Annotated in this window: 48 protein-coding genes and 3 pseudogenes (1 of these 51 cut by a window edge); 19 read left to right on the top strand and 32 right to left on the bottom strand. The window is 70.1% G+C overall.

Annotation, left to right across the window (positions count from 1 at the left end; genetic code table 11):
• Both ACZ4O3_RS34850 and ACZ4O3_RS34845 read right to left on the bottom strand, forming a co-directional pair.
• Positions 1-89, bottom strand: partial view of an extracellular solute-binding protein gene (locus ACZ4O3_RS34850; RefSeq protein WP_467726166.1) — the beginning only. Its footprint begins 1183 nt before the window's first position; only the first 89 of its 1272 coding nucleotides appear in the window; it begins with the start codon at positions 87-89; its stop codon lies off the left edge, out of view.
• Positions 90-201: 112 nt separating this feature from the next.
• Entirely contained in the window at positions 202-1221 is a 1020-nt protein-coding gene (locus tag ACZ4O3_RS34845) for a LacI family DNA-binding transcriptional regulator (RefSeq protein WP_467726164.1), read from the bottom strand.
• A gap of 420 nt (positions 1222-1641) precedes the next feature.
• Between ACZ4O3_RS34845 and ACZ4O3_RS34840 the strand changes: the two genes are divergently transcribed.
• Entirely contained in the window at positions 1642-2571 is a 930-nt protein-coding gene (locus ACZ4O3_RS34840; protein WP_467726163.1) for an RsbRD N-terminal domain-containing protein, read from the top strand.
• A gap of 14 nt (positions 2572-2585) precedes the next feature.
• On the opposite strand, the gene ACZ4O3_RS34835 is transcribed toward ACZ4O3_RS34840, so the two are convergent.
• The 4 genes from ACZ4O3_RS34835 to ACZ4O3_RS34820 are packed head-to-tail and all read right to left on the bottom strand — an operon-like array spanning position 2586 to position 8043.
• Positions 2586-4955: a beta-xylosidase/alpha-l-arabinosidase gene (locus ACZ4O3_RS34835; RefSeq protein ID WP_467726162.1), complete on the bottom strand. Its 2370-nt coding sequence runs from the start codon at positions 4953-4955 to the stop codon at positions 2586-2588.
• 7 nt (positions 4956-4962) lie between these two features.
• The gene (locus ACZ4O3_RS34830) at positions 4963-5781 is read right to left on the bottom strand and encodes a carbohydrate ABC transporter permease (RefSeq protein ID WP_467726161.1); all 819 of its coding nucleotides are present in this window, start codon (positions 5779-5781) and stop codon (positions 4963-4965) included.
• Complete coding sequence (locus ACZ4O3_RS34825; RefSeq protein ID WP_362718780.1) at positions 5778-6734, bottom strand: carbohydrate ABC transporter permease; 957 nt, start codon at positions 6732-6734, stop codon at positions 5778-5780. The genes ACZ4O3_RS34830 and ACZ4O3_RS34825 overlap by 4 nt, the downstream gene beginning before the upstream one ends.
• 7 nt (positions 6735-6741) lie before the next feature.
• Positions 6742-8043, bottom strand: coding sequence for an ABC transporter substrate-binding protein (locus ACZ4O3_RS34820; protein ID WP_467726159.1), 1302 nt, complete (start codon positions 8041-8043; stop codon positions 6742-6744).
• Positions 8044-8186: 143 nt separating this feature from the next.
• Here ACZ4O3_RS34820 and ACZ4O3_RS34815 point away from each other — a divergent pair, with 143 nt between their 5' ends.
• Complete coding sequence (locus tag ACZ4O3_RS34815) at positions 8187-9209, top strand: LacI family DNA-binding transcriptional regulator (RefSeq protein ID WP_467726157.1); 1023 nt, start codon at positions 8187-8189, stop codon at positions 9207-9209.
• 205 nt (positions 9210-9414) lie between these two features.
• Here the strand turns inward: ACZ4O3_RS34815 and melA are convergent, their stop codons facing one another.
• From melA to ACZ4O3_RS34790, 5 genes are all read right to left on the bottom strand, one after another.
• On the bottom strand, positions 9415-10725 hold the full coding sequence (melA, locus tag ACZ4O3_RS34810) for an alpha-glucosidase/alpha-galactosidase (protein ID WP_362718770.1): 1311 nt from the start codon (positions 10723-10725) through the stop codon (positions 9415-9417).
• Between the two features lie 160 nt (positions 10726-10885).
• On the bottom strand, positions 10886-11776 hold the full coding sequence (locus tag ACZ4O3_RS34805; RefSeq protein WP_362718767.1) for a carbohydrate ABC transporter permease: 891 nt from the start codon (positions 11774-11776) through the stop codon (positions 10886-10888).
• Positions 11773-12711 (bottom strand): carbohydrate ABC transporter permease, encoded by a 939-nt coding sequence (locus ACZ4O3_RS34800; protein WP_362718763.1) that lies wholly within the window; start codon positions 12709-12711, stop codon positions 11773-11775. The genes ACZ4O3_RS34805 and ACZ4O3_RS34800 overlap by 4 nt, the downstream gene beginning before the upstream one ends.
• Positions 12712-12722: 11 nt before the next feature.
• Positions 12723-14051: an ABC transporter substrate-binding protein gene (locus ACZ4O3_RS34795; RefSeq protein WP_467726155.1), complete on the bottom strand. Its 1329-nt coding sequence runs from the start codon at positions 14049-14051 to the stop codon at positions 12723-12725.
• Between the two features lie 545 nt (positions 14052-14596).
• Positions 14597-15412: an endo alpha-1,4 polygalactosaminidase gene (locus ACZ4O3_RS34790; protein WP_362716966.1), complete on the bottom strand. Its 816-nt coding sequence runs from the start codon at positions 15410-15412 to the stop codon at positions 14597-14599.
• A 481-nt stretch (positions 15413-15893) separates the two neighbouring features.
• Here ACZ4O3_RS34790 and ACZ4O3_RS34785 point away from each other — a divergent pair, with 481 nt between their 5' ends.
• On the top strand, positions 15894-17129 hold the full coding sequence (locus tag ACZ4O3_RS34785) for a Gfo/Idh/MocA family protein (protein ID WP_467726154.1): 1236 nt from the start codon (positions 15894-15896) through the stop codon (positions 17127-17129).
• Between the two features lie 47 nt (positions 17130-17176).
• On the opposite strand, the gene ACZ4O3_RS34780 is transcribed toward ACZ4O3_RS34785, so the two are convergent.
• The 7 genes from ACZ4O3_RS34780 to ACZ4O3_RS34750 form a co-directional block, all read right to left on the bottom strand.
• The gene (locus ACZ4O3_RS34780) at positions 17177-17374 is read right to left on the bottom strand and encodes a hypothetical protein (RefSeq protein WP_467726153.1); all 198 of its coding nucleotides are present in this window, start codon (positions 17372-17374) and stop codon (positions 17177-17179) included.
• 320 nt (positions 17375-17694) lie between these two features.
• Complete coding sequence (locus ACZ4O3_RS34775; RefSeq protein WP_362716959.1) at positions 17695-19203, bottom strand: CoA-acylating methylmalonate-semialdehyde dehydrogenase; 1509 nt, start codon at positions 19201-19203, stop codon at positions 17695-17697.
• A gap of 314 nt (positions 19204-19517) precedes the next feature.
• Positions 19518-20366 (bottom strand): class II fructose-bisphosphate aldolase, encoded by an 849-nt coding sequence (locus ACZ4O3_RS34770; protein ID WP_362716957.1) that lies wholly within the window; start codon positions 20364-20366, stop codon positions 19518-19520.
• 66 nt (positions 20367-20432) lie between these two features.
• A complete protein-coding gene (locus ACZ4O3_RS34765; protein WP_467726151.1) occupies positions 20433-21356 on the bottom strand; it encodes a DMT family transporter in 924 nt (307 codons plus the stop codon).
• A complete protein-coding gene (locus ACZ4O3_RS34760) occupies positions 21349-22353 on the bottom strand; it encodes an N-acetylglucosamine kinase (protein WP_467726149.1) in 1005 nt (334 codons plus the stop codon). Before ACZ4O3_RS34760 ends, ACZ4O3_RS34765 begins: the two co-directional genes overlap by 8 nt.
• Positions 22354-22387: 34 nt before the next feature.
• Positions 22388-23560 (bottom strand): SIS domain-containing protein, encoded by a 1173-nt coding sequence (locus ACZ4O3_RS34755; protein WP_467726147.1) that lies wholly within the window; start codon positions 23558-23560, stop codon positions 22388-22390.
• Positions 23557-24849: a D-tagatose-bisphosphate aldolase, class II, non-catalytic subunit gene (locus ACZ4O3_RS34750; RefSeq protein WP_467726145.1), complete on the bottom strand. Its 1293-nt coding sequence runs from the start codon at positions 24847-24849 to the stop codon at positions 23557-23559. Before ACZ4O3_RS34750 ends, ACZ4O3_RS34755 begins: the two co-directional genes overlap by 4 nt.
• 149 nt (positions 24850-24998) lie before the next feature.
• On the opposite strand from ACZ4O3_RS34750, the gene ACZ4O3_RS34745 reads away from it, so the two are divergent.
• The gene (locus ACZ4O3_RS34745; protein WP_362716943.1) at positions 24999-25793 is read left to right on the top strand and encodes a GntR family transcriptional regulator; all 795 of its coding nucleotides are present in this window, start codon (positions 24999-25001) and stop codon (positions 25791-25793) included.
• Positions 25794-25917: 124 nt separating this feature from the next.
• Here the strand turns inward: ACZ4O3_RS34745 and ACZ4O3_RS34740 are convergent, their stop codons facing one another.
• Positions 25918-27426, bottom strand: coding sequence for a GMC family oxidoreductase (locus ACZ4O3_RS34740; protein ID WP_467726143.1), 1509 nt, complete (start codon positions 27424-27426; stop codon positions 25918-25920).
• A gap of 88 nt (positions 27427-27514) precedes the next feature.
• On the opposite strand from ACZ4O3_RS34740, the gene ACZ4O3_RS34735 reads away from it, so the two are divergent.
• Entirely contained in the window at positions 27515-28261 is a 747-nt protein-coding gene (locus ACZ4O3_RS34735; protein WP_467726141.1) for a TetR/AcrR family transcriptional regulator, read from the top strand.
• A 352-nt stretch (positions 28262-28613) separates the two neighbouring features.
• On the opposite strand, the gene ACZ4O3_RS34730 is transcribed toward ACZ4O3_RS34735, so the two are convergent.
• Entirely contained in the window at positions 28614-29582 is a 969-nt protein-coding gene (locus ACZ4O3_RS34730; protein WP_467726139.1) for a serine hydrolase, read from the bottom strand.
• A gap of 467 nt (positions 29583-30049) precedes the next feature.
• Complete coding sequence (locus ACZ4O3_RS34725; RefSeq protein ID WP_467726137.1) at positions 30050-32014, bottom strand: multicopper oxidase family protein; 1965 nt, start codon at positions 32012-32014, stop codon at positions 30050-30052.
• 487 nt (positions 32015-32501) lie between these two features.
• Here ACZ4O3_RS34725 and ACZ4O3_RS34720 point away from each other — a divergent pair, with 487 nt between their 5' ends.
• The 3 genes from ACZ4O3_RS34720 (at position 32502) to ACZ4O3_RS34710 (ending at position 36160) form a co-directional block, all read left to right on the top strand.
• On the top strand, positions 32502-33404 hold the full coding sequence (locus ACZ4O3_RS34720) for an alpha/beta fold hydrolase (RefSeq protein WP_467726136.1): 903 nt from the start codon (positions 32502-32504) through the stop codon (positions 33402-33404).
• Between the two features lie 225 nt (positions 33405-33629).
• Positions 33630-34406, top strand: coding sequence for an alpha/beta fold hydrolase (locus ACZ4O3_RS34715; protein WP_467726135.1), 777 nt, complete (start codon positions 33630-33632; stop codon positions 34404-34406).
• 545 nt (positions 34407-34951) lie between these two features.
• Positions 34952-36160 (top strand): glycosyltransferase, encoded by a 1209-nt coding sequence (locus ACZ4O3_RS34710; RefSeq protein WP_467726134.1) that lies wholly within the window; start codon positions 34952-34954, stop codon positions 36158-36160.
• Between the two features lie 173 nt (positions 36161-36333).
• On the opposite strand, the gene ACZ4O3_RS34705 is transcribed toward ACZ4O3_RS34710, so the two are convergent.
• Together ACZ4O3_RS34705 and ACZ4O3_RS34700 are read right to left on the bottom strand one after the other, a co-directional pair.
• Positions 36334-36792 carry a MarR family winged helix-turn-helix transcriptional regulator gene (locus ACZ4O3_RS34705; protein ID WP_362718585.1) on the bottom strand — a complete coding sequence of 153 codons (459 nt, stop codon included), beginning with the start codon at positions 36790-36792 and terminating at the stop codon, positions 36334-36336.
• Positions 36793-36937: 145 nt separating this feature from the next.
• On the bottom strand, positions 36938-37483 hold the full coding sequence (locus ACZ4O3_RS34700) for a hypothetical protein (RefSeq protein WP_362718582.1): 546 nt from the start codon (positions 37481-37483) through the stop codon (positions 36938-36940).
• Positions 37484-37912: 429 nt separating this feature from the next.
• Here ACZ4O3_RS34700 and ACZ4O3_RS34695 point away from each other — a divergent pair, with 429 nt between their 5' ends.
• From ACZ4O3_RS34695 to ACZ4O3_RS34685, 3 genes and pseudogenes are all read left to right on the top strand, one after another.
• Positions 37913-38311, top strand: a complete 399-nt coding sequence (locus ACZ4O3_RS34695) for a 6-pyruvoyl trahydropterin synthase family protein (protein ID WP_362718579.1) — start codon at positions 37913-37915, stop codon at positions 38309-38311.
• Positions 38312-38481: 170 nt separating this feature from the next.
• Positions 38482-39003 (top strand): sigma-70 family RNA polymerase sigma factor, encoded by a 522-nt coding sequence (locus tag ACZ4O3_RS34690; protein ID WP_362718576.1) that lies wholly within the window; start codon positions 38482-38484, stop codon positions 39001-39003.
• Positions 39004-39043: 40 nt separating this feature from the next.
• Positions 39044-39757 (top strand): annotated as a pseudogene (locus tag ACZ4O3_RS34685) (transposase family protein).
• 57 nt (positions 39758-39814) lie between these two features.
• Here the strand turns inward: ACZ4O3_RS34685 and ACZ4O3_RS34680 are convergent.
• The 3 genes from ACZ4O3_RS34680 to ACZ4O3_RS34670 all read right to left on the bottom strand — a co-directional run bounded on the left by ACZ4O3_RS34680 (position 39815) and on the right by ACZ4O3_RS34670 (position 44086).
• The gene (locus ACZ4O3_RS34680; RefSeq protein WP_467726133.1) at positions 39815-41932 is read right to left on the bottom strand and encodes an AfsR/SARP family transcriptional regulator; all 2118 of its coding nucleotides are present in this window, start codon (positions 41930-41932) and stop codon (positions 39815-39817) included.
• A gap of 363 nt (positions 41933-42295) precedes the next feature.
• Positions 42296-43099 (bottom strand): MBL fold metallo-hydrolase, encoded by an 804-nt coding sequence (locus tag ACZ4O3_RS34675; RefSeq protein ID WP_362722130.1) that lies wholly within the window; start codon positions 43097-43099, stop codon positions 42296-42298.
• Between the two features lie 114 nt (positions 43100-43213).
• A complete protein-coding gene (locus ACZ4O3_RS34670) occupies positions 43214-44086 on the bottom strand; it encodes a LysR family transcriptional regulator (RefSeq protein ID WP_467726131.1) in 873 nt (290 codons plus the stop codon).
• A gap of 173 nt (positions 44087-44259) precedes the next feature.
• On the opposite strand from ACZ4O3_RS34670, the pseudogene ACZ4O3_RS34665 reads away from it, so the two are divergent.
• Together ACZ4O3_RS34665 and ACZ4O3_RS34660 are read left to right on the top strand one after the other, a co-directional pair.
• Positions 44260-44961, top strand: a pseudogene (locus tag ACZ4O3_RS34665) (nitronate monooxygenase).
• 58 nt (positions 44962-45019) lie between these two features.
• Positions 45020-45289, top strand: a complete 270-nt coding sequence (locus ACZ4O3_RS34660; protein ID WP_362722127.1) for a nitronate monooxygenase — start codon at positions 45020-45022, stop codon at positions 45287-45289.
• A gap of 20 nt (positions 45290-45309) precedes the next feature.
• On the opposite strand, the gene ACZ4O3_RS34655 is transcribed toward ACZ4O3_RS34660, so the two are convergent.
• Both ACZ4O3_RS34655 and ACZ4O3_RS34650 read right to left on the bottom strand, forming a co-directional pair.
• The gene (locus ACZ4O3_RS34655; protein ID WP_467726129.1) at positions 45310-46023 is read right to left on the bottom strand and encodes an SDR family NAD(P)-dependent oxidoreductase; all 714 of its coding nucleotides are present in this window, start codon (positions 46021-46023) and stop codon (positions 45310-45312) included.
• A gap of 134 nt (positions 46024-46157) precedes the next feature.
• Positions 46158-47069: a 2-hydroxyacid dehydrogenase gene (locus tag ACZ4O3_RS34650; RefSeq protein WP_467726127.1), complete on the bottom strand. Its 912-nt coding sequence runs from the start codon at positions 47067-47069 to the stop codon at positions 46158-46160.
• Positions 47070-47520: 451 nt separating this feature from the next.
• On the opposite strand from ACZ4O3_RS34650, the gene wrbA reads away from it, so the two are divergent.
• The 3 genes from wrbA to ACZ4O3_RS34635 all read left to right on the top strand — a co-directional run bounded on the left by wrbA (position 47521) and on the right by ACZ4O3_RS34635 (position 49709).
• Entirely contained in the window at positions 47521-48132 is a 612-nt protein-coding gene (gene wrbA / locus ACZ4O3_RS34645; RefSeq protein WP_467726125.1) for an NAD(P)H:quinone oxidoreductase, read from the top strand.
• An 88-nt stretch (positions 48133-48220) separates the two neighbouring features.
• The gene (locus tag ACZ4O3_RS34640; protein ID WP_467726123.1) at positions 48221-48514 is read left to right on the top strand and encodes a muconolactone Delta-isomerase family protein; all 294 of its coding nucleotides are present in this window, start codon (positions 48221-48223) and stop codon (positions 48512-48514) included.
• A 349-nt stretch (positions 48515-48863) separates the two neighbouring features.
• A complete protein-coding gene (locus tag ACZ4O3_RS34635) occupies positions 48864-49709 on the top strand; it encodes a prephenate dehydratase (RefSeq protein ID WP_467726122.1) in 846 nt (281 codons plus the stop codon).
• A 44-nt stretch (positions 49710-49753) separates the two neighbouring features.
• Here ACZ4O3_RS34635 and ACZ4O3_RS34630 read toward each other — a convergent pair whose 3' ends face one another.
• Positions 49754-50371: a TetR/AcrR family transcriptional regulator gene (locus ACZ4O3_RS34630; RefSeq protein WP_362715064.1), complete on the bottom strand. Its 618-nt coding sequence runs from the start codon at positions 50369-50371 to the stop codon at positions 49754-49756.
• A gap of 343 nt (positions 50372-50714) precedes the next feature.
• On the opposite strand from ACZ4O3_RS34630, the gene ACZ4O3_RS34625 reads away from it, so the two are divergent.
• Both ACZ4O3_RS34625 and ACZ4O3_RS34620 read left to right on the top strand, forming a co-directional pair.
• Positions 50715-51545, top strand: coding sequence for a Bax inhibitor-1/YccA family membrane protein (locus tag ACZ4O3_RS34625; protein ID WP_467726252.1), 831 nt, complete (start codon positions 50715-50717; stop codon positions 51543-51545).
• A 75-nt stretch (positions 51546-51620) separates the two neighbouring features.
• Positions 51621-52265 carry a DsbA family oxidoreductase gene (locus ACZ4O3_RS34620; protein WP_362715058.1) on the top strand — a complete coding sequence of 215 codons (645 nt, stop codon included), beginning with the start codon at positions 51621-51623 and terminating at the stop codon, positions 52263-52265.
• Positions 52266-52283: 18 nt separating this feature from the next.
• Here the strand turns inward: ACZ4O3_RS34620 and ACZ4O3_RS34615 are convergent, their stop codons facing one another.
• The 3 genes from ACZ4O3_RS34615 to ACZ4O3_RS34605 form a co-directional block, all read right to left on the bottom strand.
• Complete coding sequence (locus ACZ4O3_RS34615; protein WP_467726120.1) at positions 52284-52544, bottom strand: hypothetical protein; 261 nt, start codon at positions 52542-52544, stop codon at positions 52284-52286.
• Entirely contained in the window at positions 52510-53460 is a 951-nt protein-coding gene (locus tag ACZ4O3_RS34610; RefSeq protein WP_467726118.1) for a flavin monoamine oxidase family protein, read from the bottom strand. Before ACZ4O3_RS34610 ends, ACZ4O3_RS34615 begins: the two co-directional genes overlap by 35 nt.
• 204 nt (positions 53461-53664) lie before the next feature.
• Complete coding sequence (locus tag ACZ4O3_RS34605; RefSeq protein ID WP_467726117.1) at positions 53665-54672, bottom strand: AMP-binding protein; 1008 nt, start codon at positions 54670-54672, stop codon at positions 53665-53667.
• A 346-nt stretch (positions 54673-55018) separates the two neighbouring features.
• Between ACZ4O3_RS34605 and ACZ4O3_RS34600 the strand changes: the two are divergent.
• Positions 55019-56267, top strand: a pseudogene (locus ACZ4O3_RS34600) (IS256 family transposase).
• Positions 56268-56284: the final 17 nt, after the last annotated feature.

The following is a 56284-nucleotide window of genomic DNA, read 5'->3' as shown; positions in this document are numbered from 1 at the left end:
TTGGAGGTGCCCGAGTCGGAGCCGCCGCTGCCGCACGCGGAGAGCGTCAGCGCGGCCACCGGCAGCATGACGAGGAGGGCCTTCTTCATTGGAGGTTCCGTTTCTTGCTGGATGAATGTTTTGCGGTACGGCCCGGCCGGTGTGGGTCGCCCGCCCCGTCCCGGGGGCTTCGGCGCATCGGCGTGCCGCGGGTCATGTGTCTCAGCGCACCGGCGCGGGGCCGGTGGAGCCGCGCACCACGAGAGTGGCCGGCTCGAGTTCCTGGTCGCTGGTGCTGCCGGTCTCGATCAGCTCCACCAGGGCCTGGGCGGACGCCCTGCCCCAGGAGACCGGATTGGAGCGGCAGGTGGTCAGCGACGGGTTGGTGTACGACGCGAGGGGTACGTCGTCGAAGCCGACCACGGACAGGTCCTCGGGCAGTCGCAGTCCGGCATCCTGGGCGACCGCCATGCCGGCCGTGGCCGAGAGGTCGTTGCCGTAGACGATCGCTGTCGGCGGGCTCGGCTGCCGCAGCAGCCTGCGGGTGGCCACTGCTCCGCCCTCGGCCGTGAAGCCTCCCGGCAGTAACGTTCCCTTGGGCAGGCCCGCGTCGGCGAGGGCGTCGCGCCAGGCCTGGCTGCGGCGCCGGGCGTGGACGAACTCCTCGGGCCCGGCCACGTAGGCGATGTCGCGATGTCCCAGTTCGATGAGGTGGCGCACGGCCTCCCGCACGGCCGGACGGTCGTCCAGACCGACCGACGGCAGGCCGGTTCCGGAGTCCGGCGTCCCCACCGCGACGGCCGGCAGGCCGAGCTCGGCGACCAGCGCGGGACGGATGTCGTCGTGGCGCAGGTCGGTGAGGAACACACCGTCCACACGGCGGTCCGCGGCGAGTCTGCGGTAGGTGTCCACCTCGTCCTCGGGGCGGCTCATCTGCAGCATCAGTCCGTCACCGGTCTCCGAGATCACCGTCTCGATCCCCGCCATGAACGCGGGGAAGAACGGGTCGGTGCCGAGGAGCTCCGGCTCGCGCGCCAGCACCAGTCCGACGGCGCGGGCACGGCCCGTGGACAGCGCCCGGGCGCTGGAACTCGGCGTCCATCCGAGTTCCTCGGCCGCGGCACGTACCCGGCGCTGTGTGTCCGCCGCCACGCCAGGTCGGTTGTTGAGCACGAAGGAAACGGTCGCGCGGGAGACTCCGGCCAGGCTGGCCACGTCACCGATGGTGGGTCGACGGGACATACGCACCGCTTTCGTTCGACGGCAGGGCGTTCACGGCAGCTCGGGGCTGCCGTGTCGGCTCGGCGGCGCGGGGGCACCGCCTCGGCTTTTAAACCGGTTTGAATGACAGGTCCGTAGCCTCCGCGTAAAGAACGCGACAAGTCAAGGGGGGAAGAGAAAGTCGTACAATTTTTTACATATAAACCGTAATGTCCGAGGGGTGTGAAAGGTGAGGGTCGGCCCTGGTGGGGTTCGCCACACCCCGTACCGCGACGTCCGTGACGTTTGCTGGTGTGAAGAACTTTCTCCGGAAGGCGGCGAGGCGGGCGGATGTGGCAGGATCCTGCCTGTGAATGGGGTTCTCCCGCCTGACTCGGGTACGGCAGGCATCGGACTGCGGTCTGTCCTGGAGCGCTCGACGTCGGAGTCGTGGTACGTCGCATGGCCGCCGGGTTCGACCAGCTGACGGCCTATACGAGCTTCGAGTGGCCGGTGGACCGGACGGCCGTGGTGCGATGGAACGTCGAGTTGCTGTTGCGCTGGATGATCAACGGATCTCCGCCCGACGACTATTTCCGGGCCGAACTGCACGAGTTCCTTCGCGATCGCGCCATCGCCGGCCAACCGATCGAGGACAGCATCCTGGTCTACCACCGTGGTGTCCGGAAGTTCTGGGAGGCGCTGCTCGACTTGGCCGGCGACGAGGACCGTGCGGTGCTCCTCGCGGAGTGGGACACGGTCTGGAGTTGTCTGGAGGACTGCCTCGACCTGGTCGTGGACGTGTTCGCACAGGCCTACGCCGACCAGCAGGACGCGCCCTCGACGGCCGGCGAGCGGCGTGCCCGTGCCCTGTTCGACAGGCTGTGCGCGCGGCTTCCGGTCACGATCGAGGACCGGGAGCGGGCCGCTCGGCTCGGGTTCGACCTGATGGATCCGTACTGCCGGCCGTTCACCTCCCGGCTGTCCGGGGCTGCGGCCGGCAGCCACGCCGGCCTTGCCGCACGGCTGCGCGCGCAGGGGCACTTCGCCCTTCATGCCCAGAGGTACGTCAGCGAGGGACTGACGCCGATCGAGGACGGGGCGGTCGAGCGGAAGGAAGACGACTCGCCTTGGCACCACGTCGCCACCTTGACGATTCCCGCCCAGGACCTCTTCGACCAGAGGGGCCGGGCCACCCGCGACCGCGTCGACGCACTCGCGTTCGACCCCTGGCGCGCCCCCGCGGACTTGCCCGCTCGGCAACCTCAACCGCGCCCTCCGTACGGTCTACACGGCCAGCGCGAGAGAGTGGCACGCCCGGTAGCGCATACGGACCGGGGCACCGGAACGCTCGGCCGGGATTCTCCGGCCGAGCGTTCCGCAAGAGCATGACACTCAGTTCCGGCTCATTCGTCGTGAACGGGCTGCTGGACGAAGGTGGCGTGGAACCGGCGGGTTTCGTCCACGACACGGACGGGCCCGGTCAGGGTGACCGTCGCCGTCAGGTGAGCGGCCGTGCTCGACGACGCCAGGCGGAACTCCAGGTCGCCCGGTTCAACGATGCGGTGGCCGTCATGACCGGTGAAGGAAGCGACGTCGGCGGGGACGGTCAGGTGCAGACGACGGGCTTCGCCCGGCGTGAGGGACACCCTGCTGTAGCCGACGAGGCGCTGTACCGGCTGGACGACGGAGGCTGTCGGGTCGTGGAGATAGAGCTGCACGATTTCGGTGCCGGCCCGGTCGCCCGTGTTGCGGATGGTGAAGGCGATGGTGAACTCGTCCTCGGTCGAGGCCTGCCGGGACGCCACCGTGAGGTGGCTCCAGGCGAAGGTCGTATAGCTGAGTCCGTGGCCGAAGCCGAACGCCGGGGTCGGGTCGATGTTGGAGACATCGCTGGCCTGGGCCAGGCGGGCGCCGAGATATGTGGTCGGCTGGGCGCCGGGACTCCGGGGCACGCTGACGGGCAGGCGCCCGGAGGGATTGGTCCGGCCGCTGAGCACGCCGGCGATCGCCCGGGTGCCTTCGGCTCCGGGGAAGAAGGACTGGACGAGCGCCGCGGATTCGTCCGCCGCGCGACCGAGGGCATAGGGCCGGCCCGCGAGGAGGACGGTGACGACCGGACGCCCGGAGTCGAGCAGCGCGTCGAGGAGTTGCTGCTGGGCGCCGGGGAGAACGAGGGATTCGGTGTCGCAGCCTTCGCCACTGGTGCCACGCCCGAACAGGCCCGCGCGGTCGCCCAGGACAGCGATGACGAGGTCCGCGTCGCGGGCCGCGTCCACCGCCGCGTCGATCCCGGAGAGGTCGCCGTCGTCGATGCCCGTACCGTGGGCAAGGGTGATGTCCGCGTCGGGGAACTCGGCCGCAAGGGCGGCGTGGAAGGTGGGCAGGTCGATACCGATGGGAACGTCCGGGTGCTGGACGCCGACGTGCATGGGGAACGAATAGCAGCCCAGTACGGCGGTGGCTTCCGCCGCGTTGGGGCCGACCAGGGCGATGCGGCGCGGCGCCGCCAGGGGCAGCACACCGTCGTTGCTGAGGAGGACCACGGCCTTCTCGGCCATCTCCCGGGCCAGTTCGCGGTTCGAGGGAGGATCCAGGTCGACCTTGCCGCGCAGGGCGTCCGGGTCGTCGAGATCGGTGCCGCGCAATGCGGCCGGCACCGGATCCCAGTCGGGGTCCAACATGCCGAGCTGGGCCTTTTGGTGGAGAACTCGACTGAGGGCACCGTCGATGAGGGACTCCGGGATCCGGCCGTCCTTGACGGCCTGGACGAGTGGTTCACCGAAGGTCTTGACGCTGGGCAGTTCGACGTCGACGCCGGCCGTGAGGGCGGTGCTCGCGGCGCCGGCCCAGTCTGCCGCGACACCGTGGAGGGTCTTCAGGAAGGCGATGCCGAAGTAGTCGGCCACGACCGTTCCGTCGAATCCCCAGGTGTCACGGAGCAGGCCGGTCAGCAACTGCCTGTCAGCGGCGGCGGGTACACCGTCGTTGTCGTTGTAGGCGTGCATGACGGAGCGGGCGCCGCCCTCCCGTACGGCCATTTCGAAGGGAGGCAGCAGGACGTCGGCCCGCTCGCGTGGCCCGATCGCGGCGGGAGCGAGGTTGCGTCCCGCGCGGGACGCGGAGTAGCCCACGAAATGCTTGAGGGTGGCGATGATTCCCGCCGACTCCAGACCCTGTACGTACGCGGTGCCGATGGTGGCCACGAGGTAGGGGTCCTCGCCGATCGTCTCTTCCACACGACCCCAGCGAGCGTCGCGCACTACGTCGAGGACCGGCGCGAGTCCCTGGTGGATGCCGACGGAGCGCATGTCACGACCGATGGCCGCAGCCATGCGGCGCACGGTCTCGGGGTCGAACGTGGCGCCCCAGGAGAGCGGGACGGGGTAGGCGGTGGCCCCCCAGGCCGCGAAGCCGGCCAGGCACTCCTCGTGCGCGAGAGCGGGGATTCCGAAGCGGTTCGCCGCGACGATGCGACTCTGGGTGCGATGCAGGGAGAGCGCCCCGAGTGCGGGGTCGACGGGCGCGGTTCCGAAGGGCCGGGTCAGCTGCCCCAGCCCGGTGGGCATCAGCGCCGTGAGATCGACGGCTTCCTCCATGTCGTGCTGATGGGGAGCCACCTCGTCGCCCTGGGCGGAGGCGCCGACCCACACGCCGTACAGCTGGGCCGTCTTCTCCTCCAGGGTCATGGCCTCGATCAGGGACGCCACTCTGGTGGCGAGGGGTCGGGCCGGATCGTTCCATGGAGGGGTCGGGGGGGAGGTCTCTACAGCCACGTGGCGGTCACTTTCCTCCGACGCCCATCAGGCCCTGGACCAGGGCGCGACGGGCGAACAGGTAGATGAGCAGGACGGGCACCATGGACAGCATCACGGCGCCGAGAAGGCCGGGGATGTCGATGCCGTGTTCGGTCTGGAAGTTGTAAAGACCCAGCGTGATCACCTTGGTCGACTCGGACTGGGTCAGCACGAGCGGGAAGAGGAACCCGTTCCATGCCTGGAGCGCCGAGAACACGGTGATCGTGGACAGGCCTCCGCGCGAGAGGGGAACGACCAACTGGAAGAACATGCGCCGTGGAGTCGCTCCGTCCACCGCCATGGCTTCGAACAGTTCGGGAGAGATGTCCCGCATGGTGCCGCTGAGGATCAGAGCGGACATCGGCAGGCAGAAGGCCGCTGTCGGCAGGATGACGCCCAGCAGGTTGTCGTACAGCCCTGCTTTGCTGATGAGGTAGAACATCGGCACGATCACGGCCTGGGCCGGAATGGCAAGGCCCAGCAGGAACAGGCGGAAGACCAGTGAGGTCACCTTGCTGCGGCTGCGGACGATGGCGTACGCGAGCGGCGGCACGAGTACCAGTACCAGTCCGGCCACGGCCGCCGTGACGGCGATCGTGTTGAGGAAGTACCGGCCGAAGCCGGTGTCGAACGCGTTGAGGTAGTTGTCGAAGGTGAAGCTGTCGGGCACCGACACGGGGCCGTTCGCGGCGTAGTCGCCGCGGGTGCGCAGGGTTGCGGCGAGCATCACGTAGAGCGGCAGTCCGACCAGGACCAGCCAGACGGCGGATCCGACGCCGGCCACGTAGTTGGGGCGGCGCCTCATGACACTCCCTCCATGGTGCTGCGCATCTTGTCGTAGCCCGACACCCGCACGACGATGAGCGAGATGACGGTGGAGGCCACGACCAGGGTGAGGGCAATGGCGGCACCGGCGCCGAAATCGAACCCCTTGAAGGCCTTCTCGTACATGTAGTACGCGCTGATGGTGGTGTCGGTGCCGGGTCCGCCCTGCGTGAGGATGAGGACGGTCTCGAACGTCGTCAGACCTCCGACGGTCATCAGAATCACCGAGGTGATCATCGAGTTGCGCAGTTGCGGCAGCGTGATGTGGAAGAACTGCCGGTAGCGCCCCGCTCCGTCGATCTCCGCGGCCTGGTAGAGCACCTGCGGGACGGCTCGGGCGGCACCCTGATAGATCAGGGTGTGGAAGGGGGTGAACTGCCAGGTGCTCACGAACGCCAGTACCCCGATGGCCGTGACCTGCTTGCCGAACAGGTTCCCGTCACCGAACAGCCAGGTGGCGTCCGCGGGGATGCCGAAATTGGGGTCGAGCAGAGCTCGCCAGAGCACGGAGACCGCGGTGCCCGACAGCAGCAGCGGGACGAAGTAGATGACGGACAGCACGGCGCGATTGCGCTGGTAGCCGGCGGCCCAGACGCCCAGGACGATGCTGAGTGGTGTCTGTACGAGGATGCCGAGGGCGGTCAGGACCAGGGTCACCCAGATGCTCTTGAGCATCACGGGGTCGTCCAGGAGACGTGACCAGTTGTCCATGCCCACGAACTGGGGCGACCCGAGCCCGTTCCAGGTCATGAACGACAGCACCGCGACCATGATCAGCGGAACGATCGCGAAGACGGCGAAGAACAGGGCGGCGGGCAGAGCCCAGCCGAAGCCGGGTCTCGCCACGTTTGCTGTTGACGAGCCGGTCGCCCGCCGCCGGGTCTCCTTGTGGGACCCGACGGCGGGCTGGGTGCTCGTGATCTGTGTAGTCATGAGCCGTTCATTCGCTCGGAAGTGCCTGCATGGCCTTGATGAAGCCGTCCGCGTCGAGCTGGCCGTCGAAGAACTGCTGCACGGCCTGCTGGATCGGAGTCCCCGCGGCCGGCGGGTACGCCTGGTCCCAGGACAGCTGGAACGCGGGAGCTTTGGCGACCAGGTTGTACTGGAAGCGCGAGTAGTCGGGGTTGGCCGAGGAGGCCAGGAAGGACTCGGTGTTCGTGGTCGTCGGCAGGTTGCCGATGGCCAGCTGCGCCTTCACGAACTCGTCCGAGTACATCAGCTTCAGGAACTTGGCCGCGGCATCGGGGTACTTGGTCTTCCGCAGCACCGAGTAGAAGTTGTTGGTGTTTCCGACGACGTCGGCGGCGTCTCCCTTGCCGCCCGGAATGGTCGGGAACGCCGTGTAGCCGAGGTCCTTCTCCGCGAAGCTCTTGGCGTCCGTCTGCTGCTGGGCGTAGTACCACGAACCCATGAGTTCGAAGCCGGCCTTGCCAGAGGCGAGGAGGGCCGGCGAGGCGCCGTTGGTGTACTTCACCGAGTCGTAGTTCTTCCCGAAGGCGCCGGCGTCCACGAGGTCCCTGAGCATGCTCAGCGCCTTCTTGCTGTCGGCACTCTCCCATGCCGACTTGTCACCCTCGATGGCCTTCTGGAACAGGCCCGGTCCGGCGATGCGGTCGTAGAGGTACTCGAACCACATGAGGGTCGGCCACCTGTCGCCGCCGCCCAGCGCGATCGGGGTGACACCTTGGGCCTTGAGCTTCTTGACCGCGGTGAGCAGTTCGTCCCAGGTCTGGGGCGGCGTGATCCCCGCGTTCTCGAGGACCTTCTTGTTGTGGAACAGCAGGACGGGCTGGGTGCCGCGCATCGGGACGCCATACGGCTTGCCGTCGACCACCGCGCTGTTGAAGACCGCGGGCAGGAACTTCGACTTCAGGTCAGGGTTCTTCGCGATGAAACCGTCCAGCGGCAGCAGCAGATCGGCCTTGACGAACGGCTGGATGCTGCCGCCGCCCCAGTTGAAGAAGATGTCCGGGGCCTGCGGGGTGTTGATGATCGTCTGCAGCTTCTGCTGGTAGTCGGCCCCAGGGATGGTGTCGAGGACGGCCTTGACGTCAGACGTCTTGTTGAACGTGCTGACTATTTGCTTCTCGACCCTGTTGCTGGCGTCCCCGTAGACCAGAACGTGAATCTTGCCGTCGCTCGACGACTGGTCGTTGCCGTTGCCGCAGGCGGCCAGGGGGAGCGCCAGGGCGAGCGTCGCACCGCAGGCGACCAGTCTGGGCAAGCGCGCGCGTGTCTTCATCGTGTGGAGCCCTTCGAAAGTTTCGGCCTCATTACCGAAAGTCAATGCGCTGGGGACACTAGGACAGGCCTGAGGCTCGGTCAACAGTCATGCACGCACTGGCTCAAACCGTTACGGGCGTTGCGCGCCTATATCCTGCGGACATGGGCAAGGAAGGCAAGACCAGCAGTAGAGTGACCCTGGACGAGGTGGCGAGAGTTACCGGCGTCTCGTTGCCGACAGTTTCGAAGGTGATCAACGGTCGTTCGGACGTCTCCCCGGTGACTCGGGCCAAGGTCGAGAGAGCTCTGGAGACCCACGGCTACCGTCGGCGGCCTCGGACGCCGTCCCGGCCCGCCCTTGTTGAACTGGTGTTCCACGAGCTGGAGAGCATCTGGGCGATGGAGCTGATCAAGGGGGTGGAGCAGGTCGCGCGGGACAACCACGCCACCGTGGTCCTCACCGTGAGCGGCACGCGGCATGCGATCGGACCGGAGTGGCTCGAAGGGGTGCTGCGAAGAAGACCCGTGGGCGTCGTCCTGGTCTTCTCCACGCTTCCCCAGGACGTCAGACAGCGGCTCAGGTCGGCGGCCATTCCCTTCGTTGTCGTCGACCCCGCGGGCGACCCCGACCCCGACGTGCCTTCGGTGGGCTCGGCGAACTGGGCCGGCGGTCTCGCGGCCACCCGGCATCTCACGGCACAGAACCACCGGCGGGTCGCGATCGTCACCGGACCCGGGGACATGTTGTGCTCACGGGCCCGCCTCGACGGTTATCGCTCGGCCATGGCGATGGCGTCCCTGGAGGTGGACCCGCGGCTGGTGCGCTTCGGCGACTTCCATGTGCAGGGCGGCTTCGAGCACGCGATGAGCCTGCTGGACGGGCCGGACCGGCCGACGGCGATCTTCGCGGGGAGCGACCTTCAGGCGCTGGGCGTGCTGGAGGCGGCCCGGGTCAAAGGACTGCGCGTACCAGAGGACCTGTCGGTGGTCGGCTACGACGACGTGCCGCTCGCGCAGTGGTCGAGCCCGCCGCTCACCACGGTGCACCAGCCTCTTCGGCGCATGGCCGAGGAGGCGTCCCGCATGCTGTTCGGCCCTGATGAGGCCGGCAAGGCCGCCCAGCGTATCGAGCTGGCCACGCACTTGGTGGAGCGGCAGAGCACGGCCCCGCCCGTCGGGTCGTGAGGAACGCGCCCGGTCCCACGGCGCCGGTGGGGTGACGGCGGCGAACCTCCCGGAGTTCCGGCGCGGGAAGAACTCCCCGGTCGGCCACGACGGAGACCGGCCGTGCCGGACGAGGACACGGCCGCCGGCGCGGATTCTCCACGGGCCGTCGGCACCTGGCACGGGCGGTGGTCCGGCATGCCGGTGGCCCACCGCCCGCGGTCGCTCACGAACCCAGACGGGCGCGCAGTCCAGGCTGGAGGAACTCGCCGTGAGCGGTGACCATGTCGTCGCACAGGCGCCAGATGTCCTCGACCGGCAGGGTCGCGGCCGTGGCGGGGTCGGTCATCGCCGCGTGCCTGATGTGCCGCGGGTCGTCCTCGATCGCCGCCCGCACCACCAGGTCGTTCGCGCTCAGGTAGGTGCGGTTGAGTGCCGCGAGCTGGGGCGGGAGGGAGCCGATGCGGGTGGGCTGGACGCCCAGCGAGTCCACCAGGCACGGCACCTCGACGGTCCCGTGTGCGGGCAGATTGTCGATCAGCGCCCGGTTGGGGACGTTGCCGTAGACCGTGCGCGGGGTGCCGGTCACCATACTGTGGATGATCTGGGGCGCGTACTCCATCGTCCCCTCGACGGCGACCGGTGTCCCGGCGGCCAGCGCGTCGCGGGTCCTCTCGTACGTGGCGACGTTCTCGTCGACGATCTTGAGGTACTCGCCGATCGGCAGCCGCAGCCGTTCGACCTCGCTGTCGTGGTGCAGGTACCAGGGAACGTACTCGGAGGAGTGCTCGCTGGTCTCCGTGGGGTAGTAGCCGAGCCGGCGGTACATGTCGACCCGGACCCTGCGCAGCAACTGGTCGTCGGAGGCGATCAGTTCGTCCAGCCTCGGGTACAGGCTCCGGCCCTGGTGCTCGAACCGCAGCACCCATGCCTGGTGGTTGACGCCAGCGGCGTGGTAACTGATCTCCTCGTAGGGGACCTTGACCAGGTCGGCGAGATCGCGCAGCGTCCAGTACACCGAGTGGCACAGACCCACCACTCGGGTCAGGCCGGTGGCCTGGGTCAGGTACTGGACGTTCATGGCCATGGGATTGGTGTAGTTCAGCAGCCAGGCCTGCGGGCAGACCTCGGAGATGTCCCGCCCCAGATCCCTGAGGAACGGGAACGTCCGCAGGGCGCGGAAGATACCCCCGATGCCGAGCGTGTCGCCGATGGTCTGGCGCACGCCGTGGCGGGCCGGTACCTCGAAGTCGGTCCGGGTGGCCTCGACCATGCCGATCTGCACGATGTTGATGACGAAGTCGGCGTCGGCCAGGGCTCTGCGGCGGTCGGTGTCCGCGGTGACGTCCGGCGTGGCGCCGAGGGTGTCGGCGATGCGTACGGCAGCGGCGTGCGCGGTGGCCAGCCGCTCGGTGTCGATGTCGTGCAGCGCGATGCGCGCGGACTTCAGTTCGGGGAACGCGAGGAGGTCGGCGAGCAGTCCCTGGGTGAAGACGACGCTGCCTGCGCCGATGAAGGCGATCTTGGGGATGGTCATACCGGGGTTTCCTCGGTCTCGGAAGGGCGGGCGAGGACGTCGTCCCGCGGGGGCTGTGCGGTCGTACCGGCGTGGGCACGGGGGGATGGGGGTTCGCGGATGTCGGTGGCGAGCGGCACTGAGTTGTCCTGCCTGAGTGGTGGGTCGCAGACGAGCGGGATCAGCCCTTGAGACCGGTGGAGGTGATGGACTGGATGAACGCCTTCTGCGCGCCGAGGAAGGCGAGCAGGACCGGCAGCACGGTGATGACGTTCCCGGCCATCACGGCCGCCCACTGGGTGTGGTGCTGTCCCTGGAAGGTCGTGAGGCCGAGCTGGAGCGTGTACTGGGTGTCGTGGTTGACGGCGATCAGGGGCCAGGTCAGGTCGTTCCAGGTGCTGAGAAACGTCAGGACGGCGACCGTGCTGAGGGCGGGCCGGGACAGCGGAAGCACGATCCGCCACAGCACGTGCAGCCGTGAGCAGCCGTCGATCCAGGCGGCTTCCTCCAGCTCGCGAGGCAGCGAGAGGAAGAACTGGCGCAGCAGGAACACCGAGAAGGGCGTGACGAGGGACGGTACGATCAGCGCGCCGAGGGTGTCGATGAGGCCGAGCTGCTTCATCACCAGGAAGGTGGGAATCATCGTCAGCTGGAACGGGATCGCCATCGTGGCCAGCATCAGACCCAGCAGCAGCCGGGAGCCGGCGAACCGCATCCGGGCGAACGCGTAGCCGCCCAGGGTGCCGAGCACGAGGTTCGCGGTGACCGTGACGAGGCTGACGACGAACGAGTTGGCGAACCAGTGGGGGAACATCGCGTTGCCGAGCACATAGCGGTAGCCGCCCAGGTCCAGATGGGAGGGCCACAGCGCCGGCGGGAAGCGGTTGATCTCCGCGTTGCTCATCACCGAACTGAGCGCCAGCCAGATCAGTGGCACCGCGAACAGCAGGGCCAGCGGCGCGAGCAGCAGGTGCCAGGGGCTGAAAGGCAGTCGTCGGCGCCGCCGGCCAACTGCGGACCGGGCGGCCAGTGCGGCCTGCGCGGCCTCGGGCGGGGCGGAGACGGCGGTCATGCGGTGGCTCCCCGGACTCGGCGGCGGGCGATCTGGAGGATCAGGCCGATCAGGCCCAGGGCCGCGGCCAGTACGTAGGCCGAGGCGGCGCCGTACCCTGCGGTGGCGTTCTTGAAGGCCTGCTCCCAGATGAAGTAGACGATCACGGTGGTGGATCCGAGGGGTCCGCCCTTGGTGGTGACGTACACGAGGTCGAACGTCTGCAGGGCCTCGATGGTCTGCCACAGCAGCAGGAACACCGTGACGGGCCTGAGCGTGGGCAGCATGACGTGCCGCAGGATCCGGAAGCGGCCGGCCCCGTCCAGCCGGGCCGCCTCGATCAGCGATGCCGGTACGTCCTGCAGCGCCGCGAGGTAGATGACCATGCAAAAGCCGGTGCCGCTCCACAGACTGATCGCGACCAGCACGGGCAGCGCCTGGGACGGGTCGTTGAGGAAACCCTGCGGCGGGATGCCGAGGTAGTGCAGTACCGCGTTGGCCGCGCCGAACTGCGCGTCCAGGATGAACGAGAACAGCACGCCCTGCGCAGCGGAGGAGATCACGAACGGGACGAAGAACAGGGTGCGGTAGAGCCCGACGAAGCGGATGCGCCGGTTCAGGGCGAGGGCGAGCAGCAGCCCCACCACCATGCTCGCCGGCACGTACAGCGCGGTGTAGAGCAGGGTGTTGCGTACCGCCTGGCTGAAGTGGGGGTCCTGGGCGAGGGCGCGGTAGTTGTCCAGGCCCACCCAGCGGCTCGGTGTGACGAGGTCGTCCGCCTGGAAGGACAGCAGCAGCGACCAGATGATGGGCACCACGCTGAGACCAAGGATGATCAGGACCGCGGGTGACACGAACGTCCAGGCCATCGCGGACTCGGCGGCCCGTCTGCGGCGCAGGGCGAGCCGGTTGTCCGGGGGCCGGGCCAGGGTGATCGGGGTGGGCACTCGGGACACGGCGGATCTCCTCAGCGGGGTATGAGCAGTGCGGCGTTGGCGTCGGCGGCGCAGGAGCGCAAGGCCTGGGCGGGACTGCTCCGGCCCAGCAGCACGGCGACGACGGCCTGCCCGAGGGCCTGCGAGATCTGCGGGTAGGCGGCGTGCACGGGGCGTACCCGGGCCGAGTCCAGTGCCTTGGTGAACACGTCCAGGCCCTCGGTGTCGTTCTCCTGGTGCTGCCAGGCGGGCAGGTCGCGGGTGCGGCGGCTGAGCGGGAGGCTGCCCGCGTCGATGTCCCAGTGCACGTCCTGTGCGGGCTGCATCAGCCAGCTCACGAAGGTTTTGGCGGCCTTCGTGCGGGCCGCGCCGTTGTCGAACACCGTCCAGGTGTCGGGTCCGCTGATGGTCACCGGACGGCCGGAGAAGGTGGGCAGCGGGACGACGTGGTAGTCGATCTCCGCCTGCCGGATGTCGGGGAGCTGCCAGGGACCGGTGACGGCCATGCCCATCCGGTTCGACAGGAAGACCTGGTACATCTGCTCGCTGCCCGGCTTCGGGTCGACGTAGACGCTTTTGTCCCGGGCGAGGGCGGCCACCACCTCCAGGGCACGGGTCCCGGTGTCGCCGAACCCGATGTGCTTGCCGTCGTCGGCGACGACGTCCCCGCCGAGGTCCCAGATCAGGGGCCACATGCGCCAGACGGTGTCCTCGTCGCCGACGCCGGGCCAGCCGGTGCCGAAGCGGCCGCGGTCGCTGTCGGTCAGCGCCTTGGCGGTGGCGACGAAGTCGTCCCAGCGCCAGCCCGGTTCGGGCAGCGGCAGGCCGGCCTGCCGGAAGAGCCTCCGGTTGCAGACCACCGCGAGCGAGTCCAGCAGCGCGGGCGCGGCGCGTACCTGGCCGTTGACGGTCACGGCCTGGCGGGCCGGCGCCCAGTAGTTCGTCCAGGGCGTGCCGGCATGACCGACCATGTCCGTGAGGTCGGCGACCTGAGGGCTGTGGGCGACACTCGCCAGGTCGGAGCCGAAGACGTAGGCGATGTCCGGGTAGGAGCCGGCGGCGAGGGCGGCCGTCACCTTCTGGAGCATCGCGTCGGCGAGCACTCCGCCGCCCAGCTCCACCCGGATACGGGGATGGCTCCGCATGAACGAGGCCACCAGGGATTCCAGGGCCTTCTTGCCGGTGTCGGTCTGCCCGTGCCACATCTCGATCGTCACGGTGCCGTCGGCACTCACGCCGTCGTCGCTGCCCACCGCGCAGCCGGAGGCCGACAGGCCCGCGGCCGCGGTGGTGGCCAGAGCTGCGCCGGCGCGCAGCACGTCACGGCGCGGCGGCTGTGCGCTGCGGGTGACCGCGTACATGGGTACCTCCCGTGTGGACCTGTGGGACACGCGCCGTGCGTGAGGGATGCGTCCGGTACCGGGCGGCCGGAACGCCGTGGGGCGGTGCTCAGCGTCGGGCGCGGAGCGAGAGGGACGGTCGGCGCACCGTTGACGCGCTGTGTGACCGGGTGGGGTGGCCCGCGACGGAACTGCGGATACGTATCATGTCCAAGCCCCAGAACATGGTGGGTACGTCCCCGCCTCGGACACCGACATGGTCCAGGTCCTGGCGACTCAGTCCGGACTCCTGGCGCGTGGTCAGCTACCGGCTGGGCGTACCTCTGCCGCCGAGTGCTGTGACTGCGGCGTTGGCCAGGAGTTAAACGATGGTGACGGGTAGCTGTCAAGAGGCAAGCGGTGATTGGATATGCGTGAAACACCGGTGAAACCTGCATGACTGAGCATCACGTCTGCATGAGCCGCCAGCCCCGCGAGCTGTCGTCCGGTGACGGCGGTACCCAGCCGTCACCGGACGACACGTGTTTGAGGATCCGTCCGGGGGTGTGATCAGCGCGGGATGCGCCTCAGCAGGTCTTGCGGACGTATCCGCTGCTGCCGGCCGGTGAGACGTCCACGTCGCGCTGGACGATGCTCAGCGTGCCGCCCCATCCCGTGCAGGCCTTCGTCCGGCCGGAGTTGGTGTACTCGATCACGATCACGTTGTTGCCGAAGGCGCTGGTGTAGTCGCCGCACTCGTCGTACTGGCCGCACTCCTCGGCCACGGCGAAGTCGAGGCCGTTGGCGGTGCGGTTGCCGGCCAGCTCGGGGGTGTTCTTCTGGGCGATGGCCAGTCCGTCCGCGTGGGCGCGGGCGGAGAGCAGCTTGATGAACGCCTGAGCGTTGTTCGCCGTCAGGCGGTTTCCGGAGCGGGTGTAGCTGTCGTAGTTGTCGGGCTCGACGGCCTGGAAGCCCTTGTCCCGGCAGCCGTCGATCTGGGACCCGATCTGGGCGGCGATCCGCTGGCGCTTGGCGTCCGTGCCGACGTCGAGGAGTGCCTCGCCCCAGTCCTTGTCGTAGACGACCTTGCCCGCGGAGTCGCGCAGCAGCAGGTCCGACGCCCACTCGCCCTCGGCACCCGGCTGCGCCTGGAAGGCGTTCACGTAGCAGATGTTGTACAGGCCGCCGGCCGGGGACGCGGTGTGGTCACGGGTGACGACCTTGACGCCGGAGGGGGGCGTGTAGGCGCCACCGATCTGGTAGTCGAAGCCCGCGTGCGTGGGCGGCGGGGACACGGTCGCCGCCTGCGTCGAGGGCGCCCCGACGAGCAGAGCGCCGGTCAGTGCGGCCGCGCCGATGACGGTGCCGGAGAGTTTGGCCGTGGTGGTGTTCAGGTGGCTCATGCGGTGAGCTCCAGGGGAAGCGGGCACGTCCCCGCCTCGGACGTGTGGGGTGTCCTGGCGACTTGGGCCGGGCTTGCGGCGCGGGGCCTGCATACCGGCTGGGCGTGCCTCTCGACGCGGAGCGTGGCTCCGGTGTAGTCCGGGAGTAAAGCGATCGCCTGTGACGATGTCAATGGGTTCCGAAGTCCCTTGTTTTCAGCACGAGTTGGATGGTCACGTCGGGCGGAGCGTGACAACCGGCGGCCGGGCACGGCGGAGAGCGGGCGGCGCGTCGACGACGCGTCCCAGTGGAGAAAGATGCTCGAAACTGCTTGATGTAAGCGTTGATTGAGCACCTTCGAGCATCTAAGGTCGTCGGTGTAACGGTCGACCGAGGGTGCGGTGTCCGCCCCGGCTGATTCGTGACGCGTTCGTACCGCGCACAGGCCCATGACGTCCAGGCGTCGGCCACGTCTCCCCGCTCGCGACGAAGGGATGCTCCATGACCAACCAGCCGGCCGCGCGGGAACTGCGCGTCGGTGTCGTCGGCACGGGCCAGCGAGCCGGGCTGGCCGTCCTGGCCCAGCGGCCCGGCTCGGCCCGCGTGGTCTCCTGCGCGGATCCGGCCGAACGCGGACGCACGGACGCACGGACGCTTTTCGGGGTCGACGCCCACGTCCACGAGCGCTACGAGGACATGCTCACGGACGACCTGGACGCCGTCTTCGTCCTCACCCCGGACGACCTCCACACCGCGCCGGCCCTGTACTTCCTCGAAGCGGGCGTCGCCGTGTTCGTCGAGAAGCCGCTGGCCGTCGACCTCGACGACTGCGACCGGGTCCTGGCCGCCGCGGCCCGCACCGGTACCCGGCTCTACGTCGGACACAACCTCCGTCATCTGCCGGTCCTGCGCACCATGCGCGAACTCGTCGACGAAGGGGCGATCGGAACCGTGCGGGCGGTGTGGTGCCGGCACTTCGTCGGCCACGGCGGCGACTACTACTTCAAGGACTGGCATGCCGAACGCGCCCGGACCACCGGCCTGTTGCTGCAGAAGGGCGCGCACGACCTGGATGCGATCCACTGGCTGGCGGGCGGCTACGCCCGTACGGTGACCGCGCTGGGCGACCTGTCCGTCTACGGAGCCGGCCCGCACCGCCGGACCCGGCCCCAGGGCTCGGAGCGGGTGCAGGACTGGTTCGACGAGGGCATCTGGCCGCCGTCAGCGCTCCGTGATCTCAACCCCGTCATCGACGTGGAGGACATCAGCATGGTGCTGGCCCGCCTCGACAACGGAGTGCTCACCAGCTACCAGCAATGCCACTTCACTCCCGACTACTGGCGCAACTACACCGTCATCGGCGACGAGGGCCGTATCGAGAACCTCGGGGACGGCGTCCAGGGCGATGCCCCGTTGATCAAGGTGTGGAACCGGCGCCGTTCCGGCTACCGGCCGGAGGCCGATCTGACCGTGCCCCCCACCGAGGCGGCCGGTGGCGCGCACGGAGGCGCGGACCAGGCCCTCGTCGACGAGTTCCTGCGTTTCGTCGCTGACGGCGGCGCGACCGAGACGTCGCCCGTCGCCGCCCGCGAGGCCGTCGCGACCGGCATCGCGGCCACCGCGTCCCTGCGTTCGGGTGGTACCCCGGTCGAGGTCCCCGCCCTCGCTCCGCACCTGGCCGACTACTTCGCACGCCACCAGCCCGGTTCCCGCGACCCGGTCTCCCGGACCACCTGAACCCTCCTGCGCGTGTGACATCCCGGACATGGTGCGGTGAAGGCGAGTCACTGAGACGGCCTCGACCGCCGGTCGGGGATGCTCTCGACGTGCACGTCGTAGCGGTCCTGTTCGGGGATCAGCGACGCGAACTCCGCCTCACCACGGCTGATGGCCGCCAACTGCTCGAAGCAGCCGAACCGTTCGATGCCGGGGCTGAGTACGACGACCATGTCGGCCACGGTGTCCTCGGCCGCGCCGAACACGTGGGGGAGGTGGGGGGCGGTATCACGACGAGACCGCCCTTCCCCACCGTGGTCAGCGTGTCGCCCAGGCGGAAGAGGACCGGCCCGTCGAGTACGTGGGAGAGCTTGTGGTGGTGCGGTGGTGCTCCGTCCGCGCCGGTCGCCGGTGTCAGCCGGCTGACGCTGACCGCGCCTCCGTCGGCGAGCAGTTCGAACCCGCCGTTCTTGAGCAGCGCCCCGGCCGTGTCGCCGCACCGCCGGGGCAGGGCTCGTGGAGTTCACGGTGGCTCCTTCGAACCGGAATCGGGGAGGGGCACGACAGGGCGTTCGTGTTCGGCGGGTCAGCGCGCGGCGGGAAAGCCCAGGTCCGGGCCGGCAGCGACTTCCGCGGGCTCGGGCCAGCGGCTCGTGATGACCTTGCCGCGGGTGTAGAAGTGCACCGCTTCGCTGCCGTACATGCGGTGGTCGCCGAAGGCCGAGTCCTTCCAGCCACCGAAGGAGTGGTAGCCCACCGGCACCGGCATCGGCACGTTCACGCCGACCATGCCGGTCTCGACCTCCAGCTGGAACCGTCGGGCGGCGCCTCCGTCCCGGGTGAAGACCGAGCTGGCGTTGCCGAACGGTGAGCCGTTGACGATGCGCATGGCCTCCTCGTAGGTCGCGGCGCGGACCACGCACAGCACGGGGCCGAAGATCTCGTTGCGGTAGGCGTCCGAGTCGGTGGCGACCCGGTCGAGCAGCGAGACGCCCATCCAGAACCCGTTCTCGAAGCCCTCGACGGTGAAGTCCCTTCCGTCGAGCACCACATCGGCTCCCTGCGCGGACGCGCTCGCGACGTAGTCCGCGACCTCGTCGCGGTGCGCCCTGGTGACCAGGGGACCCATCTCGGACGCCGGGTCATTGCCCGGGCCGATCGTGACCTTCCTGGCCCGGTCGGCGATCCGCGACACCAGTTCGTCGCCCGCCGACCCGACCGCGACCACCACGGAGACGGCCATGCAGCGCTGCCCCGCGGAGCCGTAGGCCGCGGTGACGGCCGCTTCCGCGGCGGCGTCGAGGTCGGCGTCGGGCAGTACCAGCATGTGGTTCTTGGCCCCGCCCAGCGCCTGAACCCGCTTGCCGGCCGCGGACGCCCTGGTGTAGACGTGACGGGCGACCGGCGTGGAACCCACGAACGACACTGCGGCCACGTCCGGGTGGTCGAGCAGCGCGTTCACGGCGGTCTCGTCGCCGTGCACGATGTTGAGCACGCCGTCGGGCAGACCGGCCTCGGCCGCGAGCTCGGCGAGCAGCATGGACGCGGACGGGGCCTTGCTGCTCGGCTTGTGGACGAACGTGTTCCCACAGGCGATCGCCATCGGGAACATCCACATGCTGATCATCGCGGGGAAGTTGAACGGAGAGACGCCGACGATCACCCCGAGCGGCTGGCGGATGGAGGCCACGTCGACACGGCTCGACGCCTCGGTCGACATGTCGCCCTTGAGTGCCGTGCCGAGTCCACAGGCCAGTTCGACGATCTCCAGCCCACGGGCCACCTCGCCCAGCGCGTCCGCGTGAACCTTGCCCTGCTCGGCGGTGATCAGCGCCGCGAGGTCGTCGCGGCGTGCGTGCAGCAACTCGCGGTAGCGGAAGAGGACGGCGGTCCGCTGAGCGAGCGAGGAGCGGCTCCAGGCCGTGTAGGCCTCCTTCGCCGCGGCGACCGCGGCGTCGACCTCGTCGGCACCGGCCAGCGCGACCTGGGCGGTCACCTCGCCGGTCGCGGGGTCGGTCACCGAGCCCCAGGTGCCGGAGACACGGGCGGCGGCGTCGAAGGGCCTGCCCCCGATCCAATGGGTGACGGTCTTCATCGGCGGAACTCCTCCAAGCTGACGGCGGCTGTTGGTGAGGCCCATGTGCTTCACCTCACGTGCCTCGGCCTCGGCCGGGCTGTCCGCGGTCCGGTCACGGACCCACTTCCCACGCCCGGCGGAGCGGGGCTGCTGACGTCGAAGCTACGTCGCGGACCGGCCAGATCCCGCGCTTCGGGGTCCCACGGCCCGAAGTGCCTGTGTCGGGTCCCGAACTGTCGTGGGGCAGGTCACTCGGAGGTCGTTCCAGGGGCGGCGGTGAAGGCCGCGGAGCGCCGGCACCGGCTCGGCGGACGGGACGGCGCCGGTGGCCGTCAGTGCGCCAGCATCGTGAGCGTGGTGTGTACCGTCGCCGCCACGGCGTCCCGGGCCGGACCCAGGTACTTGCGCGGGTCGGTCAGCGCCGGCATCGCGTCCAGCGTGTCACGCACGACCCGGGTCAGGGATATGTTGAGCGCCGTCCCTATGTTGATCTTCACGATGCCGGCGCGGACCGCGGAACGGAGTTCGCCGTCGGGAACCCCGGAGGAGCCGTGCAGCACCAGGGGGACCGGAACCGCTTCCCGGAGCCGTTCGATGAGCGCGTGATCCAGCGTCGCCGACCGCTCGGTCATGGCATGGCTGCTGCCCACCGCGACCGCCAGGGCGTCCACGCCCGTACGCGCCACGTACTCGGCGGCCTCCGCCGGGTCCGTGCGTACGCCGGCGGTGTGCGCGCTCGCGGGGGAGTCCGGCTTGCCGCCCACATATCCCAGTTCGGCTTCCAGCCAGAGTCCCGCGTCGTGAGCCCATCGTGCCGCCGAAGCGGTGGCGGAGACGTTCTCGTCGTAGGGCAGGGCCCCGGCGTCGAACATCACGGAGGAGAAACCGCAGTCGGCCGCCTGGTGCAACAGGTCCACGTCGGTCACGTGGTCGAGGTGCAGAGCGATCTCCACCGTGCTGGACCGGGCCATCGAGGCCGCCGCCAGGGCGAGCGGAGGGAGCTGGCCCCTGTGATACCGCACGGCGTTCTCGCTGATCTGCAGGATCACGGGCCGCTCCGCCGCCTCGGCGCCGGTGATGATTCCCTCGGCGTGCTCCAGGGTGATGACGTTGAAAGCGGTGACGCTACGGCGCTCGGTCGCGGCGTGTGCGACCAACTCGCCGGTGGGGGCCAAAGGCATGGGTGTGCTCCTCGCGCGGGGCTGTCTGAACCTGCGGTGTCCGTGTGCGGCGGCGGAGCCGGGTGCCTACGGGCCTGCCAGCGGTGCCGAGGGAATCCGGGGCTCGGGCACCTCTTCGCGCTTCTCGTCGGCGTACACCATCAGAGTGGATCCGCCGAGGGCGAGGACGATGCCGATGGTCCCCCAGATCGTCGGCAGGGTCTGGTAGATGACCAGTGACAGCACGATGGTGAGGACGGGCGCCAGGGCGTTGGTGACCGGTGCGACGACGCTGGCCTTGCCGCGGCTGAGCGCCATGACGAGGAACAACGCGCCCACGGCGTTGAGGACCTGGGTGCCGGCGGTGAGTGCCGGAGCCTGCCACGGTGCGTCGGGCAGCCCACCCATCATGAGGACGGCCACGGGGACGAGCAGCAGGCCGCTGATGGTCATCCACCCGAACGTGGTCGCGTCGTTGACGTCCGCGAGGGCGGCCTTGCGCATGAAGAACGCCTGCGCGCCCCAGGCCACGCAGATGAGGATGGACAGCAGCAGCCAGGACCCGGTGTCGGCCGAGCCGTGGTCGCCCGCGGGGATGCTGATGAGCACGATCGCTATCAGCGCGGCGACCACCCCGATGACGGCGAGCTTTCCGATCCGTTCCCTGAGCAGAGCCACGGCCATCAGGACGGTGATCACGGGGGAGAGCGAGACCACCGGGAAGATCAGGTAGGCGGGGCCGTCGGACAGCGCCTGGAACAGCAGGAGTTGACCGCCCGCACCGGTGAGTCCCGCCGCGAGCCCGTAGACCGCGGCGATCGGCCGCCGGTCGAACCGCTCCCGGCGCAGCGCGACCACCGCCGGCAGGAGCATGGTGAACGCCCAGATGACGTAGATCATCTCGTTCGGATAGCCGTACCGCTCGGTGGGCTGGCTCGAGAACGCTCCCCAGACGCCCCAGAACAGGACGAGCAGACCGGCGTACAGGATCCAGTTTCGTTGGTCACGCATGGTGGTTCTCCGTAGTGGTCATCTGCGAGGTGGAGCGCAGGGCGGCGAGCGCCGGAGCGTCGAGGGGGGTTCCGGCGAGTTTCGCCGCGTAGATGGCCGCGCCGACCATCGGCTCGAACAGGGGCCGGCGCAGTTCGTAGCGGGCCGTGCCGCTGCGGAGTTCGGTGGTGAACGTGTCGAGTACGGCGGCCGACTGGAAGACGCCGCCCGAGTAGGACACGGGGACGGGTTCGGTCTCGGCGAAGCCCAGCCGGCGGCGCGCACTGTCCACCAGCAGGGCCAGTTCCTGTCCGGCCTGGGTGAGGACGGCGGCGGCCTGCGCGTCGCCCAGCCCGGCCGCCTCGACCACGAGGGGACTCAGCGAGGCGATCTCGCTGCGGTGTCCCTGCCACCGGTTGAGTACGACGTCGATCACTTCGAGGTCGGTGGTCAGATCGAGGTGGCGGCGCAGGAGTTCGGCGAGCGGGCCCTCGGGCAGCCGGCCGTCGCTCATCCGCGAGAACACGTTCAGCGCGCGGGCGGCGATCCAGTACGCCGATCCCTCGTCGCTGAACAGTTCGCTCCAGCCTCCGGTGCGCACGCCGCGGCCCTGCCGCTCGCCGTAGGTCATCGACCCGGTGCCGCTGATGACGTTGATGCCGTCCACCGCGCCCAGCGATCCGGCCCAGCCGCAGATCATGTCGTTGTCGCACGCGTAGCGCCGGTGTCCCAGCACCTGGCCGGGGACGGCGTCCAGCGCGGCGATGTCGCCGGGGACCTCCCCGTACCCGGGCAGGCCCAGGAACGCGTAGGCGATGTCCGCGGGCGTGATGCCCGCGCCCTCCGTCACGGCCCGGATGCCCTCGCGCAGAACCTGCGCGACGTGCTCGACGCCCCCGGTACCGTTGTCCGCGAAGTAGTAGGCACCTTCCGCGACGGCTCGGGCCCTGATGACGCCCGCACCGTCGATGAGGCAGAAGGCCGTCTTGGTGCCTCCGCCGTCCACACCCAGAAACATCGTTGTTCCTCCGCTCGGCATTGTCTGAACGCTGTCAGGCGACGTCGTCGCGTCGCTGGGGGAGCGGATGCACGGTCACGCCCTGCACCACGCGGTTCACCTCTCCGGAGGGGAACGGGTTGTCCGGCCGGATGCCTTGGTGCAGGGACGCGCGCAGCGCTACCAACTGCGCGCACAGCACCGCGGGAAGGGCGAGTACGGCGTCGTCGGCATCGGCGAGCCCGGGGAGCAGCCAGGTGCCGTCGCCGGGCAGTCCGTCGCGTGACGCGGAGACGGCGACGACGCTGCCCTGCGGCAGCCCCGCGCGCAGTTCGGCGAGGATGTCGAGGTCGTAGGGGCGCGTGTAGGGGTCGTTCGACACGTAGACGACGACGGCCGTGCGGTCGTTCAGCACGGACTTGGGGCCGTGGCGGAAGCCGAGTGAGGACTCCGAGGAGGCCACGAGCGCGCCTCCGGTCAGCTCCAGCAGCTTCAGGGCGGACTCCTGGGCCAGCCCCTTGAGCGCGCTGCTGCTGCCCAGGTACACCAGCCGTTCGGGTTCGCGGGCCAGCAGCTCCTCGATCTGCGGGCCGAGGCCGCCCGCGGTGATGTGCTCGGCCGCGGCGGCGGGCGCCTCGATGGCGTCCGGGGTGAGCGCCCCCAGGGCGAGCAGGGACGCCAGGAGCATGCCGGTGAAGCTCGACGTCATGGCGAAGCCCTGGTCGTTCGACGCGGCGGGCATGAGCAGGACGTGGGAGGAGGCGCTCTCGCCGTGGAGGCGTGCCAGCTGCCCGGCGCTGTTGCACGTGATGACGAGGTGGTGCACGTGTGTCAGGACCTGGTCCGCCAGCCGGGTCGCCGCGACACTCTCGGGGCTGTCCCCGGATCGGGCGAACGAGACGAGCAGTGTGGGGACGTCGTCGGGGAACGACGCGTGGGGGTCGGCGACGATGTCGGTGGTGGAAACCGCATCGGTGCGTCGGCCGGTGGCGCGGGCGACCGCGGCCCGGACGACTTCTCCGGCGAAGGCCGAGGTACCGGCTCCGGTGAGGACGATCCGCAGGCCCTCGTCGGCGAGCAGGGGTGCGAGGAAGGCGTCCAGGGACTCGCGTTCACCGGCGACGATCGCCCCGACCTCGCGCCACACGTCGGGCTGTTGGACGATCTCGGCGGTGGTGTGGTCGGCCCCGCGGTCCTGAGGCGCCAGGTCCTGGGTGGAGGTCTTCACGCGTACTCCTTCTCATGGGTTCGGCATGCACGGTCGTAGTCGCGCAGGACGTCACGGACGCGGTCGACCACGAGGTCCCGCGGTGTCGCGGACAGATCCCCGGTCCGGACGCGCTGGTACTGGTTGGGCAGGTGGGCGCTCAGCAGGGGAAGGGGGATGCCGAGGGCTGAGAGGTTGGTGAACAGCCGCTCCTGGGCGGCGGCGATCTCAGGGTCGGGCCAGTAGTAACGCATGCGGTCGCTGTAGCTGTAGCGCCTGGCCAGCCGCTGATCGTCGGCGTTGCCCCCGTAGTAGCCCTGCCACCAGGAGGGTTCGTCGCGCATGCGCCGGTCGACCACCTCGCTCAGCCGGGACCGGGATGCGGCCGGGATGAGTTCGTCCTCGATCTCGGCCAGTGCGAACAGGGCCTCGCGCAGGGCGAACGTCAGTCCGGGGCCCACCTTGAGCACTGCCCAGTGGTCCGCCACCAGGCCGGCCAGTCCGTCCGCCGTCTGGTAGTCGGTCGAGTGGGCCTCGAAGACCATGCCGGGTTCGTCGGCGAGGACCGTGCGCAGCTCGGACGTCCGCTCACGCCGGTAGTCGAACACCTGAAGGTGATCGAACTCCACGCCGGGCTGTACGACCAGGGCCATGACGCGAGGCCATGCCCCGGCCACACCGTGCCTGTCGAACGCGCGCCGGTTGTGCTCCAGCGTCAGGCGTGCCGCCTCCGGACTGGTGGCGGCCATGCCTTCCAGCGTCTCGTGCGCACCTCCAGGCACCGGAACCTCGGTTCCGATGACATAGCGGAGGGCGTCCGCGGAGTCGCCCGCGGCGGCCTCGGCCACCCGTACCAGGCGTGCGGTGCGCTCGGCGACCAACTCGTCGGTCAGCGCAGCGGCGTCGTCGGCGCAGGAGAAACTGCAGTCCAGGTGGATCTTCGTGAAGCCTGCCCGGACGTACGCCGCGACGAGCAGGTCCGCTTCGGCCATCGCTTCCCGCGAGGGCAGCGAACGCCACCGGTTGGGTCCCAGGTGGTCTCCGCCCAGAACGACGCGGTCCAGCGGCAGCCCGTGCTCGGCGGCGATGCCGTGCACCAGTTCGCGGAAGTCGTCGGGCCGCATGCCGGTGTAGCCGCCGTACTGGTCCACCTGGTTGGAGGTCGCCTCGACGAGGACGGTGCCTCCCGACGCGAGGGATTGGCGGACCGCTGCCTCGATGACCAGCGGATGGGCCGAGCAGACGGAGGTGATGCCGTGCGGTTCGCCGGCCTTCTGGCGGCGGACCACTTCATCCAAGGGGTTCCACATGATCGCTCCAGGGTTCACCGAAGGGCGTCAGCCGCATCTGTCGGTGCGCCTTCGGAAACGTGACTGGAACGGTACTGGTCTCGCGAGTGGTCGTCAACGGTCTGCGTTTGGTATTGAACTGGCCTACCTGAAACTGGTATACATCTGGTATGTCTTCTACGGATCGTGGTCTCCCTCAAGGGCTGCTGAGCGGAGACGCTCTGCCGCTGTACACCCAGGTCGCCGGACGCCTCCTGGACGACATCGCCGAGAAAGGTGCCCGACCGGGAGACCGGCTGCCGTCGGAGCGGGCGCTGGCGACCCGGTACGGCGTCTCGCGGGTCACCCTTCGCTCCGCCCTGAACGAGCTCGCGGAGCGCTCGGTCATCGAGTCCTCGCCGGCCCGCGGATGGTTCCTGGCCGAAGGCTACGAACGAGTTGCCCCCGCACCCCTTTCGCCGTCACCGGGTCCGGCGGCGGCCCAGTCGGTGCAGGGCTTCGCCGACTACGCCGCACAGCAGGGACTGCGGCTCCGCGACTCGGTCCTGGAGACCAGGGTCCGGCCCGCCACGGTCCAGGAGTCCGAACAGCTGAGGGTCGGCCCGGGGGCCTCGCTCTTCGAGATGCGCCGACTGCGCTACCTGGACGACATCGTCGTGGTGCTGGAGCACAACCGGCTGCCCCTCGCCCTGTGCCCGAAGCTGGCCGAGACGGACTTCACCAAGGACACGCTCTTCGCCACGCTCCGCCGCGCCGATCCGCCTCAACTGCCCAAGGTCGCCGACTACTCCGTGGAGGCCCGGCATCCGACGACGGAGGAACGTCGACTGCTGGAAATCACCGACGCGACTCCGGTGCTCGTCGCCACCCAGCTCGCCTTCAACCAGAACGGGCAGCCCCTCGAACTCACCGCGGCCGCGTACCGCGGTGACCGGTACCACTTCCGGGCCTCCATCACGGGGTGAGCGTGTCGGGAGGGGCGGCCGGTTGGCCGGTCGGAAGTCCGACGACCGGCGGTACGTCCCCAGCGGCCACCCGCTCCGTGAAGTTCACGGACGACGGAGGGATCTCGCCGAGTCTCTCGGCCGCTCAGAGCCCGCGCAGCAGGTCGGCCGCCCGCTCGGCGATCGCGTACACGGTGGCGTTGGTGTTGCTGGAGGGAATGGACGGGATCACGGACGCGTCGGCGACGCGCAGCCCGTCCAGCCCGTGGACACGCAATGCCGAGTCCACGACGGACACCTCGTCCTCCCCCATCATGCAGGTGCCGACCGGATGGCAGTACGAGCCGAAGTGCCTGCGGGCGTAGTCGCTGACCGACCGCGCGTCCACCGCGTCGAGTCCGGGGCTCACCTCTTCGATGCCCCACTCCGCGAGGGCGGACGACCAGGCGATCCCGCGCGCCGCCTTGATGCCGGACAGCACCACCCGTAGGTCCTCCTCCTCGGCGAAGTAGTTCGGGTCGATCAGCGGCGGTGCGTACGGGTCCGCCGAGGTGATGCGCAGCGTGCCCCGGCTCGCCGGGCGCATGGGGGAGACTCCGATGGTGAAACCGTTGCCGACCGGAGCGACGGGGTTGGGCACCGGAATGTCGATGAAGACGATCTGCAGATCCGGTGCGTCCGCCTCGGGGCCGCTGCGCAGCAGCCCGATCACCTCACCGTGGTTGTTGCGTGCCGTGGGTACGGCGCGTTGGGCGCGGTAGACCAGGTTGGCCCGTGGGTGGTCGTGCAGGTTCTGCCCCACGCCGGGGAGTGTGTGGAAGACGTCCACCTGCGCGCGGCGGAGGTCGTCCTCGGGGCCGATGCCGGAGCGCAGCAGGAGCTGCGCCGAGCCGATGGCTCCGGCCGTCAGGACCACCTCCGCGGTCGCCGAAGCGGTCTGCAGCCGGTTCCCGGCGCGGAACTCGACACCCGTGCAGCGCGTGCCGTCGAAGAGCAGGCGGTGCACCACCGCGTCCGTGACGACGTCCAGGTTGGGGCGGACGGTTGCCGGGGTGAGATAGGCGTCGGCGGCGCTTTGGCGCCGGCCGCCGACGATGTTGAGGTCCACAGGCGCGAAGCCCTCTTCCAGGCCGCCGCTGATGTCGAAGGCGCGCCGGTGGCCGGCCTCGACCGCGGCGCTGAGGCAGGCGAGCAGGATCTCGTTCGGATGGGCGGCCGGGCCGACGAACAGCGGACCGTTCGTGCCCCGGCCCGCGGCGCCGCTGACGGCGTTCTCGCTGCGCTGGAAGTAGGGGAGCAGGTCGTCGAACGACCAGCCCTTGGCGCCGTGGTCGCTCCAGCTCTCGTAGCTGGTGTGGTGGCCGCGCGCGAACACCATCGCGTTGATGGCGGAGGACCCGCCGAGGCCCCTGCCGCGCGGCAGCGCGACGGGGGCGCCTCCGCGCTGGGCCACGGTCATGTCGCCCCAGCCGGCCCGCGAGGCGGCCAGCGCGGGCCAGGCCGGCGGATGCGAGCCGGCGTCGGGCAGCGAGGAGGAGCCGGCCTCCAGCAGCAGGACCCGTGCGTTCTCGTCCCGGGAGAGCCGGTCGGCGAGCACGCACCCGGCAGTTCCGGCGCCTACGAGTATGAAGTCGTACACGGTAGGTGAAGACATGGCCCGTCCGTCTCTTGAATCGGTGGTCGCAGTTTGAGCGTAACACTGGTTCAAACCAATGGTCCGGATGATTTGATACCGTTGATTCATGAGCGTGGACATGGTGGACGACCGCAACCCGGAGGCGCTGGCGCGCAAGATCGTTCTGGCCGCCGCGGACGTACTGGAGAAGGACGGCCTGGATGCCATGTCCGTGCGCGCTGTGGCGGCGCGCGCCGACGTCTTCCCACCGACGATCTTCAGGGTCTTCAAGGACAAGGACGGCCTGCTGGAGGCGCTCGCCGACTACGGCTTCGAGAGGTATCTCCAGTCCAAGAGCCGGCTGCCCCAGAGCGACGACCCGGTGGCCGACCTGCGCGCCGCCTGGGACCTGCACGTCGAGTTCGGGCTGATGCAGCCCGCCTACTACGCCCTGGTCTTCGGCCCTTCGCGCTCCGGCGGGCTCTCCCGCGCCGGCCGCAAGGCCGTCGCCGAACTGCAGCGCATGATCACGCGCGTCGCCGTGACCGGCCGTCTGCGCATGACCGTCGAACGGGCCACGGCCGTGATGCACGCGGCAGGCGTCGGTGTGGTCTCCACCCTCATCAGCACTCCGCCCGAGCAACGCGATCCGGGTACGGCCGGGGTGTCCCGCGACATGGTCCTCTACGCCATCACCGCCTCCCCCGCCGCCGAGCCGGAGATCACCGGCGCGCCGGGCAAGGCGGCCGGACCCGCCATGGCGCTGCGCGCCACACTCGCCGAAGACGCGGAACTCCCGCTCAGTCCGGGCGAGAAGCTGCTCCTCCTGGAACTGCTCAACCGGCTGGCCGACACGGGAACGGCCACCGGCTGACGCCTGGCCGGCACCTGCCGCCGGCTGCGGGGGAGTGCTGCCGACACCGGGTCACGACGGTCCTGCGCCTGCCCGGACGACGGCTTCTGACGCGGCGCGTCCGGTGACGCGGTCTCATGAGACCGCACCGCGCAGCGGTTTCCTCACGACTCCGGCAGGGCACCCGGACGGTGCCGACACCACCCCGGCCCACGGCCCACGGCGCCCGTGTGATCCGGGCGGCGGGCGCGGCCGCGGTCTCCGGGTGACGACCACTCCCCGTCCACGGGCGCGCGGACCACCCTCTCCGCGCCCGCGGCCCGTCGTGCGGTCACTTACCGAACCGGGCGCTCCGGCCGCTGGACCCACAGGATCACGAAGTGGCGCCCTGATCCAAGGACTTGGCGAACGACGTGGCCGCCGCCCGTGCCGCCTGCTCCACGAGACCGATGCCGTGCCGCTCCGTGTCGGCGCCGTTCATCAGCACGGCCACGTAGAAGGTCCGGCCGTTCTTCTCTATCCGGCCGATGCTGTTGACGTCCCACAACGAGGTCTGGCTCCTTTGCAGCCAGCCGTTCTTGAGGGTGGCGGACGTGCCGGTGTCCGCCGCCGCCGACACGCCCCAGTCCTGGTCCGTCGCGATGTGGGACATCAAGTGCCCTACGGTGGACCGGGACGCGGCGTCGAGCGGCGAGGCACTTCCGAACACGCTCTGCAGCAGGCGGACCTGGTCGGCGGCGGTGGTCCGGGTCAGGCCCCATACGGTGCCTTCGCCGCCCCGGGTCTGCTTCAGACCGAGACGTTCATTCGCCTTGTCCAGCCCTCCGGCCCGCCCGATGGCGGCCCACAGGGTGGTGGCGGCGTCGTTGTCGCTGTTCTCCACCATGGCGGTGGCCAGCTCGCGTTCGCGTGTGGTCAGTTCCCGCCTGGCGTCCTGCGCCTGGAGCAGGAGTGCGGAGAGTATGTCCACCTTCACGATGCTGGCCGTGTCGAAGAAGTCGTCGCCGTAGGCGGCCCACTTCCGGGTCCGCTCGTCCAGGAGCGCGACCGACATGCTGCCGCCCCCGAGGTGTGACGTGACAGGAGCGAGGGGCCTCGCGAGGTCCAGGGCGCCGGCGGGCGGGGGAGCGGAGGGTTCGACCGGCGGGGTGGAGGCTCCCGTGTCGACGAGGCGCAGCCGATGCGCCGCGAACGAGGTGGCGGCGCCGAGCAGGACGGCGCCGACGGCCACCGCCCAGGCCGTACGGCGCCGATCGCGGTGCCGCCGCCGGTCGGCGCGATTCTGACTGCGGCTCACCGGCGGGACGGTCGTGGGTTCCGTGCTGCGCCACGGGTCGGACATGCCTGGGTCTCCTTGCGCGCCGAGCGGCGGCGCCTGTGCTGGTGAAGGGGGTGTGTCACGGCGGCTCGGCACCACGGCGGGCCGGAGCCGGCCCGGCGGGCACGGTCCGAAGCCCTCCTGACCGGTCTGCCGGGCAGCGCGTCGGTGAACGGGGCCGGCGCGTCTCCGCGGCGCTGGGACGGCCCGCCCCACCGTGCGTAACAGGAGCCGTTCGCCGGCGGAACCGGTGAGGGACGGCCGGTGAGCGTCCTCGGGCAGGCGTCACCGTGGCGGTCAGCGGTCACTCAGCTCTCCTGGGGATCTGTGCCGAACGATGTCCCGGTCCTGGCATCCGGCCGGCACACGTCCGGGGCGGCGCAGGGTTTCCCGGCGCGGCCCTTCATCGGTACAACGCGGCGGAGGCCGTCGGAGGTTCACTGGCACGGCCGGTGCCGGCACGGCTCAGCGGACGCCCCGACGGCCAGGCGTCACATCTTCATGCCGGAGTGCTTCCCGCGCTTCTTCATGTCCATGGACCCGTTCATGCCCATCGACATGGAGTGGATCTCATGCACCGCCTTGGGCATGATCACGAATGGGCGCATCATCCCCTCGTCCTCGTGGGACAGGATGTGGCAGTGGTACATCACTTTGCCGGTCTGCCGGGCAAGGCGTCCCGCCACCGTGACCAGGGAGTTGGCGGTCACGGTGATCGTGTCCTTCCAGCCGGCCTCCTCGGGGGCGAGGGGCAGGTCCGCGCCGAGCGTGATGGGCTTCGCCGTCCGTCCGGCGGCGAAATCCAAGCCCGATCCGTCCACCGACCGCCGGTCGACGACCTGGAAGTTGATCAGGTGTATGTGCATCGGGTGGTAGATCGGCACATCGGCCGGTCCGACGCTGATGAAGTGCCATTTCTCCCAGGTGCCGGACACCCCGAAGAAGGTGGTGGTGTCCTCGAACATCGCACCGGTGCGGCGCAGGGTGCGGGTCCTGCCCGCCATCTCGACCTGCACCACACCGTCGTCCGGCGCCGTGCCGGACGAGACCTCCTGCATCTCCCACAGCTGGGGCATCGCTCCGGTCCTGTCGAAGGTCAGTACGACGAAGCGCTCCGTGGCGTCCGTGGGCACATCGGCGCTCCTGAGTCTGCGGAAGGAGGTGGACAACGTTGTCGGCAGGTGCTGCGGAGCGTGCCGGCGCCCGCCGACACGGAATTGCATGACGTCGGGGAACGGCAGCATGAAGTCCGGCAGGGCCACTCCCGGAGTCTGCCCCCCGACGGTGTTGACGAGCTTGAGCCGCTTGCCGGGAAAGGCGGCGAAATCGATCACGATGTCCGCGCGCTCCGCGGGGGAGAGCGACACGGCCTCCGCGACGGAGTGCGGCTTCGCCAGCAGTCCCAGGTCGGTGCCGATCAGTTTCATGGCGCCGCGCACGACCTTGCCGGTCTCCTCGTCGACCACGGCGAGGCGGTAGACGCGGGTGTCGGAGACGTTCACGACGCGGAAGCGGTAGGCGCGCGCCTCCACGTCGAGGTGGGGCCAGACCACACCGTTGACCATGGTGAAGGGCGCGAGGGTGGACAGGGCCGGGGGCAGCGTGCCGGGCTTGGGGTCGTCGTGGCCGCCGAGGATGCGCTTGTAGAGGATATGTCCGGTCAGGCGTCCCTGGGCGTCGGTGTCGAAGTTGACGTCCTGGATGGTCAGGGGGATCTCGTGGGCACCGTGCGGCAGACCGAGCCGGGACTCCTCCTCGTCCCGGACGAGGTAGTTGCCGATCAGGCCCGCCGACACGTTGAGGGCGGTCACCGACATGGCGTGGTCGTGGTAGAAGAGGTGCGCCGACTTCTGGTCGTTGGCGTACTCGGCCAGCTGGGCGCTGCCCGGGCCGACACCGTATTCGGCCGCGCCGTCATTGATGGCGTTCTGGTGGCCGCCGTGCAGGTGCACGGTCGTCCAGGGGGTGAGCCTGTCGACCTCGGGCCGGGAGAACCCGCCCTGTGCTCCGGGACGGTTGTAGGGCAGCAGACCGGGACCGGGACCTTCGGGGTGCACCCAGGCGGCCTTCACAGGAGACGTGCCGGTCAGCCTGTTGTTCCACGAGACCCGGAACGTGCGACCGCTGTGTGCCTCGATGGTCGGGCCCGGGAAGTGTCCCTTGTACGTCCACAGGCGGGTGGCCGGCATCTGGGAGTGCAGTCTCACCCTGGTCTCGACGAGGTCGATCTCCGTGATGCCCCTGCCGGGCCGGAGGGTGGGAGGGATACGCAGCGGGTCCCTGAAGGGCGACAGCGTCGAGAACGCGGGACTGGTCACCCCCTTCAGAGTGTCGGCCGACAGCACCTGGCCGCCGTCGGACGCGTTGGCCCTGAGGAATCCGGTACCCCCCACGGCCACAGCGGCCGTCGTGAAGCCGGCCATGCCCAGGAGGGACCGCCTGCTCGTGTCTGTCATGTGATGGTTCGTCCTAAATCGGTGATCGGGGCGCGCAGAGCACCGCGTCGGGCCTCGGGGCCCGCGGACGCGGTACGAAGTCGGCGTGGGGGGAAGCGCCTTGTACGGAAACTGAGAGTGAGTGACAAGGAGGCCGGAGAGCAGCGGGGCGCTCCTTGCCGTGCGATGCCGGTCCGGCGGCGGAGAAGCCGTCGTACACGACCGGCACGAGTGGTCCCACGGCGGGCCGGAACGCCTCGCCGAAAAGCTCCGCCGGTCAGGCGCGCGGAGTTCGGTCATGAGGCGGGTCCGCCGTGGACTGGCCCGGACCCGGTTCGGTCCGGCCTTCCCCCGCGCTGTCCGGCCAGGAAATTACAACACAGGAAGATTGACTGTGCAATTAAAGCGAGATGGATATGTGGATGTTCCCGGGTGACCGTCCGTCACTCGCACACATCTGCCCGGACCCGCCGGGCCGCGGACCGTGCGGGGCGCATAGGATCCGGCCATGCCTGAGCACCCGTCGTTCCCGCTGCCGCCGCAGGTCCGCGTCCTACGTCTGAAGACCCGGCGGGGTGAATTCGCCGCACTGCGGACCGAACCGGCCGACGGGCCGTACCGCGGCACCGTCCTGCTGCTGCCGGGATACACCGGCAGCAAGGAGGAGTTCGCGCCGCTCCTCGCGCACCTCACGGCGGCGGGCTACCGCGCGGTCGCAGTCGACGCCCGGGGACAGTACGAGACCGACGGTCCGGACGACGAGGAGGCCTACCGGCAGGACGCGTTGAGCATGGACGTACTGGCCCAGGCGGAGACGCTCGACGGACCGGTGCACCTGGTGGGGCACTCCATGGGCGGTCACCTCGCCAGGGCGGCGGCGCTGGCGGACGCCCGGCCCTTCGCGTCCCTCACGCTGCTGTCCTCCGGACCGGCACAGGTGGGTGAGGAGCGGCAGGCGCAGCTGAAGCTGCTGCTCGGCGCACTCGAGACGATGACGTTGGCCCAGGTGTGGGAGGCGATGCAGAAGCTCCGGCCGGTCGCGGCTCCGCCCGCGGAGGCCGAGCGGCTTCGGGCGCGTTGGCTGCGCACACATGTCTCACACCTGCGAGTGGTGGGACGGCAGCTGCTGGTCGAAGCGGACCGGACGGCGGAACTGGCGGCCCTCACGTCGCTGCCCAAACACGTCATCTACGGCGACGCGGACGACACCTGGACCGCGTGGCAGTTGGAGGACATGGCCAGCCGGCTGCGAGCCCACCGTACGGTGATGGCCGGCACCGGACATTCGCCGAACCTCCAGCGTCCTGCCGAGACGGCCGATGCCCTGATCGGGTTCTGGTCGGGCGTGAGCCGGGACGGCGGGGACGCAGGCACAGCTCCGCACCAGGACGAGCGCGCCGCCGGAGCGTGACCGGACGGCCGGTCGGGACCCGGAACGAGTGCGGCGCGGTGGAACAACTGTCCGAGCAGCACGGGTACGGAAGGGCCGTGCCGCCGTCACGGAGGATGCGGTTTGCCGACGCCCGGCCGGGGCGGCGTGCGGGCATGGCGTGATTCACAGCCCCGTGAACGAACCTTTCACCCCCCGGACATCCGTGTCGCTGGCAGAGGCACCACTTCACGACACGGAGCTTTCATGCGAACCCCAGTGGCCCCACCGGATCCTCCGTCAGCCGTCATCGGTCCGCTCGCCCCGGGCGCGCACTCCTTCCGGCTGGGCGGCATCACGCAGCGCTATCACGTGCACGGAACCGGACCGGTGTGCGTCGCCCATCCCGGCGGGCCCGGCCTGTTCTGGGACTACCTGCGGGTCCCGGCGCTGGAAGAGCACCTGACCATGGTCTACGTCGAGCCCATCGGCACCGGCGGATCGGGATGCCTCCCCTCGCATCCGCACGGCTACACCCGCGAGCGCTACAGCCGGTTCCTGCAAGTCCTCATCAACCGTCTGTCCGCGGGGAAGGTCCATCTTCTCGGGCACGCCGAGGGAGCACTGGTGGCCGCCCACCACGCGCTGCACCGGCCGGAGCGACTGGCGGGCGTCATCCTCTACGAAGGAGCGCCGCGGCCCGGTCCCGCACAGGGCCTCCCGGACGGTGGGCGGCGGGCCGCGTACATCTCGGGGCTGGACGAGGACCTGCGCCCGATGCTCACCGGTGTCCCACCGGGGCTGGCGGCGGTGAGGCTGCCGACGCTGGTCGTCACAGGACGGGACACGTCCGGCTCCGCGTACCGCCGGGCACGGGAGCTGCACGAGGCCGTCCCCGGATCGCGGCTGCGGACCGCCGGGTCCGAAACGGCACACATCGAGGAACCGGGCGCCTTCAGCCGTATGGTGCACGACTTCGTCCTCGAGACGACCGCCCACGTCGTCAGGGCCGACCGCTTCCGGCCGGGAGCCGGAAGGATGTGAACCTTTCGGGTTCCTCGGCGCGTGTGGTGAGTGCGGGCATGCGCAGGCTCACGAGCCTGCGCATCCCTGGCGCGGTGCATGCTCGTCGTTCACCGCGTCGCAGGCACGGCTGTGGTCGGCGCGAGGTCTCTCCGCGCGGGTTCCATCGCGAAGTGCGGGTCCGCCGGGAAGACGGTCCGCACCGTATGGGCCCGAGGCCGTGCGAAGGATCCGCTTGCCGGTCGTGGGGGCCGACAGGCGGGACCCGGGGGCCCGGGCAGGGAGTGCCGGGCCCCCGGGTGTGTTCGTGCCCCGGTCGCCGTGCCCACGGGCTCCCCGCTCAATGGAACCGGCTTTCGAACCAAGGGATTCATTTCCTCTATAGTTGTAGGTGCAATTAAATTGGGTCAGCCTGATACTGATGCTGCCTTCCGGGTCGTCGTCGGCAGCGGTTGGCCGGGTTCCGCAGATCGGCCGTTGGCCGGAGCGGCTTGTCGTGACGCCGAGTCAGGAAGCTTTCCGCCGTGCGCGTTCTCTTCTTCAGCAATCCTGTCCGCCGACGGCTCATGCCCCTGTTGCCCCTGGCGCGCGCCCTGCGCCGCCAGGGGCACAAGGTCGCCTTCGCGACCGCGGCAGAGGCTCTGCCCTGGCTGCGGCCGGAGGGTTTCGAGGTGCTGGCCTGCGGCCCGGACACCGACCAGCTCACCGCCGAAGCCGCTCGCCGCGCCGGGCTGGACATCCTGTTCACCTCGGACCGGGACCTGACCGCAGAGCTGTTCGCCGGCGTGCGGGTGGACCTCATGGCGGACGCGGCACTGGAGGCAGCGCAGTCGTGGGCGCCGAGTCTGATCGTCTGTGAGCACTACGATCTGGTCGGCCCGTTGGTCGCGGGCGCTGTGGACGTGCCGTGTGCGGTGGCGGTGACCACACCCGCTCCGGAGGAGGATCAGCTCGCCGCTCTCGCGGCGACCGTGCGCTCCCGTTATACCGACCGTGGTCTTCGGCCCCCCTCCCGCGTGCCGTCCGGCCGCTGGCTGCTGGACCTGTGCCCTCCGAGTGTGCAGCGCCAAGGGTGGCGGCCCGCTGCCGACCGGATCGAACTGAGGGCGGGAGCGGCCCCGCGTCGGGGTGAGGGTTCACGGACGCGCCGGCCTGCCGGCACCGGCAGACCACGGGTACTGGTCGACCTCGGGACGGAAGCCGAGACGTCGGTCGAACTCGGGCCTGTGCTGCGGTCGTTGACCGCGCTGGACGTCGACCTGGTGGTGGCCGCGGGGGATCGGCAGGTCGAGCACCTCGAGTGGGCGCAGGACCGGGTGCGGGTGCATGTCGGGCCTCCGGCCGCCGACGACTGGGAGGCCGTGCGCGCGGTCCTTCATCACGGTGCCCCGGAGATCACCCTCGCCGCCGTGGTTCGTGGCCTTCCCGCCGTGGTCGTCGCCCAGTCGCCCGCACACCGGGAGCAGGCGGAGTGCATCGCCGCCGCCGGGGCGGGTATCGCCCTGCCGGCTTCCGCCGGAGACCCCGCACTGATCAGTGAATCCGTCGGCCGGCTGCTGTCCGAGCCCGGGTTCACCGCTGCCGCTGCCCAGATCCGCGACGACATCGTTGTCATGCCGACGGCGCCGGAAGTGGCCGGACGGCTCGTCGCATGGGTGTCCGCGGAGAGCGGCGCGGACAACGCGTCAGACGGTGAGATCGCCCCTGAGGGGCGCGCTCGGGAGCACCGTGGGCGTGTCGGCGGGCACGCGGGGTCTCGGCGGCGGATCGGCTAGGGCGTGTCGCGAAAGTCCCGTCTGCGGTGCGACGCCATGCACGCACTCTCGCCGCACCGGGTGAAAGCCCGAGTACATCCCGTACGAGGACTTCCGCCCGGCACGCCGGGAGCACGCACCTGACGCCGCACGGCCCGCCCTTCGGGCGAACGACGGGACTTTCGCAACACGCCTTAGGAGCTGGGAGCTATACGTTCCAGCACCTTGGCGGCGGCGGCGACGTCGCACCCCTCCAGACGTGAGAACACGTGGCGGCGGACGCTCGCGAGATTGGTGGGCCATGCCTGCTTCAGCTGCGCCCAGCCCGCGCTGGTGAGGACGGTGAGCCACGCCCTTCCGTCGTCCGGTGCCTTCTGCCGGACCACCAGCGACTGCGATTCGAGGCGGGTCACGACCCTGGTCATGCCGCTCAGGGAGAGTCCGCACAGATTGGCGAGCTCGCTCATGCGCATCTGGTTGTGCGGCACCTCGGAGAGGTGCATCAGAACGGTGTACTCGGTGCTGGTGATCGAGTGTTCCTCCAGCATGTCCGCGTCGACGACCCGGGGCAGGAAGGTCATCACCCTGCCGAGAGCCCGCAGGAAGGCTTCCTCATCGGGGTCGAGGGGATTGATCGTCGCCGCGTCTGCCATGGCCACAGTGTAAATGCCTGGCCGCTGTCGTCCGTCCGGTCTCTGGCTATTTCTCCGCGTCCAACAGAGAAAAGAATAAGCGACCGGTCTACTTTTAGTTGCGCGGAAAATTAAAGATGATTGTCCGTGCGGAACACGGCGGAGGCTATGTACCGGAGGGGCCGCTCTCTTCGGGCTGGATGAGGGTGTACATCACCGAGCGCCGCTGCCGGTGTCGCCGGACCCGGCCCTTGGCCACCAGCGACTCGAGCGTGTTCCGTACGACCTGGGGTGTCGGCGTCCGGTCGGGGTGCTTGTGCAGGAGCTCTTCTCGCAGCTCCCGGGCCAGGCAGGGCTCGTCGTGGCTGCCGAGCAGTTCGATCAGGAGATCTCCGAGCAGGGGCTGGTGCGACTTCCCCTTCGGACCGGACGCTGTGCCCGTGACCCGGCTCCTGACGGGGGCTGCGCCGGACGAACGCCGCTGCTTGCGTGGCGCGGTCCGGTTCTGTGCCCGCTCGGGCAGGCGCGACGCGTCCGACAGGTTCTCGTAGCGTTCGGCGAGCGTCAGAATGTCCACCAGCAGGGCCTCTTCCTGCTGAAGCCTCGCGATCTCCTCGGTCAGTTCCCGCTGCCGTTGGCGATTTTCCTCAAGATCCGACGCGGCCTGTTCCACATACCGCGATCGGAGCGTGCCGGCTGACTGGGTGGTCACTACCGTTCACTCCCTCTCATCAATGACGCTGCGCATGCTATCCAGATCGGTGCGGATGTGCGCGGCCTCCGACCTGACAGCCGGCTGATACGGCAGCACATGTGCAGGGGAGAGGTGTGAGCAGCGGGACACGCGGCGACGGTCACCCGGTCCCGCACCGGACCGGAGTCGTCCCCCGTGGGTACCTCTCTGCGCCGTCCGCGCCGGAGGGTATGCTCCTTGCCCTCCGCCGGTGTTGCTCGTCAGACCGGCGGGGCCGTGTCGGTCCGCTGCGCGGATCATGACTCACATGTGTTTCCGCCCGGCGTCCGTCGTGACGCGTGCGCCTGGGCCCCGGAGCGCGCCCGCGCACGTATCCGACCGGACCCGCCGCCGCGCGCCCCGTACAGCGCGCGGCGGTTTCCACAGCGCAGACAGGGGAGAGATCCAGTGTTCAGCATCACCGTCCGTGATCACATGATGATCGCGCACAGCTTCCAGGGCGAGGTCTTCGGGCCCGCTCAGCGACTGCACGGGGCGACGTTCCTCGTGGACGCGACGTTCCGCCGCAGTGAGCTGGACGACGACAACATCGTCGTCGACATGGGTCTGGCCGGCACCGAACTCCGGTCGGTGATCGATGACCTCAACTACCGCAATCTCGACGACAAGGAAGAGTTCAAGGGGGTCAACACCTCCACGGAGTACCTGGCGGCACTGATCGCCGACCGTCTGGTGGACCGGATCCACCAGGGTGCGCTCGGGAAGAACGCGCTCGGCATCTCGCAGGTCGCGGTCACCCTGCACGAGTCGCACGTCGCCTGGGCCAGCTTCGAACGCTCTGTGTGACGTGCGCTCGGTGTGACGTGGTGCCGTCCCCGAGGGGGCTTCCGCGTCACGTCGGCGTCACAAGAGCGGCAGTTTTCGGGAACTCCTGTCCGTCTACAGTGCGCGGGCCGAGGTTGCATCTCGCCTCGTACCACCGTGGATGACAGAGAACCAGGACGGCTCGGAGAACGATGGCTACGCCCCCCACGACAACAACCTGTTCGGATCTTCTCGGCGTCATCATGAGGGAGCATCGGGACGGGTTGGTCGCGTATGCGGAGAGGATGCTGGGGGATCACGGGCTCGCCGAGGACATCGTGCAGGAGACGATCATCCGGGCATGGCGGAACATGGACCGCCTGCTCGGGATGGAGGGTTCGGTGAAGGGCTGGCTCTTCACCGTCACCCGTCACCTGGTGGTCGACTGGGTACGCAAACCGCACCGGCGCAAGGAGGTTGTGGGAGGCACGTACCACGATCCGCCTTCGGGGACCGAGCACACGGAGGCGGTGCACCACATCATGGTGGCCAAGCCCACGCTGAACAGGTTGTCGCCGGAGCACCGGGCGGTTCTCGTCCATCTCTACCTCTGTGACCGCACGATCAAGGAGACGGCCGACATCCTCGGCATACCGGCGGGCACGGTGAAGTCACGTCAGCACAACGCACTGCGCAAGCTCCGTGGCACGTTCCCCGCCGAGGCGCTCGCCTAGAGAGTGATGCACAAGGCTCTGAGCTGGGCATCTTCGTTACATGGCTGGGGTGTCAAGGGCTGAGTGGCTGAGGGTGGAGACGTTCACCGGGCTGCGGGTGGCACCGTTCGCGGGTTTGTTGAAGGTGGTGCGGGAGCGGGGTGGCAACGGCACGCTGCGGAGCCGGCCGTGATCGCTGCCGTCGGCCGAGCGGGTGCTGATGGTCACGGTGTACCACCGCACGAATCTCACGATGCGGCGGCTGGGCCCTCCGCCCGCACTCGAACCCATGGGCCGTCCTTCGGATGCCGCGGACCGGTTGTGGATCGGGGCTGGCACGCCGGTCGCGGTGCGGGACCGCAGTGTGGCGGCCTGCGGCCGCAACTGCCGTTTCTCGGCGAACGGGCAGGTCATCGTGGACTCCGATATCCGGCTGGTGATCGCGGCCCCCCGTCCGGTGCCGGGCACGAGCGCGGACACCCGTGCCTGGCGGCCGTCCGGGCCGGGCCGGCACCGCGAGAGCGTGACCGTGCGGGCGACGGTGCCTACCTCAACTGCGGAATGGCGGTGCCACACGCAAACGCCCAGGGCCGCCCCTGCCGAGGCCCGGGAGGACGACGATGCCGAGCACCGCAGAGTCCGTCCCCGGGTGGAACACGTCATCGGCCGCCTGAGGAACAACACGGTCCTCCGTGACTGCCGCCGGCGGGGCGACGCTCTCCATCACGCGGTCCAGGCCCTCGCCCGCATGCACAACCTGGCCCTCGCCTCATGACCCACGGAGCACACCACCTGCTCTGACCTGCCCGCACTCAGCCTTGTGCAACACCCTTCAGTCGCCGTGCGGTTGCGGGGACATCTCCAGTGCCGACGTCAGCTGCTGCCGGAGCGTCTCGCCGTACAAGTCGTGCCGCCGGTCCTGGGCCAGGACCGGCAGCAGGTTCCGCTCGGCGGTGATCCACGCGAGGGCGTCGGCGCGTCCGCTGAACTCCTGCGGACGGACCCCCGGGCGCGGCGGCGGCAGGATCACCTCACTGAGGTGCGGGGCGAGCAGTGAGGTGGCGGCCTCGGCGCTGTAGAGATAGTGCTCGAACATCCTGGCGCGTGCCGCGGACCGCACGCCCGGAGGATCCAGTTGGGCGGTCGCTTCCGCGGCGTACGTGCGCAGCAGACGGTGGCAGGTGTAACGGCCGGGGACCGGCTCGGCGATCAGGTGGTGGTCGGCCAGCTCGGTCAGGTACTCCAGCGCCGTGGGCAGGGGAACCCCGGCGAGGCTGGCGGCCGCACTGGGCGTGATGTCGCGCGAGGGATGCAGACCCAGCAGCCGGAAGAGCGCCGACGCGCCGGCACCCAACGCCTCACAGGTACGCTGGAACGCGCTGCGGACGTCGGTCCGGGTGTCCTGGCCCGACAGGGCGACCAGGCCGTCCCGGAGTTGGGCCGCGAGCGAGGCGAGGGGAAAGCCCGGCCGGGACAAGGCCCGTGCACCGACCACGGCCAGCGCCAGCGGCAGGCCTCCGCACAGACCGACGATCTCCTCGGCGGCGGCGCGTTCGGCCCTGACCCGGTCCGCGCCCAGCCGGCGTGCGAGGAGTTGGATGCCCTCCTGCGCGGTCATCGGGTTCAGCGTGATGACCTGGGCGTTGTGGGTGACGGCCAGTCCTTCGAGCCGGCGGCGGCTGGTGACGACGGTCAGAGATCCGGGGACCGCGGGCAACAGCGGGCGTACCTGCTCGCAGTCCCGTGCGTCGTCCAGGACGATGAGCAGCCGTCGCCCGGCCAGGGCAGCGCGGTAGGCGAGTTGGAGTGCGGCGGAGTCGGCCGCCGCGTCGCGGGCGACACCCAGCGCGTCGAGCACCACCCCCATCACGTCGTCGGCGTCGAGGGCCGGCCGCGTGGGGTGGTGTCCTTGCAGGTCCACGTAGACCTGCCCGTCGGGGAATCGCGGAGCCGCCTGGTGAGCCCAGTGCAGCGCCTGTGTCGTCTTTCCGACGCCCGCCATGCCGGACAGGGCGATCGTCGTCGGCGCATGGCCGGCGTCACCCGACCGCAGTTCGCGGTACCGGACCAGTGTGTCCTGACGGTCGACGAAAGGTACGGCGTCGGGCGGCAGATGACCAGCCTGCGCCGGATTGCCGTCCGCGCGGTCGGTCCCCACGGCCGGCTCGTCCGCGAGCCGGGAGAGCCGCTGCCGCAGCAGGAGCTGCCGTGCGGCGTCGAGGTCGGGGCCCGGTGCCACGCCGAGTTCGTCGGCCAGGCGGCCGCGGACGGTCTCGTACTGGTGCAGGGCTTCGGCTTGACGGCCGGTGGCGGCGAGCGCGGTGATGATCCGGGCGTGCAGGGCCTCGTCGAAGGGGTGGTGGTCCACGGCGCCGCGCAGGGCCGTCAGCACCTGTTCGGCGAGCTCGGGTACGGAGGCGAGGACGAGGTCCGCGGCTTCCTTGACGGCCGCCACGAATTCGTGGCCGACGGAGGCGAAGACCGGGTGCCGGGCGACGGCGGTGCCGTCCGCGACCACGGGGCTGCGCCACAGGGCCAGTGCCGTGAGGAAGTCCTGGGCCGCGCGTGTCGTGTCCCCCTGCTCGGCCGCGACCTGGGCCCTGGTCCGCAGGTCGCGGAAGCGCAGCAGGTCGCAGGTCGACGCGTCGACCAGGAGACGGTACCCGTCGGCGGCACGGGTCAGGTGTTCCGCCTCGGCCCGGCTGCGCAGTCCCGGTTCGAGGATCCTGCGCAGCGCGCCGATGTGCCGGTGTACGACGTTTGCGGCGCTGGCGGGCGGCTCGTCGTCCCACAGCACGTCCGTGGCCCGGCTCACCGAGACGGGCCCTGGTGAGCGCAGCAGCAGGAGGGCGAGCAGAGCCAGCCGTTTCGGCGGACCCAGATCGAGTTCGCTGTCCCCCCGCAGTGCGCGCACGGTGCCGAGGATGGAGTAGTGCACTGTCGCGTCCATGGTGCCGTTCCCGTTCCTCACGTGTCACCGCGCTGTCTTCCGGGGGAGTGCCGCCGCCCGGACGAGGGCTCCCGACGTCTTCGGCGGCGGCGGTTCGACGGGGCGTGGGACGCCGGCCGATGCGGGCCTTCGTCGACGCTGAGGGACGCGTCGAGGTGGGACCGGGAGGCTGACGACTGGTGCGGGGTCTGGTCGATCATCCACTGGCTTCTCGCGTGCGATGACGGCGACGAGTCCGATCGTGCCGCCTGGTGACGCAGAGCAGAATAATTGCCGCGTCAAGTAAGCTGTCGAGCTGGTTCGCCTGTCGAGACGGCGCCCGGCGGCACGCCGCTCGGGACGCGGCCGGGGGCGCGGTCCGACTCACGGGCGCAGGCAGACCCAGGAGCCGTGCGGCGCGACCCGCAGGATCGACGACAGTCCTGCTTCGTCGAAGGCCAGCCGTACTTCGTCGAGTCCCTCGGAGAAGTGCGTCCAACCGTCGTAGTGCGCGGGCACGACGATCCCGGCGCCCAGGACGGCGGCGGCCGCAGCCACCCGCCGGCTGTCCATGGACAACGGCCGCCCGCCGAACTTCGCCGGGACCCGGGCCGCTCCGGCGTGCAGCAGCGCGACGCCGATGTCCGGCACCCGGCGGGACACCTCGGCCACCGTGCGGACGGACGCGTTGTCCCCGCTGACGTACACGGTGGGCAGCCCCTCTCCGGACAGCACGAACCCGGTGACCTCGCAGTTGACGTTGCCGTCGGCGTCGCGCTCCCCGTCCTCGGGACCGTGGACCGCGGGGACCGCGAGAACGGTCAGTTCGCCGCCCTCCGGCCGCGGCACCCGGTGACAGCTCCACGGGGGCAGGCCGACCGCCCGCTCGCCGAGACGGCCCGCGGCGAGGGGGCCGGTGACCACCAGCGGCGCGGCCTCGGCGAACGTCCGTCCGCGCGCGTCGAGGTTGTCGGGATGCTGGTCGTGGCTGACCAGCACCACGTCGACCGGACCCAGCGCGCTCTCCTCGGCGGCAGGCCCGGCCGTCTTCGTCAGGTAGCCGTGCGGACCGGGCCGGTCGAAGGTCGGATCGCTGACGATCCGCAGTCCGCCCAGATCGATCACGGCCGTGGGACCGCCCAGTACGGTGACCGCGCATTCCTGGCGGGACAGCTCCGTGCTCGTCATTGCCACTCTCACAAACGTATGCCGACGGTGCGGACACCACCACGCTAGTCACCATCGTGGTCCGCGAGAAATGTCCGTGGTACGTCGTCCATGCCCGCCCGGCATCGTCGCAGTTCACCCGCTGGTCGGAGCGGTAGCGGAGCTGAGCGCGGCCACGGCTGCCTCGACGAACCGCCGGATGAGCTTCTGCGGTCCGTCCGGCAGGTGCGCGAGCCCGACCGGGACCGGCGGGGCGTTGGTGAGGTCGATGAAGCACAGAGCCGGGTGCGGGGTGCGCCGTCGCGCCACGTCGGGGACGATGCCGATACCCCGGTCGGCCGCGACGGTCTCCACCCACTCGTCGTAGTTCGTGGTGGTGATGACTCTCGTCGGTCGCTGCGCCTCCGGCCAGGACCAGGGGCCGGTGGTGCCGCTCACCGCGTTGACGACCAGGGGCCACTGCCGGACTTCGGACCAGTCGAGCCGGCCGCGTTCGGCCAGAGGGCACCGCCGGGCGCACACGGCGATCCGCGCCTCGTCGCAGAGATGAACGGTCCGCACCGGCCGGGAGGCGGCAAGGTCGCCGCGGATCACGGCGATGTCGACGGTCCGTCGATGCAGGGCCTGTACCGGATCGTCGGTGCGCAGCAGGGTGACCGAGACACCGGTGGCGGCCTGGAAGGCGTCCACGGCATCCTGTGCCCATGGAGCCGGCAGCAGCCAGCTGAAGCCGAGCCGGAGCGTGACCATCCGGCGGGCGGCGGCCAGGGCCTGGTCGACGGTGGCCAGGACACGGTCCGCGTGCAGCAGGAACTCCCCGCCGGCGTCGGTCACTTCCACCTGCCGTGAGGAGCGGTCGAGCAGGCGGACGTTCAGTACGGCCTCCAGCTGGGCGATGGTGCGGCTGAGGGCGGGCTGGGTGATGGACAGCTGCACGGCGGCCTTGGAGAAGGAGTGGAGACGTGCCACAGCGGTGAAGGCCCGCAGGTGTCGCAGTTCGACCTCCATGGGCGTCAACACCTCTCGGCATGTCGATGCCTGCCGTGCATGGGCCCAGCCTATTCGGCATTTCCCGGGCCCACCCGCCTTGGCCGGCGTGACACCTGTGCCGGGTGCGCGGTACGGGTGCGGCGCCGGTACGGCACGCGCCGTTCCCGGCCCGAGCGGAGGAGGAACCCGGTATGAGCCGACTGCTGTCCGACGCGGGAGTCCGGCTGCCCGTGCCGGCCGCGCCGATGGCGGGCGGGGCCAGCACGACCGCCCTGGCCGCCGCTGCGGCCCGGGTGGGCAGCCTGGGATTTCTGGCAGGCGGGTACAGGACCGCGGAGTCGCTGGGCGGTCAGATGGACGCGCTGCGCATGCGGAACGTGCCCTTCGGGGTCAATCTGTTCGCGGGTGACCCGATGCCCGTCTCGGACGCGGACCATCGCCGCTACGCGCACACGCTGCAGCCCGAGGCCGACCGGTACGGACTGAGGCTGAACCACGGCACGCCGGTCGCGGACGACGACGGCCGGGCGGACAAGATCGATCTGGTCATGGGCAGCGATGTCGCGTAGGTGTCCTTCACCTTCGGCATCCCCGGCCAGGCGGTCGTCAGGGCCCTGCGGCGTTCCGGTACGACGGTCCTGCAGAACGTCACCTCGCCGGCCGAGGCACGTCAGGCAGCGGAGGCCGGGGTCGATGCGCTGGTCGTGCAGGCGTCCGCGGCCGGCGGACACTCGGCCACGCTCAGTCCGCACCGACCGCCGGACCCGGTCCCGCTGACGGACCTGGTGGCGAGAGTGCGGCGGACCACCGCGCTGCCGCTCGTCGCGGCCGGAGCATCGCCACCTCCGCAGACGCGGCGGCCGAGCTGCGTGCCGGGGCCGGCGCCACCATGATCGGCACCCTGTTGCCGCGCACGGAGGAGAGCGGCGCGTCGCCGCGCACCAGCAGGCCCTGGCGGATCCGGCGTTCGCCACCACCGTCCTGACGCGCGCCTTCACCGGCCGGCCGGCCCGGGCCCCGCGCAACCATTTCACGGACCGTTACGACCTTCTGGCGCCGGCCGGCTATCCGGCCGTGCACCACCTCACCGCCCCGTTGCGCAAGGCCGCCGCCGAAGCGGGGGACACGCGGCTGATCCACCTGTGGGCGGGCAGAGGGCACCACGAGGCGAAGCAGGAGGGTGCTGCCCGGACACTGGAGCGGATCGCGGCGCGGCTCTGAACCGCGCCGCGGGCACGGCGTCAGTGGCCGGCGCTCTGGCCGCCGTCCACGTGAAGGATCTCACCGGTGACGAAGGGCGCGTTCTCCAGATAGACGACCGCCTCGACGACATCGCTCACCTCGCCCACCCTGCCTACCGGGTGCAGGCCGGCGAGTGTCTCGTGGTCGTCCTCTCCGTGCATCGGAGTCCTGATGACCCCCAGTGCGACCGCGTTGCTGCGGATGCCGCGGGACGCGTACTCGATGGCCAGGCCCTTGGTGGCGGACTGCAGGCCGCCCTTCGTCAGCGAGGCCAGCACCGAGGGGACGGCGGAGTTGGCGTGGTCCACCAGGCTGGTGGTGACCTGCACGAGGTGGCCGCCGCCCTGTGCGAGCATCCGCTCGACGGCGAGTTGGGTGATGCGGAAGAAGCCGCCGAGGTTCACGCCGGTGACGGCCTCGTAGTCGGCCCGGGTGTACTCGTGGAAGGGCTTGGCCACGAAGATCCCGGCGTTGTTGACCAGGGTGTCGATGCGGCCGAAGCGCTCGACCGCGAGGCTCGTCACGTGCTCCGCGGTCGCAGCGTCGGAGATGTCGCCCTGGACGGTGAGGACGTCGGGATCCTGCGAGGCCGCGATGGTGCGGGAGGTGGCGACGACGGCGTACCCGAGCTTGCGGTAGCCGGCGACCAGACCGGCGCCGATGCCCTGGGACGCACCGGTGACCACCGCGACCTTCTTGGCTGGTGTGTTCATGATGGATCTCCGGAAGGGACTCGAGTGCGGCGTTCGCGCCGATGGCCCGGAACCTCAAAGTAGAGCGAATCCGTTCGGCGGGCCTCCCGGCGGGGGAGCGGCTTCCGGCCCAGGGGGGCTGACCGGCAGGCCGCTCACCCCGGGACGGGGACCGTCAGGACCTCGTTCCGCAGCTCCTGCCCATGAGCGAAGCGGTGCAACTGGGCGGAGAGCAGTTGCTTGACGTGCGGCAGCATGGCCGAGGTGAAGGCGCCCGCGTGCGGGCTGATGAGGACGCCCGGTGCGGTCCACAGCGGATGGCCCGGGGGCAGCGGTTCGGGGTCGGTCACGTCCAGGGCCGCGCGCAGCCGTCCCCGTTCCACTTCCGCGAGCAGCGCCCTGGTGTCCACCACGGCGCCGCGCGCCACGTTGACCAGCAGGGCGCCGTCCTTCATCGACGCCAGGAAGCCGGCACCCGCCAGATGCCGCGTCCCCGCGTTCAGCGGCACCGAGAGGATCACCACGTCGGCCGACGGCAGCAGCCTGGCCAGGGCGGAGGGGGAGTGGACCGCACCCAGCGGGGCCCATCGCGGCCTGCTGGCCACCCGCTTCACCTCGCAGCCGAAAGGACGCAGACGTTCGTCGATGGCCGTGCCGATCGAGCCGTAGCCGACGATGAGGACCGTGGCGCCGGACAGCGAGGGACGGATTCCCTCCGGCCAACGGCCCACGGCCTGGTTGCGGACGAAGTCGGGGACCCCGCGCAGCGCCGCCAGTGTCAGGGTGAGCGCCATCTCCGCGGTGCCGGCGTCATGGATGCCGCGGGCGTTGCACAGCGTGACCTCCGGGCTGAGGTGCGGCAGCAGGTAGTCCACGCCGGCGCTGAGCGCCTGGACCACCCGAAGGCCCGTCATCTGTGCCAGAGGGCGCACGATCACGCCGGTGTCCTTGGTCAGCGGCGGCGCGTAGAAGTCGACGCGGGCCGGGTCCGTGGGATAGGCGCCGTGACCGTCCCACTGGACACAGGTCAGGTCTGCCGGCAGGTCACCGATCTCCTCGGCGGGCACCGGAAGCCATGCGAGCCTCCGCGCGCCTCCGTCGCGTTGCACGGCGGAGGGACTCAAGGGCGTGACTCGACTCACGGTTGTCTTCACTCCTGGGAAGCTGGGTGTCTGGCGGACGTGTCGCAGCACGCCCGCATCGTCCGTGCGGCGGACGGGGGTCTGCGTTCCGTACGTGGGTGCGCAGTGCCGCGCTCGCGTGTGCCCGCTCGCCGGCTCCGCGCCAGCGCCGTCCTTAGGTCACACGTACGGGCTCCCTGTCACGGCACACGTATGACGGCGTGTGACATCTCACAGCTGCCCGCGACTCCCCGCCCTGATCAGGACCGACTCCGATCGGACGTTTGACACGGTCCGACCCGCGACCTAATTTAGACGACCGGTCGTCTAGTAGCGATCGAACAGACCCTCTCTCCCCCTGTGGGAACAAACCCCTCCCCGTGAACGGAGCACCCCCGTGTCCACTCCCGTCAAGCTCGCGGTCATCCACTACTCGTCGACCGGCACGATCACGGAGATCGCCAAGGAACTCCGCGACGCCAGCGTGAAGGCCGGCGCCGAGGTCCGACTGCTCAAGGTGGCGGAACTGGCGCCGCGGGCGGCGATCGAGTCCAACCCGGCCTGGGTCGCCCACCACGCGGCGATCGCGGACCTTCCGGAGGCCACCGCCGAGGACGTCGCCTGGGCCGACGCCGTGCTGTTCGGCACGCCGACCCGGTTCGGCAACGTCTCCGCGCAGCTCAAGCAGTTCATCGACACCCTGGGCGGACTGTGGGCCGCGGGCCGGCTCGTGGACAAGGTCTACAGCGGCTTCGTCTCCAGCGCGACGGCGCACGCCGGCCAGGAGGCGACCCTGCTCTCGCTGTACACCTCCATCCACCACTTCGGCGGCGTCACCGTCACCCCCGGCTTCACCGACCCGCACAAGTTCGTGGACGGCAACCCCTACGGCACCTCCCACGTGGACGGCCAGGGCGCCAATCCGGTGGACGACGTGACCCGCACCGCCGCCGCCATCCAGGCCGAGCGGGTCGTCCGCATCGCGAAGGCCCTGAAGGCCGCCGCCTGAGCGACGGCCGGGCCCGGCCGGGCCCGGCCGAGGTTTCCGGGGGAGAGGGCACGGCCTTCGTCCGCGGAATGATCCGAAAGAGAGAACCGTGAGGGAATTCCTGGTCGAGCTGACGACAGTCGTACCGGAGGGTACCGATCCCGCGGAGGTGGACCGGATCCGTGCCGCCGAGGCGGTGCGGGCGCGGGAACTGGCCTCCCGAGGCCATCTGTTGCGGCTGTGGCGTCCGGTGGGAGAGCTGCGCAGCATCGGTGTGTGGTGCGCGGACGACGAGAGGGAACTGCGCGAGAAGGTGCTCGGCAGTCTGCCTCTGTGGCCGTGGATGACAGCGGTGGTCACCCCCCTGCAGCAGCACCCCAACGACCCGGGCCCGGCACGCTGAGCTGCCGGCGTCGGGCCGGCCGTTCCGGTCGCCCCGACGGTGGTACTCCCCAGGCCTCCCGCCGCACATGTGGCTGCACCCACGATGGGTGTCGCCGTGTCGCCGGGTCGCCGTGTCGGCGGACGACGGTGAGGCCCGCCCGGTAGTCTCCGTGGCGCGGCTGGTGCTCCGCCCTGATCTGGTGTGTTCGCGCGTGCCACGTACCGCCACCGGCCGCGTCCGACCCTTGAGACGAGCACACCCGGGTCCGCTCCGCCGGGAAGGCATCGCCCATACTGCAGTTCATGAGGTTCGCCGGGCAGCCCACGGCGTACGCCTGCGACATTCATACGCGGAAGGCTCAGACACGGTGACGACCGTCGCTTACCAGGGTGAACCCGGGTCCAACTCCTCGACCGTGGCGCGCCGGTTGTATCCGGCGGGCCGGGAGCTGCCCTTCACCGGTTTCGAACAGGCTCTCGAGGCCGTCACCCTGGACGCCGCCGACGTCGCGGTGATCCCCGTGGACAACTCCGCGGCCGGACGGGTCGCGGACGTCCACCATCTCCTCCCCGAGTCGGGGCTGTTCATCGTCGCCGAGTACTTCCTGGCGATCCGGTTCGACTTGATGGGGGTGCCCGGCACCACACCCGATCAGGTGGAGTTCGTCCGCAGCCACGTGCATGCGCTCGGGCAGTGCCGGAAGGTGCTGCGGGAGGGCGGCTGGCGCACCCTGGTGTGCGACGACACGGCCGGGGCGGCCCGCGAGGTGGCGGAGCTGAACGACCCCCGGCACGCGGCTCTCGCCCCGCCATCCGCCGCGGAGCTGTTCGGCCTCGATGTGCTCCGGTCCGGAGTGGAGGACGACCCCGACAACACGACCCGGTTCGTCGTGCTCTCCCGGGAGGCCGCACCGCTGCCGCTCACGGCGGAACCGACGATGACGAGCCTGTTCTTCAACGTGCGCAACATCCCCAGCGCGCTGTACAAGGCACTCGGCGGATTCGCCAGCGGTGCCGTCAACCTCACCAAGATCGAGAGCTACCAGATCGGCGCCGGGCTGAACGCCAGCCGGTTCTACGCCGAGATCGAAGGACACCCCGACGAGCCCCGGGTCGAACTCGCCCTCCAGGAACTGCGCTTCTTCTCGGACGAAGTACGCATCCTCGGGGTGTACCCCGCGCACGCCCACCGGTTGAGCGAACGCCAGGGCTGACGGGCGAGGCCGGACGTCCCGAAGCATGGGTGCGTCAGGTCAGGTCAGGACTGTGCCTGCAAGTGCTGGTCCCGCACGCCGAGCAGGGCGCTGCAGCTGGGCCAGAGAGTGCTGAGCTGGGCCGGGTCGTTGTGCAGCTTGGCGAACAGCACCTGGCCCTCGACCTGCGCAACCATGGCACGGGCGACGCCGCCCGGGTCGGGCGCGGTCACCTCGCCCCGCTGCTGTGCCTCGGTGACGACCGCGGTGACCAGGCCCACCTGCGTCTCGAAGATGTTCTGCAGGCGCCGGCGCACGGTGTCGACCTGGGTGCTCATCTCCAGGGAGAGGTTTCCGAACATGCATCCCAGGACCCAGCCGCAGCCTTCCTGGCCGGCCTGCTGGCGTGTCTGCATGCCTTCGAACAACCGCCGCAGCCGCTGCAGGGGCTCGGCGTCGTCGTTCAGGACGGCTTCCCATTCGAGCCGTTCCGCAGCCCACTGCTCGTCGATCACGGCGAGGGCGAGCGTTTCCTTGGACTCGAAGAAGTAGTAGAAGCTGCCCTTCGGGACGCCTGCCGCCTTGCAGATCTCGGCCACGCCGAGAGCCGAGTAACCACGCTGCTCGATCAGCGTCCGAGCCGCGGTGAGGATCTTGTTCTTGGCGTCGCTCGTCCGTCCCATGTCAAAAGTATACGACCGACTGACTAGTGGCCTCGAGCCCTCGCATCGCGCTCACCGAGGCCTGGCGCGAGCGGGGCGCGACCGGGACCGGAGTGACCGCCGGCATCTGAAGTGAACCCCGGGGACGGCCGCACACGTCTCCTCTGCGACGGTGCCGCACCTCCCGCGTCGTCCCCGGGCCACTCGGGGCAGGGGAGGATCGGTCCGCTGCCGGGAGCGGCTTCGAACCGGCCGTTCGTCATCGTGCCCGAGCCGGGAAACGGATCCGCCGAGGTGCCGGACGTGGGGTTCCACCGTCGGAAGGTCCGCGTTGAACAGCACCAACCCAGTGCTCTTGAGCCGTGTGTTCGAGCGCCAGGGAGGCCGCAAGACGGCGGCCGGGCCCCAGCAGGCCGAGGCCGTCGTCGTACGGCACGGGATCTGCGGCCGCCAGGACGGCGGCTGCGGTGCTCGGCCGGGATCGGTGCCCTTGCCGGAACTCGCCGCCGACCTGATGACCCTGAACGGCGTCGTCGCGCGCACCGGCGCGGCGTTCGCGCTGACGGCTCTCATGGCCGTGCTGTCCTGGACGGTGCCACCTGTTCCGCCCACGAGCCTGGGCCGGTCCTATGGCATCGCGGGCGGCGCGGGCTCGGTCGTAAGCCTCCTGGTCCTGGTCCAGTGCCGCAGAGCCGTCCCGTCGCGTGCCCTGACCCTGACGCATGCGGTGGCCCTGGGCGTTCTTCTCGGAGTGCTGTCCAACACGGTGTCGGCGCACGCCTCCACCGGTGTGTTCGTCCAGTTCGTCCTGGGCACGATGACCGCGTTCGCCGGTGTGCTGCTGGCCTACGCGCTGCGGTGGATACGGGTGGCCCGGCGGCGGTACGGCTTCCTCTGCGCGGCAGCCATGGCGCTGCTGCTGCTGACGGTGGCCGACGTGCTGCTCTCCCCGTCCCTGGGTGCCGACGGGCTGGGATTCCACAACGTGGCCGGAGGTGTCCTCGCCGGGGTCTCGGGCGTCGCGGTGGCGGTGCCTTCGCTCGCACTGCATTTCGGCCGGATCGAGGACGGGCTCAACCGCGGAGCCCCCCGGCGGCAGGCGTGGGCGGCGGCCCTGGGCCTGACGCTGACGCTGGCGTGGCTCTACGTGGAGACCGTGCTGGTGATCTCCTTCGCTCCGGCGCGCGAGCTCTGACCGGCGGCCATCTTGGTAGACGTCCGGTCGTCTATCATGTTTCACCAGTCGTCCGTCCGATGAAAGAGGTTGCACATGCGCGTGGAGATCTGGGCCGACATCGCGTGCCCCTGGTGTTACGTCGCCAAGGCTCGCTTCGACGAAGGCCTCGCGGCCTTCCCCCACCGGGAGCAGGTGGAGGTCGTCCACCGGTCGTTCGAACTGAATCCCCGGGCGGAGAACGGCAGCGTGCCGGTCATCGACGCGGTCGCGGCACAGTACGGGCGCACCCGTGAGCAGCAGGTCGAGAGGGAGCAGCAGGCCGCGGCCATGGCACACGCGGTGGGCCTCGGTTTCCGGATCGGCGGGCGTGTCTTCGGGAACACCTTCGACCTGCACCGGCTCATACATTTCGCCAAGTCCAAGGGCCTGCAGGCCGAGTTGCTGGATCTCGCCTTCAAGGCGAACTTCGCGGAAGAGCGCTCGGTGTACGACCGGCGGACGCAGCTCGGTCTCGCCGTGGAGGCCGGCCTGGACGAGGAAGAGGCGCGCGCGGTGCTCGACGATCCGGCCGCGTTCGCCGAGGACGTCCGGGCCGACGAGCGGGCGGCGGCCGACCTGGGCGTCACCGGGGTGCCCTTCTTCGTGCTGAACCGGCGGTACGGCGTGAACGGTGCGCAGTCGTCGGAGACGTTCACCCGGGCGCTCGAACAGGCCTGGCAGGACCGAGCAGCCGCATAGGGCTCCGGTACGGCCCTCTCACCGGCCGGCCGTCCCCCGGCCGCGGTCGGCCGCCCCCGGCGACAGGCTGACCGCGGCAGCCACCAGGACGAGGAAGGCGGCCGTCAGGAGGCTGGTCCGCAGTCCCTCGTAGAAGCTGCTCGCGTGCGGCACTTGTGACCACGACACCGACTGGATGGCCACCGGCTCCGTTGCGGCCGGCACCCCGGGATGGAGCGCCGCGACCCGGTCGAGGATGACGCGGTTACGGCTCGCCTCGTCCATGGGCGTCCAGCTCACGGGCATTGTCCTTGAGGCAGTACGCCGTGAAGGTCCCGCCCGCCTCGTGCCACGCTGCGTTCGGATACCAGAGCCGGTCGATCGGTGCGCACGGGTACGACGTGCCGCCGAAGGTCCCCAGATCGCGCTCCCACCACCGCTGGTCGTAGGTGAGGAACGCCTTCACCGCGGGCCGGGGGTCGGGGAGGCGCAGTGCCTCACTGATGTCGTCCGGGAAATCCTCGGCCACGCCGGCAAGCTGTTGCGGCGGGAGCGCCAGGACGACGTGGTCGTACGTCTCCTGCCGCTCGCCCTCCGGCGTCGCGAAGCCGAGCCGGACCCGGCCGTCGGTGGCGACGATCGAGGTCAGCCGGTGGTGAAGGTGCCGCTGCGCTGCGGGCACCCGGTCGACCAGGCGCGAGACGAGGAGGTCACTGCCTGCGACGATCCGGAACAGGGTGGTCGACTTGAGTGTCGCCAGGTCCGCCAGAAGGGCCCGGGCAGGGGCGCCGTCCAGGAGGAGCGACGCCTCCACAGGCTCCCCGCCGGACGCGGGTGGTGCCGTCGGATCGCCCACGTCGCTCAGAGAATCCAGTGCGCGCCGGGTGCGGTGTGGCGCCTGATCGGCGGCCGAGTCTGCGAGGAGGTGCGGGAACGCCTCCACCAGGTCCGGACGCAGGGCCGCGCGGCGCACCTCCTGCCACCAGTCCCGTTGACGCAGCACGCGGGACCGGTCGCCTTCGCCCACGTGGATGAGGGCGTCGTCGTTGCGGGTGACCAAGGGGGCGATCGGTACGTCCAGCAGGCGCAGGTACTCCATGGTGACCATGTGGGGGTGGATGCGGGTGGCTCCAGCCTCTACGAGCTGGCCGCCCGTCAAGGTGATCCTCCGGGACGGGTCCCCAGGTAGCGGGTCGCCGTTGCGCAGGGTCGGCACACGTCCCCCGAAGTGTCCGGAAGCCTCGAAGAGGACCCATTCCGGCCAGTATGCAGGCAGCGATGAGCCCGGTGAGGCCTCCGCCAACGACCCCGACCCCCTTGTGCTGCAGGAGCTGGGCGCCGTCCGCTGCGGCGACGTCGGCGGGGAGGATCCAGTCCGGGCGCGAAGTCCGGTCGAGCTTTCCGATGGTCTGCTGAGTAGTCATCGGTCCGCCGTCCTCGTGTCCGGCCCGGTGTCATGCGGGGACGTGGACGCACCCGCGCGCAGTAGGAGCCGGTCCACCTTCCCTGCGGTGGTGAGCGGGATCTCGTCCACCCTGCGCAGTTGCTGGGGGACGGCGTACGACGGCAGCATGCGGCGCAGGTACTTTCGTAGCTCGCGCACCGAGACGCTCTCGTCCGCGACGTACGCGGCGGCCAGTCGCGGGGAGCTTTCGTCGGAGCCCGCAACCGTGAAGGCGGCGCACTGCCGCACGGTGGGATAGCTCTCGACCGCCGCCTCGATCTCGTTCAGCTCCAGGCGGTAGCCGTTGACCTTCACCTGGTGGTCGATCCGGCCCGCGACGTGCACCGTGCCGTCCGGTGCGACGTAACCCCGGCCCCCGGTGCGGTAGGCGCGGCCGCGCCCGGGCAGTTCGACGAACCGGCCCTTGTCGTCGGCAGGTCGCACGTAGCCGGCCGCAAGTCCGCGCCCGGTAAGGACGAGCTCGCCCGGGTGCTGCGCACTGGCTCCGGGGGCGAGTACCTCGGTGCCGCCGATGGGCAGGCCGACCGAGTCGAGGTTATGCGGGGCCAGGGTGTGGAAGGTGCACCAAATGGTGGCCTCGGTCGGACCGTAGAAGTTGCGCACGGTCCGGAAGCGGTCGACCAGCCGCTGCGCGAGCGGCAGGTCCAGCGCTTCGCCCCCGCACCACATCTCCAGCTCGGCCGGGAGAGCGAGACCGCACGCTTCGATCAGCTTGAAGAAGCTCGGCGTCCCTTGCAGGTGCCTCGCCCCGTGCCGGATCACGAAGTCGGCGAAACCTCGCGCGTCGCTCTTCAACGATGGCGGACACACGATCGTCCCGCCGACCAGGAGCGGCATCAGCGGCTCGATCAGCGAGATGTCGAAGGAGATGGAGGTGTTGAGGACGAACTTGACGCTCCGGACGCCAGCGAGGGCGGGAGCCAGCGACACGAGCCTCTCCTCGAGCAGGGCTTCCTCGACCATCACCCCCCTTGGGCACGCCCGTTGAGCCGGACGTGAAGATCACGTAGCCCAGTCCCGCGTGGGGCGCGGCCGTGCCCGTGAGGGAGATGGTGGCGACGCTGAGTTGGGCGTGCCAGTGCTTGGCACTGTAGGAGGCCGGGTGGACCCAGTCGGGTTCACGTCCATGTCCAGGGTGATGCGGAAGTCGTCGCGAATGTACGCTGGGTTCGAGAATGGGGCCCTGGCGAGCAATGCTCAGAACCTGTGGATCGGTGCCGGGAGGAACGCGGAGGGCGTACCTTCCCGATGATCCTTTGATGGTCTCCGAGTAGGCCCGCGTTGCAGCGCGGATCGGGAAGGCACGCCCGTGCTCAGCGTAGTCACCGACGACGGCTCCACCCAGTCCGGCTCCCTGATCGACGAGATCGTCCGCGAGGGCGCCCGCCGGATGCTCGCCGCCGCCCTGGAAGCAGAAGTCAACCAGTACATAATCGAGTTGGCCGCCGAGACAGATGATGCGGGCCGCCGCTTGGTCGTCCGCAACGGCCACCACCGGCCCCGGACTGTAGTCACGGCGGCCGGGCCAGTCGAGGTGAAGGCTCCGCGGGTGAACGACCGCCGCGTCGACGCGCCACCGGCGAGCGCAAACGGTTCTCCTCGAAGATCCTCGCGCCGTGGTGCCGCAAGTCCCCGAAGATCTCCGAGGTCCTGCCGCTTCTCTACCTGCACGGCCTGTCCTCCGGGGACTTCGTGCCCGCTCTGGAGCAGTTCCTCGGCAGCACCGCCGGTCTGTCCCCGGCCACTGTCACCCGGCTGACCAAGCAGTGGAGCGACGACCATTCCGCCTTCCAGGCCCGGGACCTGTCCGACCGCGACTAGGTCTACGTCTGGGCCGACGGCGTGCACCCCAAGGTCCGACTCGGGCAGACCCACTCGTGCGTACTGGTCCTGCTCGGCGTCCGACTGGCACCAAGGAGCTCATCGCGCTCGCCGAGGGCCTGCGGGAGTCCACCGAGTCGTGGGCCGACCTGCTGCGCGACTGCCGCCGTCGCGGCATGCGGGAGTCCGAGTTGGTCGTCGGGGACGGCGCCATGGGCCTGTGGCGGGCGCTCGCCGAGGTGTTTCCGGCCGCCAAGCCGCAGAGGTGCCGGGTTCGCAAAACCCGCAACGTCACCAACTGCCTGCCCAAGTCCGCCCAGCCCGGCGCGGTGAAGGCGATGCAGGAGATCTACAACGCCGAGTCCCGCACCCACGCCGAGAAGGCGATCGAGGCGTTCACGAAGACCTACGGAGCCAAGTTCCCCAAGGCCGTCGCGAAGATCACCGATGACCGGGACGAACTGCTCGCGTTCTACGACTTCCCGGCCGAACACTGGATCCACCTGCGGACCACCAACCCCATCGAGTCGACGTTCTCCACCGTCAAGCTCCGCACCAAGGTCGCCCGGGGAGCCGGCAGCCCGGCGGCCGCGCTCGCGATGGTGTTCAAGCTGGTCGAGTCCGCCCAGGCGCGATGGCGCACGATCACCGGAGCCCACCTGGTGCCCCTGGTCCGCGCCGGCGCGCGCTTCGAGAACGGCGTCCTGGTCGAGCGAGAGGAGACCGAAGCGGCATGAGTTCAGGTGGCGCTCCT

Source organism: Streptomyces sp. NPDC026515 (assembly GCF_055567595.1).
This window is presented reverse-complemented; position numbering and strand designations above follow the sequence as displayed.

What these genes read in the sequence shown, in the direction of transcription:
- ACZ4O3_RS34845 (WP_467726164.1), bottom strand. Translation starts at nt 1,221, where the DNA reads ATGTCCCGTCGACCCACCATCGGTGACGTGGCCAGCCTGGCCGGAGTC.
- ACZ4O3_RS34840 (WP_467726163.1), top strand. Translation starts at nt 1,642, where the DNA reads ATGGCCGCCGGGTTCGACCAGCTGACGGCCTATACGAGCTTCGAGTGG.
- ACZ4O3_RS34830 (WP_467726161.1), bottom strand. Translation starts at nt 5,781, where the DNA reads ATGAGGCGCCGCCCCAACTACGTGGCCGGCGTCGGATCCGCCGTCTGG.
- ACZ4O3_RS34825 (WP_362718780.1), bottom strand. Translation starts at nt 6,734, where the DNA reads ATGACTACACAGATCACGAGCACCCAGCCCGCCGTCGGGTCCCACAAG.
- ACZ4O3_RS34820 (WP_467726159.1), bottom strand. Translation starts at nt 8,043, where the DNA reads ATGAAGACACGCGCGCGCTTGCCCAGACTGGTCGCCTGCGGTGCGACG.
- ACZ4O3_RS34815 (WP_467726157.1), top strand. Translation starts at nt 8,187, where the DNA reads ATGGGCAAGGAAGGCAAGACCAGCAGTAGAGTGACCCTGGACGAGGTG.
- melA (WP_362718770.1), bottom strand. Translation starts at nt 10,725, where the DNA reads ATGACCATCCCCAAGATCGCCTTCATCGGCGCAGGCAGCGTCGTCTTC.
- ACZ4O3_RS34805 (WP_362718767.1), bottom strand. Translation starts at nt 11,776, where the DNA reads ATGACCGCCGTCTCCGCCCCGCCCGAGGCCGCGCAGGCCGCACTGGCC.
- ACZ4O3_RS34795 (WP_467726155.1), bottom strand. Translation starts at nt 14,051, where the DNA reads ATGTACGCGGTCACCCGCAGCGCACAGCCGCCGCGCCGTGACGTGCTG.
- ACZ4O3_RS34790 (WP_362716966.1), bottom strand. Translation starts at nt 15,412, where the DNA reads ATGAGCCACCTGAACACCACCACGGCCAAACTCTCCGGCACCGTCATC.
- ACZ4O3_RS34785 (WP_467726154.1), top strand. Translation starts at nt 15,894, where the DNA reads ATGACCAACCAGCCGGCCGCGCGGGAACTGCGCGTCGGTGTCGTCGGC.
- ACZ4O3_RS34775 (WP_362716959.1), bottom strand. Translation starts at nt 19,203, where the DNA reads ATGAAGACCGTCACCCATTGGATCGGGGGCAGGCCCTTCGACGCCGCC.
- ACZ4O3_RS34770 (WP_362716957.1), bottom strand. Translation starts at nt 20,366, where the DNA reads ATGCCTTTGGCCCCCACCGGCGAGTTGGTCGCACACGCCGCGACCGAG.
- ACZ4O3_RS34765 (WP_467726151.1), bottom strand. Translation starts at nt 21,356, where the DNA reads ATGCGTGACCAACGAAACTGGATCCTGTACGCCGGTCTGCTCGTCCTG.
- ACZ4O3_RS34760 (WP_467726149.1), bottom strand. Translation starts at nt 22,353, where the DNA reads ATGTTTCTGGGTGTGGACGGCGGAGGCACCAAGACGGCCTTCTGCCTC.
- ACZ4O3_RS34750 (WP_467726145.1), bottom strand. Translation starts at nt 24,849, where the DNA reads ATGTGGAACCCCTTGGATGAAGTGGTCCGCCGCCAGAAGGCCGGCGAA.
- ACZ4O3_RS34745 (WP_362716943.1), top strand. Translation starts at nt 24,999, where the DNA reads ATGTCTTCTACGGATCGTGGTCTCCCTCAAGGGCTGCTGAGCGGAGAC.
- ACZ4O3_RS34740 (WP_467726143.1), bottom strand. Translation starts at nt 27,426, where the DNA reads ATGTCTTCACCTACCGTGTACGACTTCATACTCGTAGGCGCCGGAACT.
- ACZ4O3_RS34735 (WP_467726141.1), top strand. Translation starts at nt 27,515, where the DNA reads ATGAGCGTGGACATGGTGGACGACCGCAACCCGGAGGCGCTGGCGCGC.
- ACZ4O3_RS34730 (WP_467726139.1), bottom strand. Translation starts at nt 29,582, where the DNA reads ATGTCCGACCCGTGGCGCAGCACGGAACCCACGACCGTCCCGCCGGTG.
- ACZ4O3_RS34725 (WP_467726137.1), bottom strand. Translation starts at nt 32,014, where the DNA reads ATGACAGACACGAGCAGGCGGTCCCTCCTGGGCATGGCCGGCTTCACG.
- ACZ4O3_RS34720 (WP_467726136.1), top strand. Translation starts at nt 32,502, where the DNA reads ATGCCTGAGCACCCGTCGTTCCCGCTGCCGCCGCAGGTCCGCGTCCTA.
- ACZ4O3_RS34715 (WP_467726135.1), top strand. Translation starts at nt 33,630, where the DNA reads ATGCGAACCCCAGTGGCCCCACCGGATCCTCCGTCAGCCGTCATCGGT.
- ACZ4O3_RS34710 (WP_467726134.1), top strand. Translation starts at nt 34,952, where the DNA reads ATGCCCCTGTTGCCCCTGGCGCGCGCCCTGCGCCGCCAGGGGCACAAG.
- ACZ4O3_RS34705 (WP_362718585.1), bottom strand. Translation starts at nt 36,792, where the DNA reads ATGGCAGACGCGGCGACGATCAATCCCCTCGACCCCGATGAGGAAGCC.
- ACZ4O3_RS34690 (WP_362718576.1), top strand. Translation starts at nt 38,482, where the DNA reads ATGGCTACGCCCCCCACGACAACAACCTGTTCGGATCTTCTCGGCGTC.
- ACZ4O3_RS34680 (WP_467726133.1), bottom strand. Translation starts at nt 41,932, where the DNA reads ATGGACGCGACAGTGCACTACTCCATCCTCGGCACCGTGCGCGCACTG.
- ACZ4O3_RS34675 (WP_362722130.1), bottom strand. Translation starts at nt 43,099, where the DNA reads ATGACGAGCACGGAGCTGTCCCGCCAGGAATGCGCGGTCACCGTACTG.
- ACZ4O3_RS34670 (WP_467726131.1), bottom strand. Translation starts at nt 44,086, where the DNA reads ATGGAGGTCGAACTGCGACACCTGCGGGCCTTCACCGCTGTGGCACGT.
- ACZ4O3_RS34655 (WP_467726129.1), bottom strand. Translation starts at nt 46,023, where the DNA reads ATGAACACACCAGCCAAGAAGGTCGCGGTGGTCACCGGTGCGTCCCAG.
- ACZ4O3_RS34630 (WP_362715064.1), bottom strand. Translation starts at nt 50,371, where the DNA reads ATGGGACGGACGAGCGACGCCAAGAACAAGATCCTCACCGCGGCTCGG.
- ACZ4O3_RS34620 (WP_362715058.1), top strand. Translation starts at nt 51,621, where the DNA reads ATGCGCGTGGAGATCTGGGCCGACATCGCGTGCCCCTGGTGTTACGTC.
- ACZ4O3_RS34605 (WP_467726117.1), bottom strand. Translation starts at nt 54,672, where the DNA reads ATGGTCGAGGAAGCCCTGCTCGAGGAGAGGCTCGTGTCGCTGGCTCCC.